Below are 57,671 nucleotides of genomic sequence, written 5' to 3'. Positions count from 1 at the left end.
GGTTATGGTACTCAATGAGACTCACTGGCTGCGTAGCAACTACGAAAATTCCGTACGGGATACCGTTAAGGACATTCGCAGACTTCGTGACGTGGATCGGGTTGTCGCACAGTTCATGGAATATGAATTCATTGATCGCGCAGGCCTGAGTGGCATGAATATGGGGCAAGGTGTAGCCGAAATTGACCTGTACGCGCCGGATGAACTGTATGATCAGATTCTCGTGGAAGTGGTTGGCATCGAGATTCGCGGTAAGGATCATCTGCTGCAATTGATGCAGGAATTCTCGCATGCGAAGAGAGAATACGACCGCTTCGCAGAAGCGCTGGAGATGGTCAAAACGACCGGATATGGCATTGCTGCTCCATCTCTCGCCGAGATGGCTCTGGATGAACCTGAGCTCATTCGTCAGGGCACCAAATTTGGCGTACGTCTGAAAGCAACGGCACCGTCCATTCACATGATCCGGGTTGATGTAGAATCTGAATTCGCACCAATTATCGGTACGGAGAAACAAAGTGAGGAACTGGTGAGATACCTGATGCAGGACTTCGAGAACGATCCGATCAAGGTATGGGATTCAGACATGTTTGGTCGTTCACTGCACTCCATTGTGCGAGAAGGTATCCAGGGCAAGATTGCCATGATGCCGGATAATGCAAGATACAAATTGCAAGAGACGCTGGGAAGAATCATTAACGAAGGTTCGGGCGGCTTGATCGCTATCATTCTGTAAGACATCAAAAGACCGTAAGGGGGCATCCCCTCGCGGTCTTTTTTACGTGATTTCTTTATTTTGGATGAAATGGATAGGAAGAATAGTACTTTCGAAAAAACTTAGCGAGTTTTAGCTTTAAATTGCTAAAACCCATTTACATACTAGGGATTAGCCGTTATATTAATATTCAACTATTGTGATCGAGATCACAGAGAGTGGACAGGGGGATACAGAGATGAAAAGAAAAGAGACTAAATGGGTATGGTTGAGTGTGTTATTAGTATTTACATTGGCGCTGTCCGCTTGCGGAATCAAAAAAGAACCGGCAGCCACTCCAGCTTCGGGTGCATCAGATGATACACCAAAAACGGAAGCAGTTACAGGCCCTCTAAGCGGCAAACGGATTGCACTTATTATGGAGTTTAATACAGGTACTTTCTCGCAGCAATATGTACAAGGTGTAAAAGAAGAAATCGAAAAATTCGGTGGAGAACTGACAACGTTTGTTGCCGATAATGACAAAGCAAAGATGGTATCCTTGCTTGATAGCGCTATTAACCAGAAGTTCGATGCCATTCTCACGGATCACGGTGATTCCCTATTAGAGCCAGGCGTGAAGAAGGCAGTAGAACAAAATATTCCAGTGGTCGTGTTTGACGCAGCTATCAGTGTTCCAGGAGCTACAGTCCTGTCGCAGGATGACCAGAAGATGGCTGAACTGACACTGGAGCAAATGAAAAAAGATATCAATGGACAAGGCAATATTGTCAAAGTATGGGTAGCTGGTTTCGCACCGATGGAACGCCGTCAGATTGCATACGGTGAATTCATGAAAGCAAATCCGGACATCAAGGAAATAGCTACATTCGGTTCTGCACAGAATCCGGCGCTGGATACACAAGCCAAAATGGAAGCTATTCTCAAGCAGTATCCAAAAGGTGAGATTACAGCTGTATGGACTGCATGGGATGAGTTCGCCAAAGGTGCAGCACGTGCCATTCAACAAGCTGGACGTGATGAGATCAAAGTGTATGGTATCGATATGAGTGACGAGGATCTGCAAATGATTCAGGACCCGAAAAATCCTTGGGTTGCTTCTGCGGCTGTGGATCCAACAGATATTGGTCGCGTCCAGGTACGTTATGCTTATCAGAAATTGAACGGGGACGAGACGGAAGATGCAGTTGTTCTTAACCCGGTCTATGTTCAACGCGAAGCTCTGCCGGATAAACAAATCTCCACTTCGGAGCTGTCTGAGTTCGTTGAAGGTTGGGGTGGCAGCACACAAGGAATCAAGGACTGGATGAGTGAATACGGAATTACTGCTAAATAAGCAGCGTAAGGGAAGCGCGCCGCAAGGCGCGCTTTTTCCACCATAATGAAGATGTGCAAGTCTGGATGAGAAATGGGATACTCCCGTATGGGAACGATTGGAGGTTAACATCATGAGCACTGCACCGATTCTGCTTCAAATGGAACATATCCACAAGCAGTTTTCAGGTATTCCTGCACTGAAGGATGTGGATTTCTCTGTAAAAGGTGGGGAGATTCATGCGCTGCTGGGTGCCAATGGTGCCGGTAAAAGCACGTTAATGAAAATTTTGTCCGGTGCCTATCCATTGGATCAGGGAACGATTCAGTTAAGTGGACAAGCGCTTCATTTGAGTTCTCCGGGAGACGCGAAGGCAAGTGGGATTCACTGTGTCTATCAGGAAGTGGATGCGGCACTGGTGCCACAGCTGACGGCTGCGGAGAACATTATGTTGGATCAGTTGGCTTCATCTGCTGGAGGTTGGTGGAAAAGTCCACGGAAGCTGCAACAGCGCGCGGTTGAGGCATTGAAGCAATTAGGGGCGGACATATCCGTTCACCAAAAAGTGGCCGATCTGACACTTGCAGAAAAACAGATGATTTTGCTGGCACGGATTTTGATTCAGGATGCCAAGGTCATCATTTTTGACGAGCCTACTGCACCGCTGAGTCAGGAAGAAACGGATGCATTTTTCCGTATTGTACATCTGCTGAAGGAGCGGGGCGTAGCCTGCATTTTCATTACCCATCGTCTTGCGGAAGTGACGGGTCACTGTGATCGCGTTACGGTTATGAGAGATGGACAACATGTATTTACTGGTGAAGCAAAGGGACTGACGATCAATGATTTGGTTACTCAGATGTTAGGCAAACCATTTGAAGAAGAATTTCCAAAGACGGAAGCGCCCGTGGGGGAACTGCTTTTGGAGGCGCGTGGGCTTCGTCGTGGAGTGAAGGTTAAAGGTGTTAACCTCTCTGTAAGCCGAGGTGAAGTCCTCGCTGTGGTGGGTCTGGTAGGCGCGGGTAAAACGGAAAGCTCTCGTTTGCTGATTGGTGCAGATCGGCTGGAGGGAGGCGAGATCCGGCTTAAAAACCGTAATCTCCGCCTATCTCAGCCTGCGGATGCGGCGGCTCTGGGGATTGTTTCTGTACCGGAGGAGCGGCGTAAACAAGGAATCCTGATTCAGGAGAACGTGGAACGAAATTTAAGTCTACCTTTGCTAAGTCGTCTTAGTACATTAGGTTTCGTAAGCCGTAAGAGGGAACGTCTAAACGCAGAGTCATTGGTGAAACAGCTTGGAATTAAAACATCGTCCGTGAAACAGGAAGTGAAATATCTAAGCGGTGGTAACCAGCAAAAGGTAGCCATTGGTAAATGGCTTAATGCGGATGCGGATGTATTTATATTTGATGAGCCAACCAAAGGCGTAGATATTGGGGCAAAAAGTGACATTTTCCGCATCATTAATGAACTGGCTTTGGCGGGCAAGGGTGTAATCTATTTCACCTGTGAACTGGATGAAGGCATGGGAATTGGTGACCGAATCGCTGTCATGTGCGAAGGTGTTATCGTAAAAGAGTTCAAACGAGGCGAGACTAACCAAGAACAGCTGCTATACTATGCAAGCGGTGGACAAGAGGTGCAATCATGAAGGATAAATCACTGGATTTTGCGTTCCGTTACGGGGCGATTATAGTCATAATAGGTGTTATCGCATTTTTCGGCATTAAATTGCCTTATTTCTTTACGTACAGTAACTTGACCGATATTTTGGGCTCGATCTCTATCGTTACTTTTGTAGCGATCGGTGTTACGTTATCTCTCATTGTTGATGGATTCGATCTCTCGGTTGGGGCGACTGTCTCATTAACTACCGTCGTTACTGCTTCGTTAATGATTTGGTATCAACAACCACTGGCAATTGTAATTATTGTGCCACTAATCATTGGCGCTGTTATTGGTTTACTTAACGCTTTGCTCATTGTAAAATTGCGTATTCCGGATTTGCTCGCCACCCTTGCCACGATGTACATTATCGGAGGTATTCACAAAACGTATGCACAGGGATATACCATTTACAATCACATGCAGTTCCCTGATGGGAGCAAAGCTGCGGGAGAGATGGACCCGACATTCCTGCTAATAGGGCAGGGTAAATGGCTTGGTATGCCGATATCGGTTATCATGCTACTTATTGCGGTAATAGGTGTGCATATCTTTTTGACGTATACGAAATATGGGCGCCAGATGTACATTACAGGTGGTAATGAGGAAGCTGCACGGTTGTCTGGAATCAAGGTGAAAAAGGTGCGTACACTCGCCTATGTAGCCGCTGGAGTGTTTGCAGCAATCGGGGGTATCATCTATGCCTCCAAAGTAGGATCTGGGCAAATTGATGCGGGATCACCGTTGTTAATGGAATCCGTAGCTGCAGTATTTGTCGGTTTCTCTGTGTTTGGTGCGGGTAAACCAAATGTCATCGGAACCTTCATTGGTTCGGTTCTGATTGGTGTACTTGTGAACGGTTTAACAATGATGAACGTACAGTATTTCACACATGATATTGTAAAAGGTGGGGTTCTCGTGCTTGCCCTGGCGGTTACATTTTACGTCTTAAACCGCAACCGGACTTGAAATTGTGGGCTGTCTGTATTAGTATGAAATTTGTTCGGCGTCTGAAATGCCCGTGGTTTCAGACGACATTCTGCCGAAAATGACTGTTGACCGCAGGCGGAGATTTGTGTTCAGCGCTCAAGATGTACGTAGATTTTTTGCGTATGAACGTATATTTCGCTATAAAACGGAAACACAGTATAACATTCAGGACATTGATACAGGAGGTGAAAAACAAATGAACAAATCAGACTTGATTACACACGTATCTGAAGCGACTGAATTGTCCAAGAAAGATGTAACGAAAGCGGTTGATGCCGTATTCGAAGCAATCTCTGAGGCTCTTCAAAGCGGAGATAAAGTACAATTGGTTGGTTTTGGGAACTTCGAAGTTCGCGAGCGCTCTGCACGTAAAGGACGCAACCCGCAAACAGGTGAAGAAATCGAAATTCCTGCGAGCAAAATTCCTGCATTCAAACCAGGTAAAGCGCTCAAAGACGGAATTAAATAAGATTTCTACATATTCCATATGTCGACAAAAAGACCGTGACTTGTTCACGGCCTTTTCTTTTGCCCTTTAACGATGATTCTTGCGGTTCATTCGTATAAGGCGCAGGTTGACAAATGAAACAATCTTAATCATCATTAACGCTATCGAACTAAAGAAGGGGACATGCGTGATGGATCATCCAACCGGCAATGATTATATTGTAATTAAGGCAGAGGAAAATGGTGTCCAGGTGATCGGATTAACCCGAGGTCAGGATACACGTTTTCACCACACCGAGAAATTGGACAAGGGTGAAGTGATGTTTGCCCAATTTACCACCCATACTTCAGCTATTAAAATCCGGGGCAAAGCCACGCTGATTACCAAGCATGGACAGATTGAATCGGAGTAATGGACAGATTGAATACATTCAAATGAAGATTGCAGGCATAGCCTGCTTTTTTTCATTGTACAATGAGGTATGAGCCTTTACCGGACAGACTACACTAACAGGTAAAGGCAGGGAGGCGTATATGAAACCGCGGATGATTGTTACTGCTTCAATGCTGGCAACGGTTGCGGCGGTCTTTCTGCTTGTTGCGATACAAACCTTACATATGCGTACATGGGGCGGGGACAACGTACAGCCTGCCTCTGCATCACATCATCCAGTTCAGCTAACGAATGACAATCTGGTTGATGTGCTAAGCTCCATGCAACTATCAACTCCCATTGCAAGAGTGGAATGGAAGCAGTCCATTTTGAGACTGGACCTCAAAGTTAAAGGAACGGGTACAAGTTACACTGAAATCTATGAGAACATGGCAGCTGTGGCGGATCTTGGCTTTCGGAGTCTGGATAACGTGGATCAGGTGCTGCTGCGTGTGATGGCAGAAGATGAATGGATGCATAAACGACATCTGTTACTTGCTGCTGATATTCGGCGTGGAGAGTGGCCTCTGTATGCGATTGAAACATTACGGAACTGGAAAAGTGCGGCCTTTTCAGATGAATTGAAGGACTGGTTTCATTTGATGGAGACCGAACTCTGGAAGAAGCAATTCGAAATGACAAGTCAGGGGTAATAGAATAGCAGGATTCAGTGCGTGCCCGTTCAACATATGCTATAATATATAAGATTGTAGTGCAGAAAAGGTTTAACAATGTTAAGGCTCGGAGGCTGAGAATGAATTCATATCGCGTACCCCAACTAGCAAAGAAATATACGGATTACGACATGATTCGACAACATACGGAAATCCCATCATTTCCGGATAGCCGAGCACGTCTGTTGCAGGTATTTGTGGGCCGCACAGACGAAAAGGTGCATCAAGAGTTATATGCTCTTGCAACTTCGCTCGTTCAGTTGGCCATGGATACGCATGATCGAATCGATACCATTTCCGGTGAGCGGAAAGAGCAAGAGATGCGTTCACGTCAGTTGAATGTACTCGCCGGGGATTATTTAAGTAGCCGTTTTTATCAATTGCTTGCCCAAGCGGGCAGAATTGAAATGATTGGCAAACTCAGTGGTGCTGTATCCGGAGTGAACGCACGCAAGATGACGCTGTATGAACGGATGAAGAAGCTTCTCGTTTCGGCTGACGAATACTTGCGTGAAACGGTACAGCTGAGAATGCAGCTGTTTCTTTCATTTACAGGCATGATTCAACATAACGAAGAGTCTTTATGGAACAGCCTGTTGACCGAATTCAGCTCCTGCGAAACGATCGTGGAAGAACTGAAGCGGATGAATGACGCAAAACGATATCTTCACAGCTATGCATATTGGCACATATACGAGCATGGTAATGACGATGAGCGCAAAGTGTTGCGTCAGTCTGAATTGGATGCACGTGCATGGAACGCTATGGTGCTGAAGCATAGGGTTGGCGAGGTTTTGCTGGACAAGCTTCGCGAGTGTACACACCGCATTCAACTGTTGTTGCAAGATGAGGAAGGGCGGATGGGCTTGCAGGAGATACATGCAATTCTAGAGCCTTACTTGGCATATTTGCAGCCTTCACATGCGGCAGTAAGGGAAGATTGAGGGGGAGACAGACGAATGGGGAGCGGAGAGACCAAACCGAAAGAAGAATATGTCCATTCGGTTTTTCAGAGTATAGCCGGAAAATATGATGTCATGAATGATATCCTAAGTTTCCGGAGGCATAAGGCTTGGCGTAAATTCACCATGAAAAAGATGAATATGTCCAAAGGCGATACCGGTCTTGATTTGTGCTGCGGCACATGTGACTGGACGCTTGCTATGGCAGAGGCAAGTGAAACGGGGCACATGCACGGACTTGATTTCAGTAGCAACATGCTGGAGGTCGGCCAGACAAAGATCAATGCGGTGCAACGTCAAAAACAGATTACCCTGACACAGGGAAATGCCATGTCACTTCCTTTTGAAGACAATTCGTTTGATTATGTGACGATCGGGTTTGGGTTGCGTAATGTACCTGATCTCAGACAAGTGTTGTCTGAAATGAAACGTGTGGTCAAACCGGGTGGTATGGTTGTGTGCCTGGAATTGTCCAAGCCAACATGGCAGCCGTTCAAAGGCATTTATTATTTTTATTTTGAGAAGGTTTTACCGAATCTTGCCAAAGTGTTTGCTAAAAGTTTTGAGCAGTACAAATGGCTACCGGACTCACTGGCCATTTTCCCGGGAAGGCAGGAACTGGCAGACATTTTTGCAGAAACTGGATTACAACAAGTGCAGGCCTACCCTCTGACCGGAGGTATCGCGGCACTGCATATTGGAACCAAGGAGAATCAGCATGTTTAGGAAAATTCGCATCTTTTTAGAAATGATCAAGATTGAACACACGCTTTTTGCTTTACCTTTTGCATTTATGGGGGCGATCCTCGGCTCCATGGTAGTGAATGATACCTTCCCAAGCTGGATGCAGATTATGTGGGTATTGCTTGCGATGGTCGGCGCACGTAGTGCGGCTTTTGGTTTGAACCGAATTATCGACCAAGCGATTGATAGCAAAAACCCGCGTACCGCGATGAGAGCCATCCCGGCAGGACTGTTGAAAAATGGGGAAGTTGTTATATTTGTCATTATCTCATTTATATTGTTATTCTGGGCCTCATCCAATCTTAATGTATTATCGATGCAGCTGTTACCTATTGCTGTGTTTATGTTGGTACTGTATTCGTACACCAAACGATTCACATGGTTATGCCACATTGTTCTCGGAATGACTATTGGTTTGGCACCACTTGGTGGCTGGGTAGCTGTAACAGGAACGATGGATTGGACAGCGATTGTGCTGTACGTTACGATTGTGTTCTGGACAGCGGGCTTTGATATTATCTATGCATGTCAGGATCTGGAATTCGATCAGGGAGAGGGTCTTCACTCCATACCTTCCCGTTTTGGCCTGGTTAAATCCTTGCAGATCGCTAAGTTCTTCCATGTGATTACTGCAATTGGTTTTCTTGCGTTATTGTTGATGACAGATCTGAGCTGGTGGTATGGCGCAGGCATGTTGGTGACGTATGGAATTCTATTCTATCAACACTATATTGTATCGCCTAATGATATGAGCCGTGTTCAAACGGCGTTTTTTACCATGAACAGTTTGCTTAGTTTAATTGTATTTACGTTCACTCTGATTGATCTGGCGGTGAAATAAATGGTGCAGCAGCCGGACAATAAACGACTGGTTGTCGGAATTACCGGAGCGAGTGGCAGCATATATGGCATTCGATTAATTGAAACGCTGCTTGATTTGGAATATAACGTTCATCTGGTCATATCCAATGCAGGGTGGCGTGTACTGAAAGAAGAATTGGACTGGGATGTGACGAATCGGGACGCGGTGCTGGAAGAAAAATTCGGCAACCGTGCCGGTTCTCTGATCTATCATCCTGTGAGTGATATAGGGGCCTCCATTGCTAGTGGTTCTTATCTGGCCGACGGCATGATTATCATGCCATGTTCGATGGGAACTCTTTCGTCCATCGCGCAGGGATCGTCGGATAATCTGATGTCTCGCGCAGCCGATGTTATGATGAAAGAGGGAAGAACATTGATCCTAGTACCGCGTGAGACGCCTCTTCATGCAATCCATCTGGAGAACATGCTGAAGCTTTCTCGTCTTGGTGTACGAATGATACCGGCTATGCCTGCTTTTTATTACAAACCTCAGACTATGGATGAGTTGATTCTGTTTTTGGTGGGGAAAGTGCTGGATAGCTTGCGCATCCCACATCAACTGTTTACAAGATGGGGAGAACCGGATGAACGGGGATAACGACTGAGTTCGATACAAGGCTGTTTTTTGCCAAAGTGTTGCTCGGTTTATTTGTCCCCCGAATCCCGGGGTATTGGTGAGCACTGATGGTGAGTCTTCATGAACCACAGTCTTGACCCATGCTCCGGCAACTTCTGTATTTTGTTTCAGAACAAGTCGCAGAGTTTAATTTTCGGGTGTCGGCTATGACATTCGGAGAAGAAAAACACGTTAGATTACCTTATAGAACAACACAAGCAAGAACGGTAAGCCGGGTTTTTCGTAATGCCTGCAGGCCCGACTTGCTGGAGGGGAAGGTAAGCATGAATTTATGGACTGACAATACGCTGATACGGGTGAACGAATGAAACTATTGGATATTTTCGGGTTGTTAAAAAAGGACATGGATTACATTGAGAAAGAATTGTATCGCAGTGTTCGAGGAGAACAGAAGCTGCTGAGTGAAACGTCACTTCATTTGCTCAAAGCAGGAGGAAAACGGTTGCGGCCCGTTTTTGTGTTACTTGGTGGGAAATTTGGTACATACGACATTGAACGTCTGAAGCTGGTTGCGGTTCCGCTGGAACTCATCCATTCGGCATCCCTCGTTCATGATGATGTCATTGATAATGCGGAGACACGCCGAGGCAAACCCACGGTGAAGTCAAAATGGGATAACCGGATTGCCATGTACACTGGAGACTATATCTACGGTAAGGCACTTGAAATGACTGCCGGATTATCCGATCCAGCGATTCATCGTATCCTTGCCAAAGCTATGGTACAGATGTCCATTGGTGAGATGGAGCAAATTCGCGACTTTTTCAATACGGGACAAAGTGTTCGTAACTATCTGCTACGTATTCGCCGCAAAACAGCACTTCTGATTGCAGTTAGTTGTCAGTTAGGGGCATTGGCTACACGTGCGCCTGAGCATGTATCTTCCCTGCTGTATACGTACGGATACAATGTGGGGATGGCTTTCCAGATTCAAGATGATGTACTTGATCTGGTAGGTACCGAGAAACAACTTGGCAAGCCACCTGGCAGTGACATGAAGCAAGGAAATATCACTCTTCCTGTACTTTATGCCTTAGAAGAATCCGATCTGCGGGAACCTTTGCTTAAGGAGATTTCCCGTGTCCAGCATGAAGAAGGACGGGCAAGTGCATCGGATGCAATTGGAATGATTCGACAAAGTCAAGGAATTGCTAAAGCTGAAGCCCTTGCTGACCGATATATGAAGAAAGCGCTCGATGCTCTCGATCAGCTACCTAACATCAAGACGACCAAAAACCTGCGTGATATCGCTCATTTTGTGGTTAAACGTACACATTAAACAATGTATGACCTTCGACTCTCAGATTACTCATACCCAAAGATGAACAGAACTGTGAGATTCCTCATTGGGAGGATTTGGACATGTATGTTACAATCATAGGGATTGCGTTTACATAGTGATTAACTTTGAACCGTGAGTGAGGAGTGAGCTGATGGATCGTACATTTTTGATGGTGAAGCCGGATGGTGTGCAGCGTGGATTGATCGGTCGAATTATTAGCCGTCTGGAAGACAAAGGATTTAAGTTGGTGGCAGGCAAATTGGTGCAGATGTCTGAGGATCAGGCAAAACGCCATTATGCTGAACATGAGGGTAAACCATTTTTCGATGATCTGGTTCGTTTTATCACATCGGGGCCTGTATTTGCCATGGTGTGGGAAGGCGACGATATTGTGGCGCTTGCGCGCATCGTCATCGGAAAAACCAATGTGAAGGAAGCAGCTCCGGGTACCATTCGCGGAGACTTCGCCAGCCACACACCACATAATCTGATTCATGGGGCAGATTCACCGGAAAGTGCTTCCCGTGAAGCAGCAAATTTCTTTGCTTCAGATGAACTGGTGGTATACGACAAGAGCATCGCAGCCTGGTTGTAATTATTAGCCAAAAGGGTGATACACGATGCTGGAGCAAGAACAACTACTAGACCCGGATTACACCGGATTCATTCGTAAAATCAAAGAGAGCACAGGCATTGATCTTGCTCAATACAAGGAAGGCCAGATGAAAAGAAGGCTGACCACACTTCGCAACAAAAACGGGTTTCATACATTTTCTAACTTTTTTGAAGCTATGCAGAAAGATAAATCATTGTTTTACGAATTCCTTGATCGTATGACGATTAACGTGTCGGAATTCTGGCGTAATCCCAATCGTTGGGAAGTGCTGCGGGACGAGATCCTGCCTGAGCTGCTGGGGTCCAAGCGTCGTGCTAAAGTTTGGAGTGCGGCCTGTTCAACAGGTGAAGAACCTTATACACTTGCCATGATTCTGGACACGATGGGCATTTTGAAGGACAGCTCCATTACGGCAAGTGATCTGGATGAAGGTGCTTTGGCCAAAGCCAAGGAAGGGCGTTATATGGAACGCTCACTTAAGGATGTGCCAAAGGAAACGGCGAACCGTTACTTCAAGCAGGATGGCTTGGTATACCGTATTGATGAGCAACTCAAAAATTCGATCAAGTTCATGAAACAAAATTTGCTGGTGGACCGTTTTGACGATGGGTACGATCTGATTGTGTGCCGGAATGTCATGATCTACTTTACCGAGGAAGCCAAAAACCTGTTGTATCACAAATTTGCAGCAAGTTTGCGTCCAGGCGGTATTTTGTTTGTGGGCAGTACGGAGCAGATCTTCTCCCCGGGACAATATGGTCTGGAGACAGCAGAGACATTTTTCTATCGGAAAAAATAATTATAATGGTTGTTCAGCCGTCTGAAGCACATGTACATGTGTTCAGGCGGTTATTTGTATACCAAGTACAAGAAAGAGCCGACTTTCTTGTCAAAGCCGGTCAGCTATACTATAATAAGCAAAGAAATTATGGGATTTTAGCAATGTGAAGTTTAACAGTTTAAAGGGGGAACGTATTATGAGTTTACGCTATTTAACCGCAGGGGAGACGCACGGACCCCAATTGACCGCTATTATTGAAGGATTGCCAAGTAATTTGACAATTGATTTTGAAGAACTGAATTTCCAGCTTCACCGCCGCCAAAAGGGATATGGCCGTGGACGCCGGATGCAGATCGAGAAGGATCAGGCGAATTTCGTTGGTGGTATCCGTCACGGATATACAACAGGTGCTCCGGTAGCGCTGGTTGTTCAAAATAACGACTGGAAACATTGGCAGAATATTATGAATATTGAGCCGATTGAAGGCAGTGACGAAGAGAAACGTCGCGTTCATCGTCCTCGTCCCGGACACGCTGATCTGAATGGTGGACTCAAGTATAATCTTAAAGACTTGCGTAACGTACTGGAGCGCTCCAGTGCACGTGAGACAACGGTACGTGTGGCATGTGGTGCCATTGCACGTCAATTCCTGGCTGAATTCGGAATCAAGGTAGCTGGACGTGTACTTCGTATTGGAGAGATCGAAGCTCCGTATCAGGACCTTCCGATTGATGAACTGATCGCAGTAACAGAAGCTTCCTCTGTACGTGTTACGGATGCTGAGACAGAGAAGAAGATGGAAGCCTACATCGACCAGATTAAACAAGAAGGCGATTCCATCGGAGGAATAGTGGAATGTATCGTTGAAGGTGTACCTATTGGTCTTGGTAGTTATGTTCAATACGATCGCAAACTGGATGCACGAATCGCTCAAGGCGTAATGTCCATTAATGCATTCAAAGGTGTAGAGATTGGTATCGGATTCGAAGCCGGAGTTATTCGGGGATCACAGGTGCATGATGAAATCATGCATACGGATGAACGCGGCTACCACCGGGCAACCAACCGTCTGGGTGGATTCGAAGGTGGTATGACAAACGGTATGCCAGTCGTTGTACGTGGTGTGATGAAGCCGATCCCAACGTTGTATAAGCCACTGCAAAGTGTCGATATCGATACAAAAGAAGCATTTACGGCTCAGGTTGAGCGCTCGGACGCTTGTGCTGTACCAGCAGCGAGTGTGGTTATGGAGCATGTTGTAGCGTGGGAAATTGCCAAAGCATTCCTGGAGAAATTCGGCGGGGATTCCATGGAAGAGATCCGTGCCAATGTTGCTAGTTATAACGCTCAACTGGAGAATTACTAATATGCGTCAGCTGACGGTACAGTTGGAGGAACGCTCATATCCGATTCTGATTGGCAGCGGTCTATTGGCACAAGCCCCTCAATATTTTGAGCAATATGGGTTGACCAAAAAAAGTCCGTTACTCATCATTACAGATGAAAATGTGGCTCCCAAATACTTGTCAGGTTTGGAGCAAACGCTGCGTACGGCTGGTTATACAGTCGTATCGGCGGTTGTACCCTCTGGTGAAACATCGAAATCCCTTTCGGTGTACCAGGATATGATGACCGTTGCTATTGAAGGCAAACTGGATCGGAGTTCTGCGATTCTGGCCTTAGGTGGTGGTGTAGTAGGTGATCTGGCTGGTTTTGTTGCCGCTACATATATGCGTGGAATCAAGTTTGTTCAAGTACCTACAACGATTTTGGCGCATGACAGCAGTGTAGGCGGCAAGGTGGCTGTCAATCATCCGCTGGCCAAAAATATGATTGGTGCATTCCACCAACCCGAGCTAGTGCTCTATGATGTGGACACACTTCAATCCTTGCCGCCACGAGATGTATCGGCAGGGTTGTCAGAGATGCTGAAGCACGGGCTGATCCGTGATGAGGCTTTTGCACATTGGTGTGAGGAACATGCGGAAGAACTGCTTGCGCTTAATCCGGAAGCACTTGGATACGGCTTGGAACGTGGATGTGGCATTAAGGCGGAGATTGTATCCAGAGACGAACGTGAAAATGGAGAACGTGCGTTGTTGAACCTGGGACATACGATTGGTCATGCCATTGAAGCGATTGCCGGTTATGGAGAATTTCTGCACGGAGAAGCGATCTCGATCGGTATGGCTGGATCAGCATTGCTTGGTGAGAAGCTTGGTGCGCCAGCAGGGCTCTATGAAGATACGGTCCGCATGTTGCGTTCACTTCGCCTTCCAACAACGATGCCTGCGCATCTCGACACGGATGCATTAATGGAAGCGATGATGCATGACAAAAAGTTCCGTGAAGGTCATATGGTGTTTATCATTCCTGATCGGATTGGGGCTGCAAGAATTGTGAAGGACGTACCTGTGTCGGCAGTTCGGGACGTCATTGAAATGCTCAGGAAGGGAGAATAACAGCGATGGTCACACGGGGAATTCGCGGGGCTACAACAGTCACGCAGAACAACGAAGAACAGATTTTGAAGGAAACGGCAGTATTGTTGCAGGAGATCGTGGATCGCAATGAGATCCAACCGGAAGATATCTGCAGTGTGTGGATTACGTTAACTGGGGATCTGGATGCTGCTTTCCCGGCAAAAGCTATTCGCCAACTGGATGGCTGGGAACTCGTACCACTAATGTGTGCACTGGAGGTTCCTGTTAAAGGTGCCTTGGCGCAGTGCATTCGTTTCATGGTGCATGTCAATACAAACAAAGATCAGAATGAAATCAACCATGTGTATCTGAACGGTGCACAGGCATTACGTCCGGATTTGGCAACACCTTCTGGTTCTTAAGTAGTGGGTTGTCAAACCGATCATAATGATGTATAGTGAGAACCAGTTGAGTAGAGTAGAGATTGAGCTGAGAGCAGCTGAGCTAGTGGAGTATATAGCAGAGTCCAGTGGGTGGTAACCGGGGCAACAGAAACCGGTCAACTGATTCACGGTACGTCGTGCTACGGAATAGGTAACAGGAACAGGGAAAACAAACGTGTCATAGGACATCTTTTGTTTTGATATATTTTGGTACAAACACAATCAATGCACTCTCCTATATTTTACGTAATATTGGAATGAGTAGTTGAAGTGTTATAACTAATTTATTTTCCCGATTTGGATGATGTGAGATGCATCAATTCAGCGACCTGTGAATAATCCGACAGCGAAGTATAGGGACTTGTTATTTATGAAGCATCACCCTGTTAAATACAGCTTATAACCAAACCTCTACCTGATGGTAGAGGTTTTTTTGTACATATAACCTTTTCTTCTACCTAAATCTGAAAGGACGTGATCTGATGATAACGCCAAACGTTAATCAAGTACTGAAAATGTCGAATGAGTATAATCTGATTCCGGTAGTCAAACGGATTCTGGCAGATATGGAGACTCCGATTCGAATATTCCGCCGTTATGCTGACAACGACCGGGCATTCCTGTTGGAAAGTGTAGAGGGCGGTATCCAATGGGCGAGATACTCGTTCATCGGTACAGATCCGTTCCTGATGATTTCGGCCAAGAAGGGCCGGATTGTTGTAGAAGAAGCAGGGAAGACTCGTGAATTGCCAGGTAAACCGATCGAAGAACTGAAAGCACTGCTGCGTAAGTATCGCAGTCCAAAAGATGATGAACTGCCACCATTCACAGGTGGGGCAATTGGTTTCTTCGGATATGATCTGCTGTCCTATTATGAGAAACTTCCAGCTCACGCGCTGGATGACCTGAATATGGATGACATTCGCTTTATGTTCTGTGACCAGATTATCGTGTTTGACCATGTGAAGCAGCAGATGCTGCTCGTTGGTAATGTACACGTAAAGGACAGTGCAACGGATGATGAGATACGCCAAGCGTATGCAGTGACTTCGGAGAAGCTGGAGCAGGCGGCAGAACGTTTGCAGCAGCAAGGACCAGGGGAGAACCTGAATCCGCGTTCCATTCCGGGAGACGTGGAACTGGGGGATATTCGCTCCAACCTCACGAAGGAGCAATTTATCGGTAATGTAGAGCAAGCCAAAGATTACATTCGCGCAGGTGATATTTTTCAAGTGGTATTATCCCAGCGTTTCCACATTGATACGGAAGTTTCTCCGCTTCACGTGTATCGTGTGCTTCGGACCCTGAATCCATCACCTTATATGTACTACCTCAAAATGGATGATGAGATTATCGTGGGTACTTCGCCAGAAGCGCTGGTCAAGGTGGACGGGAATCGTGTGGAGACACGACCGATTGCAGGTACACGTCCAAGGGGGGCAACAGAAGCGGAAGATCGTGCACTCGCTGCTGATCTGCTCCAGGATGAGAAGGAACGCGCGGAGCATCTGATGCTAGTTGATCTGGGGCGTAACGATCTGGGCCGGGTATCCAGTTTCGGCAGTGTGAAGTGTGACATGTTCATGGAGATTGAACGGTATTCTCACGTTATGCACATGGTATCCAACGTTACGGGCGAGCTTAGAGAAGATAAGGATTTCTTCGATGCATTCCTCTCTTGCTTGCCAGCGGGTACTGTATCCGGAGCACCGAAACTGCGTGCAATGGAGATTATCGCGGAACTGGAGAAAGAGGCACGTGGAGCTTATGCAGGAGCAATCGGATACCTTGGTTTCTCGGGTAACATGGACTCCTGTATTACGATTCGTACGATTATTTTTAAAAAAGGAAAAGCGTATGTACAGGCCGGAGCGGGAATCGTATGGGATTCTGTGCCTGAGAATGAATATGAGGAAACGGTTAACAAAGCTAAAGCATTGCTCAAGGCGATTCGAACAGCAGAAGCAATGTTTCCTGCCAAAGAAAAGGACAGCACGTTGAGACTGGCGAATGCAGACTACTTTGTCACACCAGCGGCCGCTAAGAACTGAGAGAGGAGGGACCGGAGATGAACATAAACCCAATAATGAATGAGAACCCTGTAACCCCTATTGCTGAGATTACTCGTGAGGAAGGCATGAAAAATGGCCTGGCGAAGATTCTAGAGGGCAGCCATCTGGAGCAAGCCGAAGCAAGAGATTTGATGTACTCGATCATGAGAGGTGAGGCAACGCCGGCTCAAATCGGAGGTTTGCTGATGGCGCTACGGATGAAGGGTGAAACGGTAGATGAGATCACCGGTTTTGCTGAAGCCATGCGTGGTCAGGGCGGACGAATTCTAACGGATGGCAGCGGCTTGCTGGATACTTGTGGAACAGGTGGATCGGGTATTCACAAATTCAACATTTCCACAGCATCCGCGATCATTGCCTCGGCCGTCTCGGTTCGGGTCGCCAAACATGGCAACCGTTCAGCTTCAGGCAAAGCGGGTAGTGCAGATGTATTAGAGGCACTCGGTGTAAATATCCATCTGAACGGGGAGCAGGCCAGACAATGTCTGGATGATATCGGAATCTGCTTCTGTTTTGCCCAGGTATATCACCCTTCCATGCGACATGCAGCAGGACCAAGAAAAGAGCTGGGGGTTCGTACCATTTTCAATATGCTCGGACCATTAACCAATCCTGCGGGAGCAGATCGCCAATTGCTTGGCCTGTATGATCGTTCCCGGACGCCGATGATTGCTGAAGTACTGAATCGTCTTGGTCTCAAAAGAGCGTTGGTCGTGGCCAGCCATGATGGTCTGGATGAAATCAGTATCTCGGCACCGACTCAGGTATCTGAACTTCGCAATGGTGAAGTGCACACCTATGATATTGATCCACGTGATATGGGTTTGTCTCTGCATCCGCTTGAAGCGGTACTTGGAGGAGATGCGACACAGAATGCCGAAATTATTAAGAGGATCTTCCAGGGTGAGCAGAGTGCCTATCGTGATGTCGTTCTGTTGAACGCCGGAGCGTGCATCTATGTATCCGGTCTTGCAGATAGCATTGCTGAAGGGGTGACACTTGCCGCAGAAGCGGTAGATTCGGGCAAAGCTGCCGGGAAGCTTGAACAGTTAATTCATACAACGGAGGCGTATAGTCATGTATCTTGATCGAATCGTTGCAACCAAACATAAAGAAGTTGAAGTTCTTGCACAAACATTTAACATGGATGAAGCTATCCAAAAAATCGAACAACTACCCGCAACCCGGGGGTTTGAACAAGCACTATCAAGCGGACGCAATCGCAAACTCGGCCTTATTGCTGAAGTGAAGAAGGCATCGCCGTCCAAAGGGTTGATCCGTCCGGATTTTCATCCGGTAGAGATTGCTGCCGCTTATGAACGAGCAGGTGCAGACTGCATCTCCGTATTAACAGATGTGTCGTATTTTCAAGGGAGCAATGAGTACTTGCAGGCGATTCATCAAGCGGTGAACATTCCGCTATTGCGCAAGGATTTTATTATAGATGAACGACAGATTGCCGAGGCAAGATTGCTGGGTGCGGACGCGGTATTGCTGATTGCCAGTATTCTGACACCTGAACAGATTCGTCAATATCTGGAATTTGCCAAAAGTTTGGGGCTGGATGCCTTGATTGAAGTCCATGATCGAACAGAACTGGAGCAGGTATTGGAGATTCCGCAGGCAACACTTGTGGGCATCAACAATCGTAATTTGAAAACATTCGAAACCAGCCTGAACACGACACTGGATTTGATGGAATTGATTCCAAGTGGCGTTACCTTGATTAGCGAAAGTGGTATTGACGGACCAGAATCAACAGTACCTCTGATCCAGGCCGGTGTTCATGGTATTCTCGTAGGTGAGCATCTCATGCGCAAGGATGATGTCGAGGCGGCTGTATATGATCTGATGGGACCCAAATGATGAATACTTCCTTACACGATGGCACAGGCGACAGTATGTCAGAACTGAGAAACCCGCTGCCAGCGGCCGTAAAAATATGTGGACTTCAGGACGTTGAAGTGCTAAAATCGATGATAAACTTGCCTGTGGATTACATTGGTGTTGTTTTTGCCAAATCACGCCGCCGAATCGAACCCGAGCAGGCTGCTGCATTAAGAACGGTGTTGTTCGAATGGTCTACCTATGATCGGCCGAAGCTTGCGGGTGTATTTGTGAATCCTACGCTCGAAGAACTGGAACACATTATGGACATTGCTCAGCTGGATGTTATTCAACTGCATGGACAGGAGACTGCGGAATTTTGCCAGCAGGTGAAGCAGCGGTGGAATGCCGCAGTGTTCAAAGTTTTTTCTTTTCCCAAAGATGAAACGGGACCGGAAGCTGATGATGCAGCCATAAGGGCTCTTGATACTTATGATAAATACGTGGATGCGATATTGCTTGATACCCATGATCCTCTATATGGAGGGGGCTCCGGGAAAACGTTTGCCTGGGAGCGAATCCCTGCCTATGCTGAATGGGCGAAAAGTCGCGGAATTGCTCTGTTCGTTGCAGGAGGGTTGCAGCCGGACAATGTACAACAACTAATACAGACATATGCACCTTTCGGCGTCGATGTATCCAGCGGCGTGGAGACTGAAGGTGTGAAGGATATTGCCAAAATTACAGCATTCGTAGAAAGGGTGAAGCAGGCATGACACATCAATTGCCGGATCAACACGGGCGTTTCGGTCACTTCGGAGGCCGCTTTGTACCTGAGACACTAATGAACGCACTTATTGAGTTGGAGGAGGCATACAGCCACTTCTCTGAAGATGAGGAATTTAACAAGGAACTGAACTATCTGCTAAGCGAGTATTCTGGACGTGAAACGCCATTGTATCATGCAGAGCAATTGTCACGCCGATTGGGCGGACCGAAAATTTATCTGAAACGTGAAGATCTCAATCATACAGGCGCGCACAAAATTAATAACGCCATTGGACAAGGTTTGCTTGCCAAACGGATGGGCAAAAAGAAAGTTATTGCCGAAACGGGTGCAGGTCAACATGGCGTTGCGACCGCAACCGTAGCCGCATTGCTTGGACTGGAATGCAAAGTATTTATGGGCGAAGAAGATACAGAGCGTCAGCAGTTAAACGTATTTCGGATGAAGCTGCTCGGAGCAGAAGTAATTCCGGTGACGTCCGGAACACGGACACTGAAGGATGCTGGTAATGAAGCACTTCGCTACTGGGTCAGCAATGTAGAGGATACGTTCTATGTGCTCGGATCAGTGGTTGGTCCTCATCCATATCCGATGATGGTGCGGAATTTCCAACGTGTGATTGGTGATGAGACCCGTCGTCAGATTCAGGAGATCGAAGGGCGTTTGCCGGATGTAATTGTAGCCGCTGTTGGTGGAGGAAGTAATGCGATCGGTATGTTCTATCCATTTATCGGTGATCAGGATGTGAAGCTTGTTGGTGTTGAAGCCGCAGGCAAAGGGGTCGAAACCGAGTATCACGCTGCAACGATGACCAAAGGCACGCATGGTGTATTCCAGGGATCTATGAGTTACCTGTTGCAGGATGAGTATGGACAGGTTCAGCCAGCGCATTCCATCTCGGCCGGACTTGATTATCCGGGTGTTGGTCCGGAGCATTCCTATCTCAAGGATATTGAACGGGCAAAATATGTACCGATCACGGATCAGGAAGCACTGGATGCCCTGCAACTCCTATGTCGGACGGAGGGAATCATTCCTGCTCTGGAGTCTGCACATGCGGTTGCCCAAGTTGTCAAACTGGCGCCTGAACTTACAGCAGATGATATTGTAGTCATTTGTCTGTCGGGACGTGGAGACAAGGATGTTGAATCCATCATGAAATACACGGGAGGTGACTTGGGATGAATCTGATGGACCAGACCTTCCAGCAATTGAAGGAACAGAATCGTACGGCACTTATTCCATTTTTAACCGTGGGAGACCCGGATGTGGACACAACGATTGATATCATCAAGGAGCTTGAACAGGCTGGAGCGGATATTTTGGAACTGGGTGTTCCCTATTCCGATCCGCTTGCAGATGGCCCAGTCATTCAGCGCGCTTCCGAACGTGCGCTGAAAAGCCAGATTACCATTCGTACTGTGATGGAAACCGCTGCAAAAGCTCGTAAGGCAGGTGTGAAACTGCCGTTTGTACTGTTCACTTATTATAATCCGGTATTGCAGACAGGCCTGGATGTATTCTTTGATGAATTGGTCAAACACGATATTAGTGGCATGATCATTCCGGACCTGCCAATTGAGGAAGCGGAAGAGATGCGAGAACGCGCAAATCGTGCTGGTGTGCATCTGGTGCCGCTTGTTGCACCTACATCTAATGCCCGGATTGAGCGGATTGTAACGGGCGCGAGGGGCTTTATCTATTGTGTATCATCCCTTGGGGTAACCGGAGAGAGAGCTTCTTTCTTTGATGGCGTAGAGAGCTTTATTGAGACGGTGAAAAGTCTAACAGACCTCCCTGTAGCGGTAGGTTTTGGTATCTCCAGTCATGAGCAGGTGGCACATTTCTCCCGCATCTGCGATGGCGTTGTTGTAGGTAGTGCTATTGTTCGTCAGGTGGAAGATGCGATTCCTCTGCTTGAAAATCCGGATACGCGTGCAGCGGGACTGTTGCAAATTCGCAACTTTGTGGCACAATTAAAGGGATAGAGATGTCCTGAAAGGACATCTTTTGGACACGTAAGGTGCACGCTGATTCGTGTCTAACATTATTTCAATAACAGGAGGCGGTCGGGTTGAAACCGAAATCCCAGATTGTCAATCTGCCTGTGTACCAGCCGGGCAAACCGATTGAAGAAGTGAAACGTGAACTGGGGCTTGAACAAGTCATCAAGCTGGCCTCCAACGAAAACCCGTACGGCAGTTCTCCTGCCGCCCTGGAAGCCATTACGAGAGAAATGACTAATATAAGCATATACCCAGACGGTAGCTCGGTTGAGCTGACGGGAGTTCTTGCCAAGCATCTTGGCGTTGAACGGAACAACTTAATATTTGGTTGTGGTTCCGATGAGATTATTGCTTTGATCACGAGAGCTTTCTTCTTGCCGGGTGACGAGACCATCATGGCAGATCAAACATTTTCTGTATATAAAAGCAATGCAGATATTGAGGGTGCCGTGTCCATCGAAGTGCCTCTGAAAGGTGGCACGCATGATCTGAGCGCGATGCTCGCGCAAATTAACGACAAAACCAAAGCAGTATGGGTGTGTAATCCAAATAATCCGACAGGTACGATTATCTCCGAGCAGGAACTTACAGCCTTTATGGACCGTGTGCCTGCTCATGTGATGGTCATACTGGACGAAGCTTATTATGAATTCGTAACCGATGAAGCATACCCGCAAAGTATACCATTGATCGAACGGTATCCGAACTTGGTCATCCTGCGGACATTCTCCAAAATTTACGGTTTGGCTTCGCTCCGGATCGGGTATGGTATTGCACGTCCCGAAATTATTGATTTGATTAACCGTGTACGTGAACCGTTTAACACCTCCCGTTTTGGACAGGTTGCGGCAAAAGCTGCACTACTGGATCAGGATTTTGTTCAAGAGTGCTCGAAGCGGAATGCAACGGATCGGGATTACCTGCAAAATGAATTTGCACGCCTCGGATTGTCGTATTTCCCTTCACAGGGTAATTTCATTATGGTTGACCTGAATATGCCTTCGGCAAATGCGTTCCAATCCTTGCTCAAACAAGGCATTATCGTTCGCTCAGGATTCCACGTATACCCAACTTACATTCGTGTGTCCGTCGGAACATCAGAACAGAACCGTGCATTTGTCACGGCACTGGAGAACACGCTGGCTGAGAAGGCGGTAGCGCGCCCTTAATACTGGCGATGAAAGAGTGAGGACCCATGAAACTAAAAATTGCAATGATTGGTGTAGGACTCATCGGCGGTTCACTGGCGCTTTGCTTCAAAGGCAAGCCAGATGTAACCGTGATGGGCTACGCCCACTTGGATGAACTGAAGGACAAGTACATAGCGAGCGGTGTAGTGGATGATGCTACGCTCTCTCTGGAAGAAGCGGTAGAGGATGCCGACTTTATTTTTTTGTGCGTTCCCGTAGGTTTGCTAGAATCCTATTTCGAAAAGCTCTCCAAGCTGCCATTGAAAAAAGGATGTATCATCACGGACGTAGGAAGCACTAAAGCTTCCATTGCCGCTTGTGCCGAGCATGTGCGGTTGACTGACGCTTACTTCATTGGTGGTCATCCTATGGCAGGGTCGGAGCGTGCAGGCGTAGATGCGGCCTCAGCTGTGTTGTTTGAGAATGCATACTATGTCTTAACCCCTTCAGAACATGTACCTGAGGAAGCCTACAGCAGGCTGTCTGAGCTGCTTGCGTATACGCGGGCACAGATCGTGCGTGTGGAGCCTCTGCTGCACGATGACATCGTGGGGGCGATTAGTCATCTGCCACATGTTATTGCTGTTGCGCTTGTGAATCAGGTGCGTGAATATAATGAGTCGAATCCACTGTATAAAATGCTGGCTGCAGGTGGTTTTCGGGATATTACCCGGATTGCGTCCAGTGATGCGATTGTGTGGAGAGATATCTTGCTTAGCAACCGTGATGTACTGCTGGGCTTGCTAAAGGACTGGAATAGCCAGATGACGGCCTTTACGGATATGCTGGAGCATAAGAACGGTGAAGGCATAGAGGAGGCATTCCGTCAGGCCCGCGAGTTCCGCAGTATATTACCAGAACGACGCAAAGGCATGATTTCGCCGTTATTTGATCTGTATACTGATGTCCAGGATGCACCGGGTATGATCGGTAAGATCGCAACTGAGCTTGGGGCGAATGATATCAACTTGAGCAACTTGGAGATTATCGAAAACCGGGTGGATGTGCCGGGTATTATGCGTCTGTCTTTCCGTCAGGAAGAAGATATGGAACGGGCCAAGACGTTATTGGATTCCTTAGGCTATCAAGTGTGGATATAAGACGAGAAAGAGGGCGAAAGCCCTCTTTTTTGTGAGGTTATATTGGAGTGGTTATTTGATTTTCAGTCACAGAAAAAAAAGGATGTATTATCCTGATTTACCGAAAGATATAATTAATTCAAACAATTTTACTGAAAGTGTTGACAAAATGAAAACGTATACATATAATAGGGGTACAGTATGGTTTCTCTCCACTCCTATCCAATAACTGTATTGCTCCACGTGAGCAATGGCCGCTTATGTAAGCGGTCTTTTTTTTGTCTTAAAAAGTTTTGGGAAAGGCATTGATATGTTAATAGTTACACTTGGACTTACATCCTCTATTTACATCTCCCTCCTTAATCTGTTAGGATATCTTAGATCCAATAAATATCACATTTTTGTAACCTTTTCGGTATATCGTCCGTCTATATAAGCAAGGGTTACCAAAAAGGCTCAAAATGAAGTCATGAACGTGAAAATGACCGCATATGAATGACAGGTCGGGTTTTGTGGATGCCAATGGATTTGCCAGGATGATGCAGACCGTTGTACAATAAATACTGTTAATGTAGAAACGTTGGGGAAATTGCCATTACATAGGGGAATTTGGCGGGAAGGCCAGTTATGGCGCTGAACGCTTTTTATATGCGGTGAGAACCGCAACTTTTTTGTGCCTGTTCGGTAATACATGGATAGAGTCGAACGGGGAGAAGCACATGGATGGGCGAGGAGGGGTCGCACTCAAATGACGGATTCCCAGTTGATTCGAGAGATCAAGGAAGGTAACCTGGAGTTATATTCCGAGCTGATGAGTCGTTATCAGCGTAAAATACTGGCTTTCGTATATCATATGTTGAAAAGTTCCAATATGGAGCTGCTTGCGGAAGATCTCTGTTCTGAGACTTTCTATAAGGCGTTCCGCAGTCTGCACTCTTTCCGTGAGGTGGATGCCTCATTCTCAACATGGTTATATACCATTGCGAGAAATACGGTACTGAGTGAGCTTCGCAAACAGCGTAGCGGAAATGTCCCACTTGAAGAGAGCGGGATTGTTCCCGTTGCTCCTTCGGAGAATACACCGGAGTATGCTGTACTACGCAGCGAGCGGGTGATGCTGGTTAGGGATGCGATTAACAATTTGCCGGAGAAGCAGCGTTCTGCGATTATACTCCGTGAGTATGATCAACTAGACTACCAAGAGATTGCGAATATTCTTGGGCAGAGCGTCAGTTCTGTGAAATCGCTATTATTCAGAGCAAGATCAAGCGTAAAAACTCAATTGGAACCTTATTTCTTCGAACCGGTGTACGAGCCATATGAAGGGATGAAGAACCGATGAATTGCAATGAAGCCCAGGAACTGTTTGCACTGGTCTGGGACTTGCCGGAAACTCATCCTCAGCGGATTGCATTTCATGCTCATCTTGCTGGTTGTGAAGAGTGCTCCGAGCAGTTTGAGGTCTGGGAAGAAGCTCAGATCTTGCTGCACAGCATTCCGGTTCCAGTGACAGAACAACAAGCAGAGAGAGTGAACCGTAACGTTATGGACCGGATCTACGCGGAGTCTCCATGGTTACTGCCGGAAGAGGTAAAGGTTAATCGTTTCTCTGCTGTGATCCGCAAGCATATGTCTCTGTGGATTGCCGCGTTCCTGGCTATTTTTTTATGTAGCTTTCTGTATATGGCAATGTTTAAGCCAGATGTATCAGAAGCTGAGCAAACCAAAGTTGTTACTACGGGTATCCTGGAGACAGGGGTTGCCGGAAGCGGACCATCGTCCTCTGGAATGTATCAGTACAACATGACTGGAGCGGACAGAGGAAGTATCATAGAACCTTTTGTTGTGAGCATGGGACCTGCATATCCGCAGTATTGGATGGCCCTCTCTTTACTTGCAATAGGAATGGCGTTATTTTCTCTTGGACGTATGCATCGAACAACGAATAAACGCAAACAAGGTGCGAGTGCATAGGTAATAACCTTTCGTTCGCCGTGTGGAGAAATGAGGGATGTAAGTGCGAATCGGGCTTATTCGTCACGGTCTTACAGACTGGAATGCGGCGGGCCGTATACAGGGTCAGACGGATATTCCTCTGAATGGAGAAGGTCGTGAACAGGCAGAGCGCTTGGGAAGACGTCTGCTGACGGAAGAATACCAATGGGACTATATCATCACAAGTGGATTATCGCGGGCACAGGAAACAGGGGAGATTATCTCCAAGCTGTTGAATGTACCTTTGCTCAAGCCAGACGCACGGTTGAAAGAAAGGGCTTTTGGTCAGATTGAAGGTCTGACTTCAGAAGAACGGGTTGCCCGTTGGGGCCAAGCCTGGGAGACATTAGACTTGGGACAGGAGCAGATAGCGGATATCCAGATTCGTGCACTGGCGTTTCTGGAAGATCTATGGTCGGCCTATTCTGACCAAAACGTACTCATTGTCACTCACGGAGCTTTCTTAGCAAACCTTTTAACAGCTTTGTTTAAAGATCGGTATACAGAACGGATTGGAAACCTGTCACTGACGATCCTGGAAAAGGAACGTGATGACTGGAGTCCACTGTTATATAATTGCACACGACATCTATCTTTGGACACAGCGAAACAACCTGAGTAATCCAACTTGGGTTGTTTTTTTGCGTTTTATGGGGGAATAAAGACTGTATATGATTTCAAACCTCTCATTTTTCTTCTGATTGACCAACTCGGGGCATAGTATGGTTTAAAACATAAAAGATTTCCAAAAAGAGGTTTAGATTATGGGAATTCCGTCAACGATGTTTACAAAACCAAACTATTTCAGGCTCCGAATCAGCAGTCGAAGTAGTTAACGGGCGAGGCGATGGACCCATGAATCTAGCGGATATGCTTACTTTTGCCGATATTGGCCAGCTTAATCGAATAGCAGACTATTACCAATGTGAATGCAAGCCCAATTCCAAACATGAACTCATCCAGAGTATTCTCACTACATTGGGCAGCAGACCCTTTTTTGAGCAGCAGGTACGTCAACTGAATCAAGCAGATCAGCGCTTTTTGAACAACTTGTTGTTTGATCCTCGCCAGTATTATGGTATGGAAGAACTCATTGCCATAGCCCGTCAATCGATGGACAAAAAGGAGAGTGAGGCTGGCGCGAGTCCACGTGATCTCATCGTTCGCTTCAATAAGAGTGGATGGTTGTTCAATGGGACAACGCAGCAGACCAGGTATTTGTATCAGGTACCCCAGGATCTGAAATTAAGATTCAGGGATGTGTTATCCACACATCTGCGAGCAGGGATTACCAAAACAACGGAACCACCCATGTATCGGGATGAGTATCATCTCTTAGCGGATGATCTCAAGTTGTTCCTGCAGTTTGTCCAGCAGCACGAAATTGCCCTTAACGCTGAAGGCATGATGTACCGTCGCTCTCAACAGCAGATTATGGAGCATCTGCACATTAGTGAGGAATTGGTGGGCAAAGGTGGATGGAGATTCGGATATGGCCGTTCCTTCAAGGATTACCCGGATCGTTTCGCACTTCTCTACGACTATGCATTTCACCATCGGCTGGTTCGTGAGGAGCAAGGCACGCTGAAGTTATCACCAGCTGGAGAAGACAAGCTGGGAGCTGAGAAAACAGCCGAAATGATACAGCTATTTAGGTTTTGGTTAAGATTGTATAAAGGTGCTATTCCCAATCTGTCCTCTATTGTGTATTGGACAGGCGAATGTGCCCAAGAATGGTCAACCGCCGAGTCGCTGTTTCGTCAGATCGGTCCGTTCATTCAGCCGTTTTACTATGATACGGCCGAGGCCATTTATGATAACAGAATTGTTAAAATGATGTTGCATCTCGGCATGGTCCGTATTGGGGAACATGAGGAAGGCAGGACTATACAAATGACAGCCTGGGGCACACGTCTTGCTGCATCCTGTCGCTCTATCTCAGGAGACATTACGCCTCTTATGTTTGACAAGTGAAGGACAAGTTGCTAAAATCACTCCCAAATTAAGGAGTGATAATAATGATAATTCCATACAAAGGGCTACAACCTCAGTTACACCCTTCGGTATATATGGCTGAAGGTGCAAAACTGATCGGTGATTTGAGAATGGGAGAAGAGTCTTCCGTCTGGTTCAATGCAGTCCTGCGGGCTGATTTGGCTCCCATTATCATTGGAAAGCGCTGTAATATACAAGATAACGTTGTCGGGCATGTCAATACTGATCAACCTTTGATCGTGGGAGATGATGTCTCAGTAGGACATACAGCGATCATTCATGGTTGTTGTATTGGAACAGGATCATTAATCGGCATGGGAGCCATTCTGCTGAATGGAGCCGATATTGGCGAATATACGCTGATTGGAGCCGGTTCTGTTGTTACTGAGAATAGTAAAATTCCGCCCTATACTCTTGCTTTGGGGACACCTGCCAAAGTGATACGTGAGCTGACTGATGCCGATCTGGAGCGGATGTCCAGAACTTCACTGGGTTATGTTACCAAAGGAAAAGAATATAGGAGCTCTTAAATCCGTTTTGGAGGTGCATCCTATTGGATAAAATGAAAGTTACGTATGAAGTCATGTTGGGGCTGGCAGCTGAGATGGTTTGGGACGAAGCGCTTCGCAAACAGCGCAGCGAGAAGCTCTATTTGGAAATCGATAAAGCGTTAGCTACCGGAGACGAAGTAGCTTTCCGGAGTCTGACGGATGAACTGAGGACCATAAACTGATTAGCAAAATAGTTCCTTTCTGAGATAAAAGGGAATGCGCAGATGCGTGTTTCCTTTTTTTGATATGTGTAATTCCGAAATGAATGTCTGGATTTATAAGATATAGTCATATATAATATGGGAATAAAATGGATAGAGAGGGGATATAGGGAATTGAAATTCAGTGAGATGACTCAAGACAGCTGGGCTGAACTGCAACTCTATCTGGATACATGCCTTATTCCATACACAGCTCTTAGCGGTGAGCAGTCGCCAGTTGAAGCTACCGAGGCGTTGGAGCGGCTGAGAGATTTTCTGGATCTGGTCGAAATTCCTTTCAAAGGGAGAATCATGACTTATCCAGCCTTTCATTATGCTAATTCGGAATTGTCAATGACATTAAATTCCTTGTCCGAACAGCTTAAATCCTCAGGATTCAAATATGTGGTTATTATGTCATCGGATGGTCATTTGGATGGCATGGAAATTCCAGCTGCTGATCTGGTTTTGAGTCGGTCCGTCTTAACTCATGAGGTCGGAGAAGAAGGGATTGCGAGATTTGTAGGGGAAAAGATACGAGAGTTGTGGAAAAAATAGTTTTTAGCGACAAATGTGACAATTTTACAACAATTTTTTAATAACGCTTACAATTGAACCTTAAAAATGTGTGACAAATTCTTGACGGTGTTCTAGGGCTACTATATGATTATGTATGTTCTAGTAAGTCGTGGAATTTATGAAAATGAAAACGTTTGAGAGAGTTGGCTGAAAAAGGGGGTTGGAGACAGTATGAGCAGTGAGCATGACCACGAAGCTTCATTGAAATTGCCAAGCCGCATGGAGATGTCACGCAGGCAGTTTTTGACGTACACGCTTGGTGGAGCTACAGCCTACATGGCCGCCGGTGCAATCCTTCCTATGGTCCGTTTTGCGGTGGACCCGATTTTGCAACATAAGGGAGAAGGCACCTCTGTCAAAGTAGCTGAAATCAGCAAAATTACGAATGAGCCTCAAGAATTCACCTTTGAACTTAAACAACAGGATGGTTGGTATCTGAGTAATGCATCGTTAGTGGCGTGGATTCGCAAAGACGAGCAGGGTAAAATTTATGCACTCTCACCTATCTGTAAGCATCTGGGATGTACAGTAGGCTGGAATAGTGACAAGCAGTACCCTGACGAGTATCATTGCCCCTGCCATGGCGCGCACTATGACAAGGAAGGGAAGAATCTTGCCGTAGCCCCCAAACCGCTGGATGAGTACGTAGTCAAGGAAGAGCAGGGTTGGGTATATCTGGGCGACATTGTTCCGAACACCCGAGTGAATTAGGAGGCGTGAACGCAGATGTTTAAAAATGTCTATGACTGGATTGACGAGCGTCTTGACATCACGCCAATCTGGCGGGACGTTGCGGATCATGAAGTTCCAGAGCATGTAAATCCGGCTCATCACTTTTCCGCATTCGTGTACTGCTTTGGTGGATTGACGTTCTTTATTACTGTTATTCAGATTCTGTCAGGCATGTTCCTGACCATGTATTATGTACCTGATATTATCAATGCCTACGCAAGTGTGGAGTACCTGCAGACCAAAGTAGCCTTCGGCCAAATTGTTCGCGGCATGCACCACTGGGGAGCCAGTCTGGTTATCGTAATGATGTTCTTACATACGATGCGTGTGTTCTTTACAGGCTCTTACAAGGCACCGCGTGAAATGAACTGGGTTGTCGGCATGCTGATCTTTTTCGTCATGTTGGGCCTGGGGCTGACAGGGTACTTGTTGCCATGGGATAACAAAGCCTATTTTGCAACAAAAGTAACACTGGAGATTGCCAATACGGTTCCTTGGCTGGGACCGATTATTAAAGAATTCCTGCAAGGCGGTACGATTGTTGGTGCACAGACACTAACCCGATTCTTTGCCCTGCACGTATTCTTCCTCCCCGCTGTGCTTCTGGTGCTTCTGGTCGGACACTTTATCATGATCCGCAGACAGGGCATTTCGGGACCACTATAAACTGAGAAGGGAGGAATCGCAATGGCTCACGGACATAAGAAGGATGATGAGGAAAAGGTTATCTTTGTCGGTGATTCACGGGTCCGTAAAGGGGCGGGATTCATTACCCCGCCTGATTACACGGCGTATCCCGGCAAATCAGAAGCCTTTATCCCCAACTTCCTGCTGAAAGAATGGATGGTTGGTGTCGTTGTATTGGTGGGGATTCTGGTTCTCACGATCTCAGAACCTGCACCTTTAGGCTATCCGGCCAATCCGAGCGCATCCGTAATTCCTATGCCGGACTGGTACTTCCTTTTTCTGTATCAGTACTTGAAGTATCCGTACGCATCGGGCGATTACGTTCTGCTCGGGGTACTGGGGGTCAGCGGAGTTGCTTTTGGAGCTTTGCTACTGGCACCATTCCTGGATACAGGCAAGGAGCGGCGTTTCTATAAACGCCCAATTGCTTCATCACTGATGATTTTGTCGGTCATTTCTGTATTCTACCTGACAAATGTAGCGTGGACGCACTACGAGCATGAGTTGGAAGCAAGTGGACAGAAGCCTGAACATATTCAACGTGAAGAAGAAGCGCTGGAGAGGCGTGAACAGGGGCTCCCACCCGTTTCCAATGCACCTGGACAGCAAGAAGAAGTTGCGATCGTGGAACAGGATGATCCTGCAATGGAAACGTACAAGAAGGCTGGATGTATTGGTTGCCATGCGGCTGATATGAAGGGCGCAAGTGGACCTTCACTTCGGGGTGTCGGTGACAAGCATAGCCAAGAAGAGATTCTGACCATTATTAAAGATGGTTATAACGAGATGCCTGCGATGTACAATCAAGCTATTGCTCAAGGTGTTACGGATGAAGAGATTACTCATCTGACCGAATGGCTTGCGAAACAGAAAGCAGAACAGTAAAATCGAAATAACCAATGAAACCTGATCGTTTATGCGGTCAGGTTTTTTTGAAGTGTTTTTTTTGGACAGCACTGTATCGTGCACAATATTGATGAAGGAAGGGGCAGGGAATGTGGCTTTATCGTATTTCTGGAGTAGGGAATTTCTAACCAATCGTTATTTCCTGTGGCTATTATTTTGGTGTAATGCGGTAGGAACGGTATACGGATACATCTGGTACGGAGAGCAAATGAAATTGACACTGGCTGAGCAGCCGGTGTGGCAGATCGTATTTGTGCCGGATAGCCCAACAGCGAGTTTGTTTTTTACTTTAGCGTTGTTATGGGTGTTGTACCCACCGCGGTCCATCATTATCAAACGGATCGGACATGTGATTCAGGCGCTTGCCGTGGTCACATCTGTGAAATATGGCGTGTGGGCGGTGTCCATTATTTTCGCTGGCTGGATGCAAGGTGGTACACAGCACTGGCAAGACTGGATGTTGATTGCTTCGCATAGTGCGATGGCCATAGAAGCTCTAATTTTTGTACGCTTTTTCGGCTTCCGCTGGACTTCCCTTGTCGTTGCAGGTCTCTGGACGCTGTTGAACGATACGATGGATTATACATATGATATTTACCCTTGGTTACCCGCATCCCTCTATGATCATGTAGATGGTGTGCGTAATTTCACATTCGGACTGACACTGGTAAGCATTCTGTGCGCGGGGCTGGCCTTAAGACAGGCGAAACGAACCTGATATCCGATCTTGAGCTTGTTCTAATGAACTGTCCCCCGCCATACATTGGTGGTGGGAGGGATGTCCATGAAGAGAACGTTTGGGATCAAAACTGGCTTACTGGTGGTATCGTTCATGGCTCTAATGCTGTGTACGAACTTAGCATATCGTGTATCCGCGCAAAGTGAAGCATTGAATTCGAATTCAGATCAGCAAGTGTCCACAAGCAATTCAATTGCACAACTGAACGAGGAAGCAGCCATATTGTATCGGCAGGCGCTCGAGAATAATATTGAAGAAGTGCGAGGAAGCATTCTGCGTATCAGTAAAAGTCTGGAGCATATCTCCTTTGAGGGACAAACAACAGTCGAGGGCATTCACGCCTTGTCCGAAACCATAGTTGAAGTGAAACAAGCCGTTGTGAAGGTGAAAAATGACGATGCTTCTCTTCAGCAGTCCTCAGCCAAACTCAGACTTGCAGCAGATAGTCTCGCGAATCCAACCAAGCCTTTATGGCTTCAGTATTATAAAATCGTGAAAAACGATCTGGACGCTTTATCCGCTGCTACAAATCAAGGGCAAACTGCGGCCGTACTGGCAAACCGCTACACCGTTCTGGAGGAGCATTATGAGACGATTCGTCCTGCCGCACTGATTCGCCGTGAACCGTATGAAATTGCTCAGATGGACGCTTGGTTATCTCATACCAAAGGGCTTACCAATGCAAAGCAGCCAGATCTGGCTCAGTTAAAGAGCATGGTTGGCCATGGGGAGGAACTGGTTAACCAGTTGTTTGGTCGCGAGAAGGACGAGAGTGCCTTTGTACCGTTTGTACAGGGTCCCGATCGCAGGGCAGCCGGGCTACTCATTAGTTCGGTCATTGTGGCGACGTTAAGTTACGCCGGATATCGTAAATATCGTGCGCAGCAGCAGGGGATTTTTCCTTTTCGGCGTTAATAGAACATGAACTTGATCCTGGTCTATAAGTGGTATATAAAAAAAGACCTCTTTCCGCATGAATAGCCACGCTAACGGCTCTTCATGTAAAAAGAGGTTTTCTTGTAGTTTCTGTGTTATATCAGCTTTCTTTGAAACCTTCGCCATGTACATCGTGAACATCGCTGATGATGACAAAAGCTCTCGGGTCAATGGAACGTACAATGGTCTGCAGTCGCCTGAACTCTTGCCTGGAGATCACGCAGTAGGCCATGTGTTTGGCCTGTTTAGAGTACGCGCCAATGGCTGGAATGAGGGTGACACCACGATCCATATCCCGTGTGATCTGGTCCGCAATCTCGGGTGCATGGTCACTAATGATCATAAATGCTCGGGCAGAATATGCACCTTCCTGAATAAAGTCGATGACTTTGGAGGCGATGAATACAGCTACAAGCGTGTACAGAATTTTTTCTTTGGGGATGTAGATGAGAGAGAGCCCGATAATGACAAAGTCGATGCCCAGTAATACTCGGCCCATGCTCCATCCATACTTGCGGTTGAGAATACGGGCAATGATGTCTGAACCGCCCGTCGTTCCGCCCCAACGGAATACAATGCCAAGGCCGGCTCCAAGGGTGACACCTGCATATAGGGCTGCGAGCAGGAGGTCATTCTCGGTATGTAATGGTTCAATCCAGCCCATATGAATCAACTTCTCAAACAACCATAGAAAAACGGTCAGTGCCCCGATTCCGATACCCGTATAGATCATCTGTCTGCCGCCCAAAATTTTGAGCCCAATCAGAAAGAGGGGAACATTCAGAATCAAGGTTGTAAGTGAAGGTGAGATGCCAAAAGCGTAATTGATCAGCACTGTAACCCCGGTGAGGCCACCTTCCATAAGCTGGTTGGGGATAATGAAATAGAGGAGCCCAAAGGCATATAAGGCTGTACCCAGTACGATGGGAAGAACCAGTTTAACTTGTATCCAGGTTTTGGCAGTGCTCATAAGATCCCTCGCTGTAGATAAATTAGAATGAAGAAGCAATCATTCCCATCTAGTATACCTGTTTATTGATTCTTTAAAAATGATTTGTCGCTGATGATGGTGGAAGTGAATCTAAATAACTGATATTATTAGGAACAAATAAGACATCATTTCAAAGGAGAATCCGTTCTCATGGAGAAAAGCATCGCAGAAATGCAACGTGAGGTTGATCAGTATATCTCCCAGTTCAAGGAGGGGTATTTCAGTCCTCTGGCCATGTTGGCCCGGATGTCTGAAGAGGTTGGGGAGCTCGCCAGGGAAGTGAATCATGAATTCGGCGAGAAGCCGAAGAAATCTTCCGAAGCAGCCAATTCCATTGAACTTGAGCTTGGAGATATTTTATTTATCACGATTTGTTTTGCGAACTCACTGGGAATTGATCTGGCTGAGGCGCACGATAAAGTCATGCATAAATTTAACACCCGCGATGCCAATCGGTGGACTCCCAAAAACACCGATTAGGCGTAGATTACATATGCTGTACCATCACCCGATCGGGGAGGGTCAGCTTAATGATGAAACCGGAAGAATATATGCAGCAGGCTTACCGCTGTATATTGCAAAATGATTTTGAGCAGGCGATTCGTTGGTTCGAGTCAGCCATTCACGCTCATCCAAAACATGCGGAGTTATATTATCGCTGTTCCATTACACACGCCCGCAGCAAACATCTGGTTCCAGCGCTTGAATATGCGCGCAAGTCGGTTGAACTGTCGCCAGGAACAGAAGAGTATATTTTGCATCTGCAGACGTTGGAAGCAAAACAATTGACCTCCAGAGCGAAGTTGCTGTTGGAGCAGGCGGGTATTGCAACACAGGAGCGCTATGTGGAAGCGTCTACGCTTCTGCAAGAAGCGGTCAAACTTGATCCGCTCTCAGTGGAAGCTCATGTTATGCTTGCGCTGGCTTACAGTGATTTGAATGAATTTGACTATGCAATTCAGGCGCTACGTGAGGCAATTTTGCTGGATCCGCAGAATGGGCAACTGCATCAGATGTTACAGGAAATCAAGCAACGTATGAAATCCATTCAATAAGAATTCATTTTGCAAAGATTTCTTTCGAGTTGAAATGGATTCTACGATATGATCCAACATAGTGAGGAGATGCAGTCAATATGAGTGAAGTAATCAGAGTTGCCGTGATCGGAGCGGCTGGCCGTATGGGCCGTGAAGTTGTGAAATTGGTACTTCAGGACCCGGAATTGGAGCTTGCAGCGGCTGTCAACCGCTCCGGAGCAGGCACGGATGCAGGAACCCTTGTTGGTTTGCCAGAGTGTGGGGTGCTGGTGACTGATGATATCGAAATGGCTTTTGCCGAAACAAAACCTCAGGTTATGGTTGATTTTACAGTACCACAATTTGCGTTTGCACATACTGAGATCGCGATCCGTCATGGAGTCAGACCTGTCATGGGTGTTACTGGCTTCACGCCGGAGCAGATCGAACAGTTGGACAAGCAGTGCCAGGACAAAGGAATTGGAGGGCTTATTGCCCCTAACTTCTCGATTGGTGCCATTTTGATGATGCGATTCGCAGCACAGGCTGCCAAACATATGCCAAATGTGGAGATCATCGAATATCACGGAGATCAGAAGCTGGATGCTCCTTCCGGAACTGCGATCAAAACAGCGGAACTGATTGCTGCCAATCGGGAAGAACTTCGTCAAGGTAATCCGAATGAAGAAGAAACGATTGAAGGATCACGCGGCGGGTATTACAATGGTTTCCGAATTCACAGTGTACGATTGCCTGGTGTATTCGCGCAGCAGGAAGTTGTTTTCGGAGACTATGGACAGTCACTAAAAATTCGGCATGACTCCTACGAGCGCGCAGGTTATATGCCTGGTGTTAAGATTGGTGTGCAAAAGGTTATGGAGTATACAGGTATGATCTACGGATTTGACCACTTTATCGACTAAAGGAGATTGTCATGTTGAAAATAGCATTTATCGCCCATGATCGTAAAAAAGAAGAGATGGTTAACTTCGTGACGGCATATGAGCCTGTTTTTACGGACCATCAATTATATTCTACAGGAACAACAGGCCTTCGTATTATGGAAGGAACGTCTCTGAAGATTCACCGATTCGAATCAGGCCCATTGGGCGGAGATCAGCAGATTGGAGCTTTGGTTGCGCAAAATGAGATGGATCTGATTATTTTCTTGCGAGATCCATTGATGGCACAACCTCACGAGCCGGATATTAATGCGTTGCTGCGTCTTTGTGATGTGCAGGGAATTCCACTTGCCACCAATATCGCAACTGCTGAGATTCTGGTTAAGGCTCTGGATCGTGGCGATTTTGCCTGGAGAGAGCTGGTACATAAGTACAAGCCGGAGGCTGGATTGAATTCGGGTGATTCCGAATGAGTCTGGATATTCTCATCTTTGGAGCACATGCAGACGATGCGGAGATTGGTATGGGTGGAACGATTGCCAAACATACCGCTGCTGGCTTGAAAGTAGGCGTGTGTGATCTGACTCGTGCTGAGATGTCTTCCAACGGAACAGTAGAGCGCAGAACCGAGGAAGCGGAGCAAGCCTCCCGCGTCCTCGGTCTTTCGTGTCGAACGAATCTGGGGCTTCCTGATCGTGGCTTGTATCTTACGCCTGAACATGTACAGGCGGTGACGGCTGAGATACGACGTCATGCCCCTCGGATGGTGTTTGCTCCGTATTGGGAAGATCGTCATCCGGATCATGTCAATTGCAGTAAGCTTGTGCAGGAGGCTGTATTTAACGCTAAGCTTCGCAACTATATGCCTGACATGCCTGCCTTGCAGGTGAAGGAACTTTATTTTTACTTTATTAATGACATCGGACCTACGGATTTGATTGTCGATATTACGGAACACTATGAGCAAAAAGAAGCATCACTACTCTCTTATCGTTCCCAATTCGAACTGGGAGACGGAGCGGTCTCAACGCCATTGAATCAAGGGTATATTGATCGTGTAAGAGCCCGCGATTCCTTGCTCGGACAACGCAGTCTCATCCCGTTTGCAGAAGGTTTTGCTACAATTACACCTTACGTGGTTCATCAATTTGGCTCGGGTGCCCAATAAGCGATTTCACATTTTACGTTTAATGAAACGAAGGGTTTCATTATTCCATTGCATTATATCAACCTGCATGAAGCGGGAGATCAAAGGAGCGTCCACAGGATGGATAAAAAGCTAAAAATCGGCATCACCTGTTATCCGTCCCTCGGCGGGTCTGGCGTTGTCGCAACGGAACTGGGCAAATTACTTGCCGAACAGGGGCATCAGGTTCATTTTATTGCCAACAGTATCCCGTTCAGACTGGGTACGTTCCAGAAAAATATTTTTTATCACGAAGTTGAAGTAAATGATTATTATGTTTTCCGTTACCCTCCGTATGACCTGTCACTGGCAACAAAGATGGCTCAGGTGGCTAAGTCACAGCAGCTAGATCTGCTGCATGTTCATTATGCCGTGCCACACGCAGTATGTGCCTTTCTGGCGAAACAAATGGTAGGGGACGGCCTTAAAGTGGTTACCACGTTACATGGAACGGATATTACGGTTCTGGCTCAGGATGAATCTCTGAAGGATCTGATCCGTCTAGCCATTAATGAAAGTGACGCGGTTACTGCCGTATCACAAGATTTGATTCGGGAAACGGTCGAACTGCTGGATATTCAGCGCCCAATCGATCTAACCTATAATTTTATTGATAAACGAATATATTATCCGAGGGATGCTGCCAGTCTGCGAAGAGACTTTGCTACGCCCGACGAAAAAATATTAATGCACATCTCCAATTTCCGACCGGTGAAAAGAACTCAGGATGTGGTAGAGGTCTTCCGTCAGGTACAGGAGCAGGTTCCTGCCAAACTGTTATTTGTTGGTGAAGGACCTGATTTGCCGAAGATGCAATGGAAAATTAATGATCTCGGGTTGAATGATAAAGTTCATTTCCTTGGCAAACAGGATGACATTGCTCAGGTCATTTCCATGGCAGACGTGTTGATGCTTCCATCGGAGAAGGAAAGTTTCGGCCTTGTGGCGCTCGAAGCAATGGCTTGTGGCGTACCCACGATCGGTTCACAGGCCGGAGGAATTCCGGAACTGGTCTTACATGGTAAAACGGGGTATTTATCCGCGATTGGGGATACACAATCCATGGCCGAGAACACCATCCGTTTATTGACGGACGATCGTTTGGCTGCTGAGTTCAGGGAAGCATGTCTTCAGCGCGCGCATCACGACTTTTGCAATGATGCTATTCGGCATGAATATGAACAGATATATTACCGGGTATTGGGAAGGGAAGTTCCGAATCTGAAGCCGGTTTGCGGTTAATCATTTCTTAGACGAAATCATACTGTGCATACCACAACAGGCAAGAGAAGAGGTGATATGTGGTGGTTCAATGGACACAGGTAGATCGTGAAATGGCAATGCAAAGTGAGAATGTACTCACAACATTAAACAAACATGGCTACAAGGCATATTGGGTAGGTGGTTGCGTTCGTGACGAATTGCTGGAACGTGTTGTGGACGATATGGATATCACGACATCTGCTTCTCCTGAGCAAGTCATGGAACTGTTTGACGATTGTATTCCTACAGGTTTACAACACGGTACGGTTACCGTTCGTTCAGGCGGTTATTACTTTGAAGTGACCACGTTTCGAACAGAATCCGAATATCAGGATAACCGCAGACCTGCTGCGGTTCAATTTGTTCAGGATATCAAGGAAGACTTACAGCGGCGTGACTTCACGATGAACGCTCTGGCTATGGACGTCACTGGGACAATCGTTGACCCATTCGGTGGACAGGCAGATATCAAGGAAGAGCGAGTCAGATGTGTGGGTTCTGCGATGGAACGATTTGGTGAAGATGCACTGCGGATGCTCCGCTGTGTCCGGTTTGCTTCGGTATTTGATTTCAAAATTGCCCATAACACGTGGAAGGGTCTTGTAAGGCAGAAAGACCTGCTTCAACATATAGCGATGGAACGGGTTCGCACCGAGATGGTAAAAATGATGTCGGGACCGCATCCTTTAAGAGGGTTGGAGCTGTTATACAGAAGTGATTCCCTTGCGCATATCAAAGCGCCGGTAAACTCGACCCGATTCAACAAGATGTTGTTATCCAATCTGGAACAATTGTCAGGTCAGCATGTGTTGCTCCGCTGGTCACTCATCCTGATTGCTGGCGGTTATAGCAAGGATGAAGCAGATGTATTATTACGTCAGTGGACATTTTCCAATGAACATCGTTCTCGTATAACAGGGGTCCTTCAGGTGGAACAGTTGATTCATAATTCCGTTCAGGAGCCTAAGGATACGGTCAGTCTCCGTTCCGATTGGATCGTTACTGTTTTGGCTTGTGGCGTTCAGGCAGCGGATGATTGGCTTCGAATACAGTCTACACTGCCAGCAGGATGGCGGAATCAGTCCGAACAGGCAGAAATGCAGGTTGTATTAGTACAAGAGCTTGCAGCCGAATGGAGTCAATCGATCCCTGTGCATGACTTGAAAGAGTTGGATATTACAGGGGAACAAGTGTTACAAATGGTGCAGCGCAAAGGCGGGCCTTGGCTGGGTCAACTGATGAAACATTTGTTACGAGAAACAGCCATTGGAACGATAGAGAATCAGCATGAAGCACTAAGTGCAGAAGTGAAGCGGGTGGTTCAAGATGACCAAACATGAAGATCTGTTACATATGTTATTAAATGCAGAAGGACGATTCGTATCGGGTGAAGAGATCAGCCGTAATCTGTCCATCAGTCGGACCGCTGTGTGGAAACATGTGAACAAGTTGCGAGACATGGGTTATGAGTTTGAAGCGGTATCCCGCAAAGGATACCGTCTGTTAACGAAGCCGGATAGCATTGACGCTACTGGCCTCCAATTGGCCCTGGATACAACCGTATTTGGCCGTAAGGCTGTTTTGTTGGCTTCGACCCGGTCTACGCAAGGGGATGTTCTCAAGCTAGCTGAGCAAGGGCAGGCAGAAGGCGCTGTGGTCATTGCGGAAGAACAAACAGGAGGAAGAGGACGTTTCGGTCGACAGTGGTTCTCTCCTCCGGGTAAAGGAATCTGGATGAGTGTCCTGTTACGCCCTGATCTACCACTTCAGCATACGCCGCAGCTAACTTTATTAACAGGAGTGGCTGTATGTCGTGCCGTTCGAGCTTGTTCAGGAGCTGATGCGGGCATCAAATGGCCAAATGATGTGTTGATTGACGGACGCAAGGTATGTGGCATATTGCTTGAATCTACGGTAGAAGATCATGAAGTCAGATACTGTATCGCAGGTATAGGCGTTGACGTGAACTTTGATCCCGAGGATTATCCGGAAGATCTGACCACAATCGCTACTTCGCTCAAGATGGAGACGGGTCAATCCGTTGATCGCACCAAACTAACGGCTGCCATTTTGACGGAGCTTGAACAGTTGTATTTTTTGTATCAAAAAGAAGGATTTGGCGTGATCTCAGCTCTATGGGAGGCCCTGTCCGTATCGATGAATCGAGAGATTACAGTGACGAATCCTCATGGTGTCATTGAAGGGAAGGCAATTGGTCTTGACCCTTCTGGTGCACTTATCGTGGAGAAGCACGATGGAGAACATATACTAATCATCTCTGGTGAGATTTCCTGGAAATCATAAACAATTTGTCGAATTTTCACTGGTAAAATGAACATAAGACGTGAAGTTTGAGCAGAACTTTGGTATACTGTGTTCGTGAGGCGATATCGGCTAATGCAGACCGAATTGCACTCCCGTAACAGTAACCTTTGTTCTGCTTTGATGTGTTTTATATAAGCAGACCGCAGTGCAAGAATGAAATACGTTTAAGTGAGTTGTTGGATTCTGCTCTGAGCCGAAGAGGACCGAGACAGAAGGGACGATCGCAAGTGACTCTTTTTTGACTTTTCGGGACGTTTTAGTGGAAAACTAAAAGGTTTTTTTGTTGCGTTTATTTGAAAAGAAGAAAGGAGCCATGAAAAAAAATGGCGAACAAACAAGCGTTGAATATTGTGAAAATGAAAAAATATAAGCAGGATGGCGTGCCGCTTACCATGATCACGGCTTACGATTATCCAACAGCGCTCCTAGCAGAGGAAGCAGGTATTGATCTGATCCTGGTTGGTGATTCACTCGGCAATGTAGTACTGGGTTATAATTCGACGCTTCCGGTGACCATCGACGACATGGTATACCACACACGTTCCGTAGTGCGCGGTGCTGAGAAGACATTTATTGTGGCTGATATGCCTTTTATGACCTATCATGGCAGCGTGGATGAGACGCTTAAGGGTGTCCGTCGACTGATGCAAGAGGGGCATGCCCATGCGGTTAAAATGGAAGGCGGAGTCGAGATAGCGGACACCGTCAGAGCAGTCGTGCAAGCAGGCGTGCCTGTTCTTGGACATATCGGACTGACACCTCAATCGGTTAATCAGATTGGTGGTTACCGCATTCAGGGCAAGGATGCAGTGGATGCGAAACGTCTGATGGACGAAGCCAAAGCCTTGGAAGCTGCAGGTGCGTTTGGCATTGTGCTTGAACTGGTTACGGAAGAAGTTGCACGGGCGATCTCGGAGGAACTGTCCATCCCTACCATCGGAATTGGAGCAGGACGAGGCTGTGATGGTCAGGTACTGGTATTCCACGATGTGGTTCAATACGCCTCTCCGTATACGCCCAAACGATTTGTCAAAACCTATGGAGATGTGGGTACATTAATCAGAACCAGCATCGAAGCTTACGTGAAAGAAGTGAAAGATCGTTCGTTCCCGGCCGAAGAGCATGTATTCAATGCGGCGGATGGTGTTCTGGATCAACTGTACGGCGGACAACGCAAGGAAAAGGTGGGGAGTAACTCATGAAAGTATTACGGACAATCGCAGAGTTAAGACAGGAACTAAGCTTGAAGCGTCAAGCGATTCGGTCCAGTGCGTCTGTTGTAGGTCTGGTACCAACAATGGGTTATCTTCATCAAGGTCATGCAAGCTTGATGCAGGCAGCCAGACAACAGAGCGATATCGTGGTATTAAGCATATTTGTTAATCCAATTCAATTTGGCCCTAATGAAGATTTTGACAGCTATCCGCGGGATGAAGCCAGAGATGTGGAAACAGCACGCTCACAAGGAGTGGATATCGTATTTATTCCCTCTGTTGAAGAGATGTATCCACAGGCAACGCAAACGACCGTATCTGTCTCAAAACTGACGGAGCGCTTATGTGGCGCTTCACGTCCAGGACATTTTGACGGGGTAACAACTGTAGTCTCCAAGCTCTTCAACATCGTACAGCCACAGCGTGCATTTTTTGGAATGAAAGACGCTCAGCAGGTTGCGGTCATTCAACAGATGGTGAATGATTTGAATATGCCCGTAGAAATTGTACCCTGTCCGATTGTTCGCGAAGAGGATGGCCTTGCCCTCAGTTCACGTAACGTCTACCTTAACCCAGAACAGCGCACACAGGCCTTGGTTCTATCGAAGGCACTACGTGCAACTCAGGAAGCCGCAGATACAGGTGTAGCTACTACAGCCGCAGATATCCGTCGTATTCTGCGCGAGCACATTGCAAACTCACCGCTTGCCGTTATCGACTACGCCGAGATTCAGGCTTTTCCAAGTCTGGAGCCGCTCACAGATCAGGAAGAAGTTCAAGGCCGTGACGATCTGCTCATTGCACTTGCGGTGAAATTCGGAAAAACAAGATTGATTGACAATATAAGGTTGCAAAAATCGGAGGTACTGTCCCATGTTTAGAACACTGATGAAATCCAAAATTCACCGGGCTACGGTAACGGAAGCCAACTTGAACTATGTGGGTAGTATTACCATAGATGAAGACTTGATGGAAACATCCGACTTGATGGAAAACGAGAAAGTGCAAATTGTGAACAACAACAATGGTGCACGTCTGGAAACATATGTGATTCCAGGACCACGCGGAAGCGGGGTCATATGTCTTAACGGCGCAGCTGCACGTCTGGTACAGCCTGGAGATAACGTCATTATCATTTCTTACGCCATGATGTCGCAAGAAGAGGCAAATACTCACAAACCAACCGTTGTATTTGTAGATGGACAGAATAAACCTGTACAAACGATGAAACAGGAAGTCCACGCAACAATTATGTAATTGACTGGTAAGGAGAATGAAATCGGCCCTTGAAGCAAAAAATGAGTACAGGTCACTGCACTAATCCATTTTTTCAAGGGTGGGGATGCATCGATGTTCCAGCATGTTTTCGCAGAAATGAACGACATGTTAGATGAAATTATCAAGAGCTATCCTTCCGCTGAAGGCCTGAACAAACAAGAATTGCTGCAAAAGTGGAACTTGCTTAAGCGGATGAGTGACGGAATGCTGGATGAATGGCTGATGTTTGAAGAAAAGATGAGCCAGGTGAGGGAGCGAGAGATGGATAAGCCTGCTTCCCTTGAACCGGAACAGGAAGCTGTTACCGCTCTGCCTGAACTCCATCTGGAATGTTTCAGTCGAGGTCAGGGTTATTTCAAATTACAGATGTATCCGCAGGCGATCATGCAATTCTCCCGGGTTGTGACCGACCATCCGGAGAGTGCATTAACTCGTTTTTACCTGGCGCTGGCGTATCTGAATCTGGAACAAATGGCGGAAGCCGGAACACATTTACAGCAGATCATGTACCTTAAAGGTTCACCTCGCTTGAAAGGGCTTGTGTGTAACGCCCTGGGCTGTATTCAAGTCAAGCTTGCGAATCCCGAAGCTGCATGTTCACTCTTTGCACAGGCCCTTCAGTATGACCCGACATTGACCGAACCACTGTACAACATGGAAGCTTGCAGGTTGAACAGGGGGAAATTGCAATATGCTAATCAGCTGACAACCCTTCATTAAGCGGGAATTCGGCGACAAAAAAACGGTGTTCCCTCCTTTGGCATAGCGGCGGGGACACCGCTTTTTTGTCAGTTAATTTTCAAATCCCCTTTTTTTTGCTATGCTGTAACATAGACTGGAATGGAAGGGACCGTACATTGCAATGAAATTTGCCGTATTGGATTTCGAAACAACCGGCACGCAGTCCGACGGTGAGATTATACAGGCCGGACTTGCCATCATAGATCATGACTACAGCATAACTCAAATATATAGTTCTTATGTGAACCCTGGTGTACCGATTCCCCCGTTTATTTCGGGGTTAACGGGTATTACCGATGAAGATGTGGCGGACGCTCCTTCACTCGAAGAGATGATGATGGAGATGGTTCCGCTACTTAATGATGTGGTGCTTGTCGGACACAACGTCGCTTTTGATTTTCACTTTTTGCAGAATGCTCTTGACCGTTGCGGTTATTTGCCGTTCACTGGCCGCATTCTGGACACGATTGATTTTCTGAAGATCACATTCCCATCTCTGGGTTCTTATCAACTCGGTTATGTGTCTTCCGAATTTGGATTTCAACATGATCGCCCTCACCAAGCAGACAGTGATGCACTGGCAACAGCCTATGTGCTGCTCAAGTGTCTGGATGAGTTAAAGGAATTACCGCTCATAACGATTCAGCGCCTCAGTGACCTGTTTGCACCAGAAGACAGTGACTTGGGCTGGTTCTTGGACGGGATGCGCAGTGAGAAGGAAGCAGAGCCGATTCAGGATCTGGACGGACATACCTATTATCGTCAGCTTGCTCTTAATGTAAGTGATTGGACCGATATTGGTGCACCACGCGATGAGCGGGAGGCTAACCCCCTCGATGGTGTAAGCTTCGAACAGTTTATGGACCAGGTTCGTGAGAACCTGAAGGATACGCTGGATCATTACGAAGAGCGTGAAGCGCAGACTCAGATGTTCAGCAGTGTAAGGCAAGCCCTGGATGAAGAGAAACATCTCTTGATCGAAGCTGGAACGGGTACCGGTAAATCTCTAGGGTATCTGTTGCCTGCTATTTACGAAAGTGTGAAGCAAGAACAGAAAGTTATGGTTAGCACGCATACGATCAATCTGCAGGAGCAATTGAGAGAGCGGGACATTCCGATGCTGACTCAAGTGGTTCCGTTCCCGTTTAAGGCTGCTGTATTCAAAGGACGTGGACATTACCTGTGCCTGCGCAAATTTGAACACAAAATCAATAAACGTGAATTCGCCACACCGAAAGAGGATTATTTCACAGCTGCTCAGATGATCGTCTGGCTTACGCAGACCGAAACCGGAGATGATGAGGAACTTAACCTTAGCGGACGCGGAGGGGACTTCTGGGAGACCGTACAGAGTGAATCCGAATCATGTCTGGGAAGATCCTGTCCATGGTTCCGTAAATGCTTCTACCATCGTGCCAAACATGAAGCAGGGTTGTCTGATATCGTAATCACCAATCACTCCAAATTATTTACGGATGTGAAAGCCGCGCATCAGCTGCTGCCAGCCTATGAGAGTCTTGTGATCGATGAGGCACATCATCTGGAGGATGTCGCTGGTAAACATCTTGGAATGCATATGAAATATTTCACCTTGGTTCATACACTGACCCGCCTATTTAAAGACAGTCGTAATGGTCAGCTACCTATGCTTCGTTCGCAGTTATCCGGGCATGAAAATTCGGTGCAATGGGGCTCCATGGTGGATCAGATGTTCCCGCTCGCTCTTGAAGTTAAGGAGCTGTGGGATCGTATGAGCGATGCCTTGTTTGGTCTCTTGCCTGAACGAAGTGATGCTTCACCGGGAGAGACGGGGCAATTTTCACTGCGTCTGAAAGCATCTCAGAAACCTGCAAAATGGCAGGAGTTGCAGGATCTGGAGAACCAGATCTATGTGACTCTGGGCGATTTGGTTCGCAAAGGGGACAAATTGCTGCTTGAAGTGAAAGAGGATCAGGATGATTATCAATCGGATAGTCTGATCACGGACATTACAGGACTGCTGAAAGATCTGACCACATTGAAGGAGAATCTACGTTTCTTCATGCGTATGGATGACGCCAAAACGGTGTACTGGATGGAAGCCAGCGGCCAATTCCGCAGCAAATCTCTCCAGCTGTATGCCGTACCTGTAGATGTGAGTGCACAACTTAAGGATTTATTTTTTGATAAAAAGAAAAGTGTTGTGCTTACATCGGCTACGCTTTCGGTAGATAAGTCATTCCAGTTCATGATTGAACAGCTTGGCTTGCAGGAAGCCGCCGAGAACAATCGGCTATTAACGTCGATGTTGCCATCACCTTTCAACTATCGCGATCAGGCACTTCTGGTGATTCCGCGTGATTTCCCAAGTGTGAAGGGAAGTGTGGGTGATGCGCACTTTGTTAATATGCTGGTGCAATCACTCGCAGAGACGGCAATTGCTACGCGTGGACGCATGATGGTTCTGTTTACTTCATACAAGATGTTGCGACAGGTCTATGATCCGCTGAAGGAGGCACTGTCTGGCAACGACATCTCGTTGCTTGGGCAAGGCGTTGACAGTGGAAGTCGTTCCAAATTGACTCGCAGGTTTCAAGATGCCAAAGCAACGGTACTTCTGGGCACAAGTAGCTTCTGGGAGGGTGTAGATATCCCGGGAGAGGCGTTAACTTGTCTCGCTATTGTGCGACTGCCTTTCCAGCCACCGAATCATCCGTTGGTGGAAGCCAAGAGTGAGTTGCTCCAGGAACAGAAGAAAAATCCGTTCATGAAACTGTCCGTGCCACAAGCGGTCATTCGTTTCAAGCAGGGATTTGGCCGATTGGTACGTACAGCAAAGGACAGAGGAATTGTCATTGTTTATGATACACGGGTGATTGAAGCGTATTATGGTAAATTCTTTTTGTATTCATTACCTGGTCCCAAAATGGAGCATATGCTCACGGAGCAAATGGTTCCACGAATTACTGAGTGGTTGGAAAAACCTGCTAATGAACAAAAATAATGGTTGTTTTGTTCGTTATATCATTGCATGACACTATCGTTTGGCGTTAAACTTTATTAGATATTTCCGTATCCGATTAAAGCAGTTGCACGTAAGAACTTATAACCTAAATTACAAGGAGCATTCTGTATAAAATGTCACGTTTATCTTTGAGTTTTATACAGAATGCTCATCTTTTCATCTATTATTTTATCGCGGCCTTGGTAAGGGGGAGCAAGAATGAAATCGGATAAAATTTCAGAAGCGGTGGTACGACGTCTGCCTGTTTACTTGCGTTATTTGAACGAGTTGCATCAGCGTGAGGTGGCTACTGTTTCTTCTCAAGAGCTTGGACAGAGGCTGGATCTGAATCCGGCCCAAATTCGTAAAGACCTGGCTTACTTCGGTGATTTTGGTCGTAAAGGGATCGGGTATGATGTATCCTATTTGATCGAGAAAATTCGTCACATTCTCAAAATCGATCAGCAAATTAATGTAGCTCTGGTAGGAGCGGGTAACCTCGGTCAAGCCTTGTCCAACTACAACGCATATCTGAAAGACAACATGAAGATTGTTGCTGTATTTGATGCATATGGACCGAAGATAGGTAGTCAAATCAACAGTTTGACGGTAAAACCAATGGATGAATTGACGGAAGCGGTTAAAATGGAAAACATTCGCATCGGAATTATCACGGTTCCGGATACGGAAGCCCAAAATGTAGCCGATCAGCTTATTGAATCAGGAATTGAAGCGATCCTTAATTTTGCACCAACCATTCTAAAAACACCGCCGCATATCCGCATTCACCATGCTGACTTTACAACGGATCTGCTTAGTTTGGCCTATTACTTGGAGACTGGAAAGGACGACGAGGAAGATGACAACAAATAGATGGGTAATTCACAACGGCAAATTTGCCGTTAATGAAGGCGGCACAACATGGAACGTGGTCCACGGATACATGGTTGTTGAGAATGACAAGATTGTGCATATTGGTGAGACATTGCCGGATGAAGACAAAAATTGTACCAAAGTGGATGGAAAAGGACTGTTCTTCCTGCCGGGTCTGATCAATACGCATGGTCATGCAGCGATGTCGTTGCTCAGAGGGCACGGAGACGATCTTGCATTGCAAGTATGGTTGCAGGAAAAAATGTGGCCGATGGAAGCGAAAATGACTTCAGAAGACGTATATTGGGGAACTTCGCTATCGGTGCTTGAAATGTTGAAAGGCGGAACTACAGCTTTCCTGGACATGTACGATCACATGGATCAAGTTGCCAAAGTTGTGGAGCAATCCGGCGTTAGAGCAGCACTGGCACGTGGTGTAATCGGGCTGTGCTCGGAAGAAGAACAATTGCGGAAGCTGGAGGAGTCGGCTGCGTTTGCGCGTGAGTGGAATGGACAGGCAGATGGTCGCATTACAACCGTAATCTCGCCACATGCACCATATACATGCCCTCCTGACTACATAGAGAAGCTTGTGCAGGTCGCGAACGACCTAAACCTTCCCCTTCATACACATATGTCGGAAACGCTTCGTGAAGTCGAGCAGAACGTGGCTGATTATGGACTGCGTCCTGTGGCACATCTGGAGAAACTGGGCTTTTTCTCTCGTCCATCCCTGGTTGCACATGCGGTGCATCTGAATGACGAAGAGATTGAGATTCTGGCCCGTCATGATGTGGCTGTATCCCATAACCCGGGAAGTAACCTGAAACTCGCTTCAGGTGTTGCGCGGGTACCTGCGTTGCTGAAAGCAGGAGTTACCGTGTCACTCGGAACAGACGGACCGGCAAGCAACAACAACCTGGATATGTTCGAGGAAATGAGACTGGCTGCATTGATTCACAAAGGTGTATCTGGTGACCCGACGGCAGTGCCAGCAGGCGAAGCGTTATTACTCGGAACGTCATACGGTGCCAAATCCATCTTCTTGAACAATACCGGAGCACTCCAGGTCGGCATGAAGGCTGACTTTATCGCCTTGGACATTGAACAGGCACATTTCTATCCACATACAGACCTGATCTCACATACAATCTATTCGGCTTCTGCCAAGGATGTTGAGCACGTATGGGTGGATGGGAAACAAGTGGTGAAACATGGCGAATGTCTGACACTGGATGAAGAACGCATTTTGCGTGAGTCTCAATTGGCATTTGATGGTCTGCTTGCTCGTTAATTGCAGGACAGCATCATAGGGAAAGGAAGTTCGGCTTTTGAAGAAAAAAAAGAAGTGGATATGGATTTCGCTGCTTGCACTGGTTCTGATTCTGTTTGGACTTCAGCGTTATTACGTCCATGTCACGCAGGACCAACGCAAGGAAGAAGCGCTCGCCATACAAGCAGCACAGGAGCAACTGGGCATTACATCCTATGATGAATTGCGCAAGTACATCTGGGGAGACAAAGAAGGCTCTGACAACATCTACTGGACCCTGATCGGCAAAAACAAGGATAACCAGGATGTTATGGTCTGGGTTAAATTCGATGCAAACAATCAACCGGTTAAGGGTGCAAACGCTGTACACAGTGAGTTGTTGCAGAATGGCATGTCCGAAGCGCAGATACGCAATCGCTTCAGTTCTGAAGTTCCTGCCGGTGAGATTAAACGAATCATGCCCGGAGTTGTGAATGGAATATATGTGTGGCAAGTGTATTATAAAGACGGTACGCATAACCACTATCGCTTTTATCGTTTTAGCAACGGAGAACAGGTGGACCTGGTCTACACACTCCCGAACAGCTAGAACAAGATAGAGTGAGATAACTAGAGAATTAAAGAAATGAAAGAACCGGCAGACGGATATCCGACTGAACCGGTTCTTTGTGTTGTCTGTAAACATATTTGATTTAAATAGTTAAAATTAATAATTTATTCATATTTTCGCCTTCGAAATTGTATATACGATGTGATATACTCAGATATGTACTCAAAGTTACATTCAAAACAAATAAACCTGTCAAAATTATCGCAGGAGTCAATGTGCACATATTCGTATATACCAATAAGCCAGTAGGTTGGGCCAAATTCCGGGAGGGGTAATTCACTTGAAGCTAAAAGTATTGCCTATTGCTTTAACTGCCGTCATTTCAGCCGTTGTGTTGTTTGGAGGTTGGTTTGTATATCGTCAGGTGGCTGTGCAGAATCCGATTGAAAAAATGGTAACCCAGTACGATGGAGTCAATGACGTTCAATTAACTATTAACCGCAATGACGTACAATTGAAACTGGATCTGCAACCTGATGTTGATTTGGGCAGACTGGTACAATATATTCACAAAGAAGGACAGACCCTGATTGGAACACGCTCACTAAAGTTGGATGTTGTGGATCATTCCAGTGAAGCACTGGAAAGTTGGTGGGGTGATGCGATGTTCACCGTAGCTCAGGCGATGGAGAACAAGCAATACACCGAGATTACACCAACGTTGTCAAAGATGGCGACGAATGGAATTAAGGTAAATACAGCGATGGATGACAACAATGTATATGTCAGTCTCAGAGACGGAGATGCCAGCAAGTTTATTATTCTGCCGCGTGTGCCCGGTCAGATAGGAGTGTGGCCTAATGCCTAAGTGGACAAAAGAAGTTGCCATCGGATTTTTTCCCGTATTGATTATTTTCCTTGCTTTTACTGGTGTTAATATTGTTCCGATCCTGATTGCAGCAGTGCTTGTCGGAGCTTTGCTGTTCATGATGCAAATGCGTGGCGGGATTACAGTAGGCGCTGCACAGGAACGTAAACGGAAGAAAAAAGGACCTTCCAAGCTTACTTTTGAAGAAATTGGCGGACAAGACAGTGCTAAGCAGGAATTGCGTGAAGCGCTTGACTTTCTGATCAAACATGAAGAAATCCGGAAGTTCGGGATTCGCCCGTTAAAAGGGATCTTGCTGACGGGCCCTCCAGGGACAGGAAAAACGTTGATGGCCAAGGCTGCTGCCCATTACACCGATTCTATTTTTGTAGCAGCATCGGGTAGTGAGTTCGTGGAAATGTATGTTGGTGTGGGTGCCAGCAGAATTCGGGATTTGTTCAAGGACGCGAGAACCCGTGCCACCAAGGAAAATAAGGAAAACGCTATTATCTTTATCGATGAAATCGATGTCATCGGAGGGAAACGTGAGGGTGGTCAACAGCGTGAATATGATCAGACCCTCAATCAGCTCCTGACGGAAATGGATGGAATCTATTCTTCCGATACGCCAAGAATTCTGGTTATCGCTGCAACGAACCGTAAAGAGATGCTGGATAGCGCCCTGACGCGACCGGGACGTTTTGACCGCCACATTCAAGTGGACTTGCCTGACAAAAAGGGCAGAAAGCATATTCTGGAACTGCATGCGGTGAACAAACCTCTGTTGAAGGAAGTTAATCTGGAGAAAACAGCGGAAGAATCATATGGTTTCTCCGGTGCACAGCTCGAAAGTGTGATGAACGAAGCAGCAATATACGCCATGAGAGACGGGCTGTTAAACATTGAACAGCGGCATTTGTCCCTGGCTATTGATAAAGTCATGATGGGTGAGAAGACAGACCGTGAGTCCAGCGTGGAAGAGAAGAAAAGGGTCGCCATTCATGAGTTGGGACATGCCATTATGGCTGAACTCGTTCGTCCAGGCAGTGTTAGTCAGGTGGCACTTAGTCCGCGTGGTCAGGCGCTGGGATATGTACGTCATAACCCGCAACAGGAACAGTTCCTCTATACGAAGCGCTTTCTGGAAGAGCAGATCATGATTGCACTCGGAGGAGCAGCTGCGGAGGAAATGTACTACGGTGGTCGTTCCACGGGTTCACGCAATGACTTTGATCAGGCAACCAATGTTGTACAGACGATGATGGCTTCGGGGTTGACTTCACTTGGGATTGTGAACATGGATATGGTCACAACCGAGGAACTGATGCGAGAGAATAAATTAATTCTGCAAGAACTGATGGAGCAGACAAAGCGGTTACTTGAAGAACAACGGACAATTTTCGACAATTCACTCGACATTTTGATTCGTGAGGAAGTTTTGTCTGGCGAGCAATTTCGTTGTCAATTTCGTGACAGTGCCCTTCTACCAGCATAATTTATTTATGCTGGTTATTTTTTTTTACATTTCACTCGTGCTAAGATATTATTATATGTTGGGTCGAAATTTGTAATTTTCGGCGAACAGGGTACAATAGAGAAATAGAGAACCGAAAGGATGGAGCAGAACCATGTTTTTCAAAAAAATAGGAGTTGTCGGCGGCGGTACGATGGGGCAAGGTATTTCCCAGATGCTCGCAGCCAAAGGACTTGATGTGCTTCTCGTGGAGCATACAACACAAAAGCTGGATCATGCATATGACATGATCGAAACCAATCTGGATAAACAATTGGAGAAATGGGCGATTACAAAAGCGGAGAAGAAATTGATTCTTTCCCGCATTACCAAGGTAGCTCATTTAGCTGAACTTGGAACTTGCGACATGGTCATTGAGACAATTTCAGAGGATCTGGATGCGAAAAAAGCAGTATTCAGCCAACTGGACCAAGTTTGTCCAAGCAATGTCATTCTGGCAAGTAATACATCCACGCTGAGTTTGACCGAGCTTGCAAGCTCGACCAAATATCCAGAGCGTGTTATTGGTATGCACTTTATTCACCCGGTATCCCGGGTTGATCTTGTAGAGATTATTCGTGGACTGAAAACTTCGGATACAACATTCGAAGAGACCAGACGTTTTGTTGAAGAAGTAGCGGACAAAAAAGGAGTCATGATTTATGAATCCCCTGGATTCGTAACTTCCCGTCTGATCTGCCTGCTGATTAACGAAGCGTTGCATGTATTGCAAGAAGGTGTTGCATCTGCTGAAGATATCGATGATGCAATGCGTATCGGATACAACTTCCAACATGGACCACTCGAAATGGCTGACCGTTTCGGATTGGATTCTGTTGAAGCTGCACTCGAAAGAATGTTCCGTGAATTCGGAGAATTGAAATATCGTCCTTCTACAGTCCTGAAGAAAATGGTGCGTGCAGGACACCTGGGTGCCAAAACAGGCGAAGGATTCTTCAAGTACGACAAGGATGGTGACCGACTGTGAAAGTACTCGTAATTAATGCGGGGAGTTCCTCGCTCAAATATCAACTGTATAATATGACTGACGAATCTGTACTGGCTAAAGGTTTGGTAGAACGGATCGGAATGGATTCCTCCATCCTGACACACAAACCGACAGGCCGTGAGGATGTTACAGAAGTTAGTGAGATTCTGGAGCATACAACAGCGATCCGTAAAGTCATTGATATTTTGACTCACAAAGAAAATGGTGTACTGGATTCTGTAAGTGAAATTCAAGCTGTTGGACACCGTGTTGTTCACGGTGGTGAAGCATTTAAAGAATCTGCATTGGTAGATGATGCTGCCAAAGCTGAAATTCGTCGTTTGTTCGACTTGGCTCCACTTCATAACCCTGCAGCAATGATGGGTATTCGTGCGGCTGAATTAAATATGCCTGGTGTGCCACAAGTTATGGTCTTTGATACAGCATTCCATCAGACGATGCCTGAAAAAGCTTACCTGTATGCTATTCCGCGTGTACTTTACAAAAAATATAAAGTACGTCGCTACGGCGCACATGGTACTTCCCATGATTTCGTAAGCAAGGCAGCTGCTGAATATCTGGATCGTCCAGTGGAAGATCTGAAAATTATCACTTGTCACGTCGGTAACGGCGGTAGTGTAACAGCAGTTAAAGGTGGCGTATCCGTTGATACTTCGATGGGTATGACTCCGCTTGAAGGATTGATGATGGGAACGCGTTCTGGTGACCTTGACCCAGCCATCGTACCTTATGTAATGAATAAGGAAGAACTGAGCGTAAGCGAAGTGAACTCTATGTTGAACAAACACAGTGGATTGCTTGCGATCTCCGGAATCAGCAGTGACATGCGTGAGATTACGGAAGGTATGGAGAATGGCGATGCCAACTCCACGCTTGCTTTTGAAATGTACGAATACCGTCTGCGTAAATACATCGGCTCATATGCAGCTGCAATGAACGGTGTAGACGTGATTGTCTTTACGGCTGGTGTAGGTGAGAACTCCGTTGTACTTCGCCAAAAAGTATGTGAGCAACTCACTTATCTGGGTGTTGAACTGGATGAAGCGTTGAATGCCATTCGTTCTGGCGAACCACGCCGGATTACAACAGCGAACTCCAAAGTGGAAGTTCTCGTTGTGCCAACAAACGAAGAATTGGTAATTGCACGTGATACACACCGAATCGTATTGAATTCTCAGTAATCTAACTGTAAAGTAAATACAGAATGACAAGGAAGTGCAGGGGACAGGCATAAGCCTGCCCGCTGCATTTTCAAATTCAGGAACCAAGGGGAGATATGGGCATGAATACGAATTGTGTAATTCGTAATGTGAACGAGCATGTGGGCGAAACCGTAACAATCGGTGCCTGGATTAACAACAAACGTTCCAGCGGTAAAATTCAGTTTTTGCAGCTACGTGATGGAACCGGATATATCCAAGGGGTTGTTGTGAAAAGTGAAGTTAGTGAAGAGATCTGGAACAATGCTAAGAGCCTGACTCAAGAAAGCTCTTTGTATGTTACAGGTATTATTCGTGAAGAACCTCGCAGTGCGTCCGGTTACGAGATGACTGTTATAGGGGTTGAGATCATTCACCTGACTGAAAACTATCCAATTACGCCTAAAGAGCATGGTGTCGATTTCTTGATGGATCATCGTCATCTGTGGCTTCGTTCTACGAAGCAACGTGCTGTTATGGTGATTCGTGCAGAGATTATTCGCGCTGTTCAGCAGTTCTTTGATGGTAACGGATTCACACAAGTTGATCCTCCGATTTTGACACCATCGTCTGCGGAAGGAACAACGAACCTGTTCCACATCAAATACTTTGATGAAGATGCTTATCTGACACAAAGTGGTCAATTGTATATGGAAGCCGCAGCCATGGCTCTGGGCAAAGTATATTCCTTTGGTCCAACATTCCGCGCAGAGAAGTCCAAAACACGTCGTCACTTGATTGAGTTCTGGATGATTGAGCCGGAAATGGCATTTGTAGATCACGAGGAAAGTCTGCGCGTACAAGAGAAATTTATCGCTCATGTTGTTCAATCCGTGGTGAAAAACTGCCGTGCAGAACTGGAATCTATCGGTCGTGACGTATCCAAACTCGAAGGCATCGTAGCTCCATTCCCGCGTATTACGTATGATGAAGCGATTGAATTCCTGCATGGACAAGGCTTTGATATTCCTTGGGGAGAAGACTTTGGTGCACCACACGAAACAGCTATTGCTGAGAAGTACAATACACCTGTCTTTATTACGCATTACCCTGCTGGAATCAAGGCTTTCTATATGAAACCAGATCCGAATCGCCCAGAAGTTGTTCTCTGTGCTGATATGATTGCACCAGAAGGCTACGGAGAGATTATTGGCGGTTCGCAGCGTATCGATGATCCGGAATTGATGCAACAACGTTTTGAGGAGCACAATCTCTCGGATGAAGCTTACCAATGGTATTTGGATTTACGTAAATACGGATCGGTTCCTCACTCCGGTTTCGGTCTGGGATTGGAGCGGACGGTAGCATGGATCTGTGGATTGGATCATGTACGTGAAACAATCGCATTCCCACGTATGCTCTATCGTCTGTACCCTTAATGCTTAACCGAGGAGCGTCTATGGAAGACACCACATCCAAAGCTTGGTTGGATGGAGCAGCTTATGGCATGACTTCGGGTACAGCCCATCTGCCGTATGCCTTGTTACGTTTTTATCACCAGCTTGGCCTATCAGATGCAGAAGTGCTTCTTCTGATTCAACTGCTAGGGTTCCGTCAGGCAGAGTTCAATGAGTTTCCCACGCTTGAAGAGCTTGCGGCGCGCATGGGACTTGCACCTGAAGGCATTGCCAGAATGTTGCAACGTCTGATGAGGGATGGGTATATTGCTATTGACGAGCACCGTGACGAAGAACGGGACATCCAGTACGAGCGATATGATTTACATGGATTATATGCCAAGCTTGCAAAGTGCACTGCTGAAGAAGTAGCCGCATTCCGTGCGGAGCAGCAGAGTAGCAATTCAGCACGTCAAGATTCGAACAGTGTTCAAAAAGAAGAGGAAGAACGGAACATGTTCTCCATCTTTGAAAAAGAATTTGGACGTCCGCTCTCTCCAATGGAGTGCGAGACGATATCCGGCTGGTTGGATCAGGACCGTTATCAAGAGGAATTGATTCTAATGGCTCTGAAGGAAGCGGTTTTTGCAGGCAAAGTACATTTCCGGTATATCGATCGAATACTGCTTGAGTGGAGTCGCAATCGTGTTAAGACCGTTCAAGACGCGAAGGCGTACACACAGCGGTTTCGTAATGGTGGACGTTAATTCCAGCGTAGGCAGGGACAAGAAACAGGCCAGAAGTCATTCTGTGCCTGTTTTTTTTTGATTAAAGATTGGATGAGTGATCAGCAACATCAACCTTTCAGGCAATGATTTCATTTTGTTTTACAAAAATTTGATAGATCACGCAGGGGTTAACACACAAGCTGTCGTCTATTGTATTGGAGAGGAGGGGAGAGTTATTGATGAAGCGCGCGTAATCGAACAAATCCGTCAAGGAGATACATCCCAGATGCGTACTCTGATTGATAAGTATAGCCAGCATGTATACCATGTGGCCTATTCCGTACTCAGGAACGATCAGGAAGCACAGGATGCAGCTCAGGAGGCGTTCATACAGATGTATAAGTCTCTCCCCGACTACCGTTCTGAAGGTTTCAAAACGTGGTTAACCCGAATTGCCTTTCACAAAGCGATTGATGCCAAACGCAAGCTGGGCAGACGAACTGCTGAGGATCCGGGTGGAGAAGAAAAAATAATCAATATGCCCGGACGGGATGAAGACGTTCTTACCCGTCTCGTTCGTGAAGAGCGCCAGGATAAACTTCGCGAACGAATTAATCAGTTGCCTGCTCAGCATCGTGACATTATCACTGCGTATTATCTAAGCGAAAAAAATTATGAGCAGATTGCCAGTGATGCACAGGTGGCTGTGAAGACTGTGGAATCCCGCTTGTATCGTGCCCGGCAGTGGATTCGAAAACATTGGAAGGAGGATGAATGGCGTGAGTAAACAGGAGAAATATACCACTGCGCAATGGACCGATTATATTGAAGGCCATATGAGTGAAACTCAAGCAAACCAAATGGAACAGCTTCTGATGGAAGATCCGGATGCGATGGACATCTATCTGGAAGCGCTTGGTATCCACGGAGAACTGCCTCCGTTACATGACCCAACAGGGTTTGCGGATTCAGTCATGCATCGGATTGAGGGCATTCAATCACCCAAGGTACAACGCAAATCCCGTGCTGGACGAAACCGGCGCTGGCTTGATCATAAAGTGTTCCATTACGCGGTAGCGGCCTGTTTGACATTGATCTTCCTCTCGTCTGGACTTTTTGACAAGGTAGCACCATATCACAAGTTCCAGGA

Annotated in this window: 62 protein-coding genes (2 of these 62 cut by a window edge); 61 read left to right on the top strand and 1 reads right to left on the bottom strand. The window is 46.6% G+C overall.

What is annotated here, in order from left to right; all coding sequences use genetic code 11:
• The 37 genes from spoIVA to AC1DE7_RS11455 all read left to right on the top strand — a co-directional run.
• On the top strand, positions 1-736 hold the 3' end of the coding sequence (spoIVA, locus tag AC1DE7_RS11635) for a stage IV sporulation protein A (protein ID WP_017687692.1). 743 nt of this gene lie to the left of the window's left edge; the window shows 736 of its 1,479 coding nt (coding positions 744-1,479); the start codon falls outside the window, past its left edge; its stop codon occupies positions 734-736.
• A gap of 217 nt (positions 737-953) precedes the next feature.
• Positions 954-2,051, top strand: a complete 1,098-nt coding sequence (locus AC1DE7_RS11630; RefSeq protein ID WP_036672016.1) for a sugar ABC transporter substrate-binding protein — start codon at positions 954-956, stop codon at positions 2,049-2,051.
• Between the two features lie 112 nt (positions 2,052-2,163).
• Entirely contained in the window at positions 2,164-3,681 is a 1,518-nt protein-coding gene (locus tag AC1DE7_RS11625) for a sugar ABC transporter ATP-binding protein (protein ID WP_477534402.1), read from the top strand.
• Positions 3,678-4,664: an ABC transporter permease gene (locus AC1DE7_RS11620; RefSeq protein ID WP_017687695.1), complete on the top strand. Its 987-nt coding sequence runs from the start codon at positions 3,678-3,680 to the stop codon at positions 4,662-4,664. The genes AC1DE7_RS11625 and AC1DE7_RS11620 overlap by 4 nt, the downstream gene beginning before the upstream one ends.
• Before the next feature lie 217 nt (positions 4,665-4,881).
• Positions 4,882-5,154, top strand: coding sequence for an HU family DNA-binding protein (locus AC1DE7_RS11615; RefSeq protein ID WP_024630670.1), 273 nt, complete (start codon positions 4,882-4,884; stop codon positions 5,152-5,154).
• A gap of 169 nt (positions 5,155-5,323) precedes the next feature.
• Positions 5,324-5,545, top strand: a complete 222-nt coding sequence (gene mtrB, locus AC1DE7_RS11610; RefSeq protein WP_017687697.1) for a trp RNA-binding attenuation protein MtrB — start codon at positions 5,324-5,326, stop codon at positions 5,543-5,545.
• A gap of 121 nt (positions 5,546-5,666) precedes the next feature.
• Positions 5,667-6,218, top strand: coding sequence for a hypothetical protein (locus AC1DE7_RS11605; RefSeq protein WP_017687698.1), 552 nt, complete (start codon positions 5,667-5,669; stop codon positions 6,216-6,218).
• Positions 6,219-6,319: 101 nt separating this feature from the next.
• Positions 6,320-7,183, top strand: a complete 864-nt coding sequence (locus AC1DE7_RS11600; protein WP_477534401.1) for a heptaprenyl diphosphate synthase component 1 — start codon at positions 6,320-6,322, stop codon at positions 7,181-7,183.
• Between the two features lie 15 nt (positions 7,184-7,198).
• Positions 7,199-7,927, top strand: coding sequence for a demethylmenaquinone methyltransferase (locus tag AC1DE7_RS11595; protein ID WP_036607690.1), 729 nt, complete (start codon positions 7,199-7,201; stop codon positions 7,925-7,927).
• On the top strand, positions 7,920-8,786 hold the full coding sequence (locus AC1DE7_RS11590; protein WP_047843561.1) for a UbiA-like polyprenyltransferase: 867 nt from the start codon (positions 7,920-7,922) through the stop codon (positions 8,784-8,786). The genes AC1DE7_RS11595 and AC1DE7_RS11590 overlap by 8 nt, the downstream gene beginning before the upstream one ends.
• Complete coding sequence (locus tag AC1DE7_RS11585; RefSeq protein WP_017687702.1) at positions 8,787-9,407, top strand: UbiX family flavin prenyltransferase; 621 nt, start codon at positions 8,787-8,789, stop codon at positions 9,405-9,407.
• A gap of 343 nt (positions 9,408-9,750) precedes the next feature.
• Entirely contained in the window at positions 9,751-10,725 is a 975-nt protein-coding gene (locus AC1DE7_RS11580) for a polyprenyl synthetase family protein (protein WP_017687703.1), read from the top strand.
• A gap of 154 nt (positions 10,726-10,879) precedes the next feature.
• Positions 10,880-11,323: a nucleoside-diphosphate kinase gene (gene ndk, locus AC1DE7_RS11575; RefSeq protein ID WP_017687704.1), complete on the top strand. Its 444-nt coding sequence runs from the start codon at positions 10,880-10,882 to the stop codon at positions 11,321-11,323.
• 25 nt (positions 11,324-11,348) lie between these two features.
• Complete coding sequence (locus tag AC1DE7_RS11570; protein WP_047843560.1) at positions 11,349-12,143, top strand: CheR family methyltransferase; 795 nt, start codon at positions 11,349-11,351, stop codon at positions 12,141-12,143.
• 178 nt (positions 12,144-12,321) lie between these two features.
• Complete coding sequence (aroC, locus tag AC1DE7_RS11565) at positions 12,322-13,491, top strand: chorismate synthase (protein WP_017687707.1); 1,170 nt, start codon at positions 12,322-12,324, stop codon at positions 13,489-13,491.
• Between the two features lies 1 nt (position 13,492).
• The gene (gene aroB / locus AC1DE7_RS11560) at positions 13,493-14,587 is read left to right on the top strand and encodes a 3-dehydroquinate synthase (RefSeq protein ID WP_036607679.1); all 1,095 of its coding nucleotides are present in this window, start codon (positions 13,493-13,495) and stop codon (positions 14,585-14,587) included.
• Between the two features lie 5 nt (positions 14,588-14,592).
• The gene (aroH, locus tag AC1DE7_RS11555; protein ID WP_315370822.1) at positions 14,593-14,970 is read left to right on the top strand and encodes a chorismate mutase; all 378 of its coding nucleotides are present in this window, start codon (positions 14,593-14,595) and stop codon (positions 14,968-14,970) included.
• Positions 14,971-15,473: 503 nt separating this feature from the next.
• Positions 15,474-17,042, top strand: coding sequence for an anthranilate synthase component I (gene trpE / locus AC1DE7_RS11550; protein ID WP_477534400.1), 1,569 nt, complete (start codon positions 15,474-15,476; stop codon positions 17,040-17,042).
• Positions 17,043-17,110: 68 nt separating this feature from the next.
• Positions 17,111-18,151 (top strand): anthranilate phosphoribosyltransferase, encoded by a 1,041-nt coding sequence (gene trpD, locus AC1DE7_RS11545; RefSeq protein ID WP_477534450.1) that lies wholly within the window; start codon positions 17,111-17,113, stop codon positions 18,149-18,151.
• A complete protein-coding gene (gene trpC / locus AC1DE7_RS11540; protein ID WP_419889264.1) occupies positions 18,141-18,929 on the top strand; it encodes an indole-3-glycerol phosphate synthase TrpC in 789 nt (262 codons plus the stop codon). Before trpD ends, trpC begins: the two co-directional genes overlap by 11 nt.
• Before the next feature lie 35 nt (positions 18,930-18,964).
• Complete coding sequence (locus tag AC1DE7_RS11535; RefSeq protein WP_047844410.1) at positions 18,965-19,666, top strand: phosphoribosylanthranilate isomerase; 702 nt, start codon at positions 18,965-18,967, stop codon at positions 19,664-19,666.
• Positions 19,663-20,862, top strand: coding sequence for a tryptophan synthase subunit beta (trpB, locus tag AC1DE7_RS11530; RefSeq protein ID WP_017687714.1), 1,200 nt, complete (start codon positions 19,663-19,665; stop codon positions 20,860-20,862). The genes AC1DE7_RS11535 and trpB overlap by 4 nt, the downstream gene beginning before the upstream one ends.
• Complete coding sequence (trpA, locus tag AC1DE7_RS11525) at positions 20,859-21,665, top strand: tryptophan synthase subunit alpha (RefSeq protein WP_076250004.1); 807 nt, start codon at positions 20,859-20,861, stop codon at positions 21,663-21,665. Before trpB ends, trpA begins: the two co-directional genes overlap by 4 nt.
• 86 nt (positions 21,666-21,751) lie before the next feature.
• Complete coding sequence (gene hisC, locus AC1DE7_RS11520) at positions 21,752-22,852, top strand: histidinol-phosphate transaminase (RefSeq protein WP_340398691.1); 1,101 nt, start codon at positions 21,752-21,754, stop codon at positions 22,850-22,852.
• Positions 22,853-22,878: 26 nt separating this feature from the next.
• The gene (locus tag AC1DE7_RS11515; protein WP_017687717.1) at positions 22,879-23,973 is read left to right on the top strand and encodes a prephenate dehydrogenase; all 1,095 of its coding nucleotides are present in this window, start codon (positions 22,879-22,881) and stop codon (positions 23,971-23,973) included.
• Between the two features lie 727 nt (positions 23,974-24,700).
• Positions 24,701-25,294, top strand: a complete 594-nt coding sequence (locus AC1DE7_RS11510; protein ID WP_036607662.1) for an RNA polymerase sigma factor — start codon at positions 24,701-24,703, stop codon at positions 25,292-25,294.
• Complete coding sequence (locus AC1DE7_RS11505; RefSeq protein WP_036607660.1) at positions 25,291-25,926, top strand: anti-sigma factor family protein; 636 nt, start codon at positions 25,291-25,293, stop codon at positions 25,924-25,926. Before AC1DE7_RS11510 ends, AC1DE7_RS11505 begins: the two co-directional genes overlap by 4 nt.
• A gap of 43 nt (positions 25,927-25,969) precedes the next feature.
• A complete protein-coding gene (locus AC1DE7_RS11500; protein WP_076328398.1) occupies positions 25,970-26,569 on the top strand; it encodes a histidine phosphatase family protein in 600 nt (199 codons plus the stop codon).
• 233 nt (positions 26,570-26,802) lie between these two features.
• Complete coding sequence (locus tag AC1DE7_RS11495; protein WP_477534399.1) at positions 26,803-27,921, top strand: hypothetical protein; 1,119 nt, start codon at positions 26,803-26,805, stop codon at positions 27,919-27,921.
• Positions 27,922-27,965: 44 nt separating this feature from the next.
• The gene (locus tag AC1DE7_RS11490) at positions 27,966-28,472 is read left to right on the top strand and encodes a gamma carbonic anhydrase family protein (protein WP_036607653.1); all 507 of its coding nucleotides are present in this window, start codon (positions 27,966-27,968) and stop codon (positions 28,470-28,472) included.
• 23 nt (positions 28,473-28,495) lie between these two features.
• Positions 28,496-28,675 (top strand): IDEAL domain-containing protein, encoded by a 180-nt coding sequence (locus tag AC1DE7_RS11485; protein ID WP_017687723.1) that lies wholly within the window; start codon positions 28,496-28,498, stop codon positions 28,673-28,675.
• A gap of 153 nt (positions 28,676-28,828) precedes the next feature.
• A complete protein-coding gene (locus AC1DE7_RS11480) occupies positions 28,829-29,251 on the top strand; it encodes a DUF2487 family protein (RefSeq protein ID WP_253501381.1) in 423 nt (140 codons plus the stop codon).
• A gap of 192 nt (positions 29,252-29,443) precedes the next feature.
• Positions 29,444-29,983 carry a QcrA and Rieske domain-containing protein gene (locus tag AC1DE7_RS11475; protein WP_036607648.1) on the top strand — a complete coding sequence of 180 codons (540 nt, stop codon included), beginning with the start codon at positions 29,444-29,446 and terminating at the stop codon, positions 29,981-29,983.
• Between the two features lie 15 nt (positions 29,984-29,998).
• Positions 29,999-30,670, top strand: coding sequence for a menaquinol-cytochrome c reductase cytochrome b subunit (gene qcrB, locus AC1DE7_RS11470; protein WP_017687726.1), 672 nt, complete (start codon positions 29,999-30,001; stop codon positions 30,668-30,670).
• Between the two features lie 21 nt (positions 30,671-30,691).
• Positions 30,692-31,576: a menaquinol-cytochrome c reductase cytochrome b/c subunit gene (locus tag AC1DE7_RS11465; protein ID WP_127549609.1), complete on the top strand. Its 885-nt coding sequence runs from the start codon at positions 30,692-30,694 to the stop codon at positions 31,574-31,576.
• Positions 31,577-31,688: 112 nt separating this feature from the next.
• Positions 31,689-32,315: a DUF1405 domain-containing protein gene (locus tag AC1DE7_RS11460; protein WP_477534398.1), complete on the top strand. Its 627-nt coding sequence runs from the start codon at positions 31,689-31,691 to the stop codon at positions 32,313-32,315.
• A gap of 66 nt (positions 32,316-32,381) precedes the next feature.
• Positions 32,382-33,251 carry a sporulation protein YpjB gene (locus tag AC1DE7_RS11455; RefSeq protein ID WP_164783324.1) on the top strand — a complete coding sequence of 290 codons (870 nt, stop codon included), beginning with the start codon at positions 32,382-32,384 and terminating at the stop codon, positions 33,249-33,251.
• A gap of 121 nt (positions 33,252-33,372) precedes the next feature.
• Here the strand turns inward: AC1DE7_RS11455 and AC1DE7_RS11450 are convergent, their stop codons facing one another.
• A complete protein-coding gene (locus AC1DE7_RS11450; protein ID WP_338706438.1) occupies positions 33,373-34,242 on the bottom strand; it encodes a YitT family protein in 870 nt (289 codons plus the stop codon).
• A gap of 171 nt (positions 34,243-34,413) precedes the next feature.
• On the opposite strand from AC1DE7_RS11450, the gene AC1DE7_RS11445 reads away from it, so the two are divergent.
• The 24 genes from AC1DE7_RS11445 to AC1DE7_RS11330 form a co-directional block, all read left to right on the top strand.
• The gene (locus AC1DE7_RS11445; RefSeq protein WP_017687732.1) at positions 34,414-34,743 is read left to right on the top strand and encodes a nucleotide pyrophosphohydrolase; all 330 of its coding nucleotides are present in this window, start codon (positions 34,414-34,416) and stop codon (positions 34,741-34,743) included.
• Between the two features lie 50 nt (positions 34,744-34,793).
• Complete coding sequence (locus AC1DE7_RS11440) at positions 34,794-35,318, top strand: tetratricopeptide repeat protein (protein WP_017687733.1); 525 nt, start codon at positions 34,794-34,796, stop codon at positions 35,316-35,318.
• Between the two features lie 80 nt (positions 35,319-35,398).
• On the top strand, positions 35,399-36,202 hold the full coding sequence (gene dapB / locus AC1DE7_RS11435) for a 4-hydroxy-tetrahydrodipicolinate reductase (RefSeq protein ID WP_036607633.1): 804 nt from the start codon (positions 35,399-35,401) through the stop codon (positions 36,200-36,202).
• A gap of 11 nt (positions 36,203-36,213) precedes the next feature.
• Entirely contained in the window at positions 36,214-36,654 is a 441-nt protein-coding gene (mgsA, locus tag AC1DE7_RS11430) for a methylglyoxal synthase (protein WP_017687735.1), read from the top strand.
• Entirely contained in the window at positions 36,651-37,349 is a 699-nt protein-coding gene (bshB1, locus tag AC1DE7_RS11425) for a bacillithiol biosynthesis deacetylase BshB1 (protein WP_036672011.1), read from the top strand. Before mgsA ends, bshB1 begins: the two co-directional genes overlap by 4 nt.
• Before the next feature lie 99 nt (positions 37,350-37,448).
• Positions 37,449-38,609, top strand: a complete 1,161-nt coding sequence (gene bshA / locus AC1DE7_RS11420; protein WP_036672009.1) for an N-acetyl-alpha-D-glucosaminyl L-malate synthase BshA — start codon at positions 37,449-37,451, stop codon at positions 38,607-38,609.
• Between the two features lie 62 nt (positions 38,610-38,671).
• Positions 38,672-39,970, top strand: a complete 1,299-nt coding sequence (locus AC1DE7_RS11415; RefSeq protein ID WP_477534397.1) for a CCA tRNA nucleotidyltransferase — start codon at positions 38,672-38,674, stop codon at positions 39,968-39,970.
• Positions 39,957-40,934: a biotin--[acetyl-CoA-carboxylase] ligase gene (locus AC1DE7_RS11410; protein WP_477534396.1), complete on the top strand. Its 978-nt coding sequence runs from the start codon at positions 39,957-39,959 to the stop codon at positions 40,932-40,934. Before AC1DE7_RS11415 ends, AC1DE7_RS11410 begins: the two co-directional genes overlap by 14 nt.
• 344 nt (positions 40,935-41,278) lie before the next feature.
• Entirely contained in the window at positions 41,279-42,157 is an 879-nt protein-coding gene (gene panB / locus AC1DE7_RS11405) for a 3-methyl-2-oxobutanoate hydroxymethyltransferase (RefSeq protein WP_477534395.1), read from the top strand.
• Positions 42,154-43,050, top strand: coding sequence for a pantoate--beta-alanine ligase (gene panC / locus AC1DE7_RS11400; RefSeq protein WP_477534394.1), 897 nt, complete (start codon positions 42,154-42,156; stop codon positions 43,048-43,050). Before panB ends, panC begins: the two co-directional genes overlap by 4 nt.
• A complete protein-coding gene (gene panD / locus AC1DE7_RS11395; protein WP_017687742.1) occupies positions 43,043-43,426 on the top strand; it encodes an aspartate 1-decarboxylase in 384 nt (127 codons plus the stop codon). Before panC ends, panD begins: the two co-directional genes overlap by 8 nt.
• Positions 43,427-43,543: 117 nt before the next feature.
• Positions 43,544-44,167, top strand: coding sequence for a tetratricopeptide repeat protein (locus AC1DE7_RS11390; protein WP_306068488.1), 624 nt, complete (start codon positions 43,544-43,546; stop codon positions 44,165-44,167).
• 142 nt (positions 44,168-44,309) lie between these two features.
• Positions 44,310-47,171, top strand: a complete 2,862-nt coding sequence (dinG, locus tag AC1DE7_RS11385) for an ATP-dependent DNA helicase DinG (RefSeq protein WP_282320926.1) — start codon at positions 44,310-44,312, stop codon at positions 47,169-47,171.
• A gap of 219 nt (positions 47,172-47,390) precedes the next feature.
• Positions 47,391-48,044, top strand: coding sequence for a redox-sensing transcriptional repressor Rex (locus tag AC1DE7_RS11380; protein WP_076317448.1), 654 nt, complete (start codon positions 47,391-47,393; stop codon positions 48,042-48,044).
• Positions 48,031-49,338, top strand: coding sequence for an amidohydrolase (locus AC1DE7_RS11375; protein WP_036671995.1), 1,308 nt, complete (start codon positions 48,031-48,033; stop codon positions 49,336-49,338). The genes AC1DE7_RS11380 and AC1DE7_RS11375 overlap by 14 nt, the downstream gene beginning before the upstream one ends.
• A 37-nt stretch (positions 49,339-49,375) precedes the next feature.
• A complete protein-coding gene (locus AC1DE7_RS11370) occupies positions 49,376-49,906 on the top strand; it encodes a DUF5590 domain-containing protein (protein WP_047843541.1) in 531 nt (176 codons plus the stop codon).
• A gap of 301 nt (positions 49,907-50,207) precedes the next feature.
• Positions 50,208-50,735, top strand: a complete 528-nt coding sequence (locus tag AC1DE7_RS11365; protein WP_017687748.1) for a hypothetical protein — start codon at positions 50,208-50,210, stop codon at positions 50,733-50,735.
• Positions 50,728-52,230: an AAA family ATPase gene (locus tag AC1DE7_RS11360; protein WP_047843540.1), complete on the top strand. Its 1,503-nt coding sequence runs from the start codon at positions 50,728-50,730 to the stop codon at positions 52,228-52,230. Before AC1DE7_RS11365 ends, AC1DE7_RS11360 begins: the two co-directional genes overlap by 8 nt.
• Positions 52,231-52,363: 133 nt before the next feature.
• Positions 52,364-53,236, top strand: coding sequence for a 3-hydroxyacyl-CoA dehydrogenase family protein (locus tag AC1DE7_RS11355; protein ID WP_017687750.1), 873 nt, complete (start codon positions 52,364-52,366; stop codon positions 53,234-53,236).
• Positions 53,233-54,438, top strand: a complete 1,206-nt coding sequence (locus AC1DE7_RS11350) for an acetate/propionate family kinase (RefSeq protein ID WP_036671987.1) — start codon at positions 53,233-53,235, stop codon at positions 54,436-54,438. Before AC1DE7_RS11355 ends, AC1DE7_RS11350 begins: the two co-directional genes overlap by 4 nt.
• 101 nt (positions 54,439-54,539) lie before the next feature.
• Positions 54,540-55,835 carry an asparagine--tRNA ligase gene (asnS, locus tag AC1DE7_RS11345; protein WP_477534393.1) on the top strand — a complete coding sequence of 432 codons (1,296 nt, stop codon included), beginning with the start codon at positions 54,540-54,542 and terminating at the stop codon, positions 55,833-55,835.
• A 20-nt stretch (positions 55,836-55,855) separates the two neighbouring features.
• A complete protein-coding gene (locus AC1DE7_RS11340; protein ID WP_084650363.1) occupies positions 55,856-56,560 on the top strand; it encodes a DnaD domain-containing protein in 705 nt (234 codons plus the stop codon).
• A gap of 130 nt (positions 56,561-56,690) precedes the next feature.
• Complete coding sequence (locus tag AC1DE7_RS11335) at positions 56,691-57,308, top strand: RNA polymerase sigma factor (protein ID WP_477534392.1); 618 nt, start codon at positions 56,691-56,693, stop codon at positions 57,306-57,308.
• Positions 57,301-57,671 carry the 5' portion of a hypothetical protein gene (locus AC1DE7_RS11330; protein ID WP_076317451.1) on the top strand. 82 nt of this gene lie beyond the right edge of the window, so 371 of the gene's 453 nt are visible here — the first part of the coding sequence; the start codon lies at positions 57,301-57,303; the stop codon falls past the right edge of the window. The genes AC1DE7_RS11335 and AC1DE7_RS11330 overlap by 8 nt, the downstream gene beginning before the upstream one ends.

The sequence above is a fragment of the Paenibacillus sp. 10L310 genome, assembly GCF_056395745.1.
The sequence above is the reverse complement of the archived record's forward strand: the minus strand, read 5'-3'. Positions and strand labels throughout refer to the sequence as shown.

What these genes read in the sequence shown, in the direction of transcription:
- AC1DE7_RS11340 (WP_084650363.1), top strand. Translation starts at nt 55,856, where the DNA reads ATGGAAGACACCACATCCAAAGCTTGGTTGGATGGAGCAGCTTATGGC.
- AC1DE7_RS11380 (WP_076317448.1), top strand. Translation starts at nt 47,391, where the DNA reads ATGAAATCGGATAAAATTTCAGAAGCGGTGGTACGACGTCTGCCTGTT.
- AC1DE7_RS11450 (WP_338706438.1), bottom strand. Translation starts at nt 34,242, where the DNA reads ATGAGCACTGCCAAAACCTGGATACAAGTTAAACTGGTTCTTCCCATC.
- AC1DE7_RS11605 (WP_017687698.1), top strand. Translation starts at nt 5,667, where the DNA reads ATGAAACCGCGGATGATTGTTACTGCTTCAATGCTGGCAACGGTTGCG.
- AC1DE7_RS11440 (WP_017687733.1), top strand. Translation starts at nt 34,794, where the DNA reads ATGATGAAACCGGAAGAATATATGCAGCAGGCTTACCGCTGTATATTG.
- AC1DE7_RS11580 (WP_017687703.1), top strand. Translation starts at nt 9,751, where the DNA reads ATGAAACTATTGGATATTTTCGGGTTGTTAAAAAAGGACATGGATTAC.
- AC1DE7_RS11495 (WP_477534399.1), top strand. Translation starts at nt 26,803, where the DNA reads ATGAATCTAGCGGATATGCTTACTTTTGCCGATATTGGCCAGCTTAAT.
- aroH (WP_315370822.1), top strand. Translation starts at nt 14,593, where the DNA reads ATGGTCACACGGGGAATTCGCGGGGCTACAACAGTCACGCAGAACAAC.
- AC1DE7_RS11615 (WP_024630670.1), top strand. Translation starts at nt 4,882, where the DNA reads ATGAACAAATCAGACTTGATTACACACGTATCTGAAGCGACTGAATTG.
- panB (WP_477534395.1), top strand. Translation starts at nt 41,279, where the DNA reads ATGGCGAACAAACAAGCGTTGAATATTGTGAAAATGAAAAAATATAAG.
- AC1DE7_RS11475 (WP_036607648.1), top strand. Translation starts at nt 29,444, where the DNA reads ATGAGCAGTGAGCATGACCACGAAGCTTCATTGAAATTGCCAAGCCGC.
- trpC (WP_419889264.1), top strand. Translation starts at nt 18,141, where the DNA reads ATGTATCTTGATCGAATCGTTGCAACCAAACATAAAGAAGTTGAAGTT.
- AC1DE7_RS11360 (WP_047843540.1), top strand. Translation starts at nt 50,728, where the DNA reads ATGCCTAAGTGGACAAAAGAAGTTGCCATCGGATTTTTTCCCGTATTG.
- AC1DE7_RS11600 (WP_477534401.1), top strand. Translation starts at nt 6,320, where the DNA reads ATGAATTCATATCGCGTACCCCAACTAGCAAAGAAATATACGGATTAC.
- AC1DE7_RS11625 (WP_477534402.1), top strand. Translation starts at nt 2,164, where the DNA reads ATGAGCACTGCACCGATTCTGCTTCAAATGGAACATATCCACAAGCAG.
- AC1DE7_RS11620 (WP_017687695.1), top strand. Translation starts at nt 3,678, where the DNA reads ATGAAGGATAAATCACTGGATTTTGCGTTCCGTTACGGGGCGATTATA.
- AC1DE7_RS11505 (WP_036607660.1), top strand. Translation starts at nt 25,291, where the DNA reads ATGAATTGCAATGAAGCCCAGGAACTGTTTGCACTGGTCTGGGACTTG.
- trpE (WP_477534400.1), top strand. Translation starts at nt 15,474, where the DNA reads ATGATAACGCCAAACGTTAATCAAGTACTGAAAATGTCGAATGAGTAT.
- AC1DE7_RS11535 (WP_047844410.1), top strand. Translation starts at nt 18,965, where the DNA reads ATGTCAGAACTGAGAAACCCGCTGCCAGCGGCCGTAAAAATATGTGGA.
- AC1DE7_RS11570 (WP_047843560.1), top strand. Translation starts at nt 11,349, where the DNA reads ATGCTGGAGCAAGAACAACTACTAGACCCGGATTACACCGGATTCATT.
- aroC (WP_017687707.1), top strand. Translation starts at nt 12,322, where the DNA reads ATGAGTTTACGCTATTTAACCGCAGGGGAGACGCACGGACCCCAATTG.
- trpA (WP_076250004.1), top strand. Translation starts at nt 20,859, where the DNA reads ATGAATCTGATGGACCAGACCTTCCAGCAATTGAAGGAACAGAATCGT.
- AC1DE7_RS11595 (WP_036607690.1), top strand. Translation starts at nt 7,199, where the DNA reads ATGGGGAGCGGAGAGACCAAACCGAAAGAAGAATATGTCCATTCGGTT.
- bshB1 (WP_036672011.1), top strand. Translation starts at nt 36,651, where the DNA reads ATGAGTCTGGATATTCTCATCTTTGGAGCACATGCAGACGATGCGGAG.
- AC1DE7_RS11465 (WP_127549609.1), top strand. Translation starts at nt 30,692, where the DNA reads ATGGCTCACGGACATAAGAAGGATGATGAGGAAAAGGTTATCTTTGTC.
- AC1DE7_RS11445 (WP_017687732.1), top strand. Translation starts at nt 34,414, where the DNA reads ATGGAGAAAAGCATCGCAGAAATGCAACGTGAGGTTGATCAGTATATC.
- panD (WP_017687742.1), top strand. Translation starts at nt 43,043, where the DNA reads ATGTTTAGAACACTGATGAAATCCAAAATTCACCGGGCTACGGTAACG.
- AC1DE7_RS11390 (WP_306068488.1), top strand. Translation starts at nt 43,544, where the DNA reads ATGAACGACATGTTAGATGAAATTATCAAGAGCTATCCTTCCGCTGAA.
- qcrB (WP_017687726.1), top strand. Translation starts at nt 29,999, where the DNA reads ATGTTTAAAAATGTCTATGACTGGATTGACGAGCGTCTTGACATCACG.
- AC1DE7_RS11355 (WP_017687750.1), top strand. Translation starts at nt 52,364, where the DNA reads ATGTTTTTCAAAAAAATAGGAGTTGTCGGCGGCGGTACGATGGGGCAA.
- AC1DE7_RS11590 (WP_047843561.1), top strand. Translation starts at nt 7,920, where the DNA reads ATGTTTAGGAAAATTCGCATCTTTTTAGAAATGATCAAGATTGAACAC.
- mtrB (WP_017687697.1), top strand. Translation starts at nt 5,324, where the DNA reads ATGGATCATCCAACCGGCAATGATTATATTGTAATTAAGGCAGAGGAA.
- trpB (WP_017687714.1), top strand. Translation starts at nt 19,663, where the DNA reads ATGACACATCAATTGCCGGATCAACACGGGCGTTTCGGTCACTTCGGA.
- mgsA (WP_017687735.1), top strand. Translation starts at nt 36,214, where the DNA reads ATGTTGAAAATAGCATTTATCGCCCATGATCGTAAAAAAGAAGAGATG.
- dapB (WP_036607633.1), top strand. Translation starts at nt 35,399, where the DNA reads ATGAGTGAAGTAATCAGAGTTGCCGTGATCGGAGCGGCTGGCCGTATG.
- AC1DE7_RS11490 (WP_036607653.1), top strand. Translation starts at nt 27,966, where the DNA reads ATGATAATTCCATACAAAGGGCTACAACCTCAGTTACACCCTTCGGTA.
- AC1DE7_RS11515 (WP_017687717.1), top strand. Translation starts at nt 22,879, where the DNA reads ATGAAACTAAAAATTGCAATGATTGGTGTAGGACTCATCGGCGGTTCA.
- AC1DE7_RS11585 (WP_017687702.1), top strand. Translation starts at nt 8,787, where the DNA reads ATGGTGCAGCAGCCGGACAATAAACGACTGGTTGTCGGAATTACCGGA.
- ndk (WP_017687704.1), top strand. Translation starts at nt 10,880, where the DNA reads ATGGATCGTACATTTTTGATGGTGAAGCCGGATGGTGTGCAGCGTGGA.
- dinG (WP_282320926.1), top strand. Translation starts at nt 44,310, where the DNA reads ATGAAATTTGCCGTATTGGATTTCGAAACAACCGGCACGCAGTCCGAC.
- AC1DE7_RS11410 (WP_477534396.1), top strand. Translation starts at nt 39,957, where the DNA reads ATGACCAAACATGAAGATCTGTTACATATGTTATTAAATGCAGAAGGA.
- asnS (WP_477534393.1), top strand. Translation starts at nt 54,540, where the DNA reads ATGAATACGAATTGTGTAATTCGTAATGTGAACGAGCATGTGGGCGAA.
- AC1DE7_RS11510 (WP_036607662.1), top strand. Translation starts at nt 24,701, where the DNA reads ATGACGGATTCCCAGTTGATTCGAGAGATCAAGGAAGGTAACCTGGAG.
- panC (WP_477534394.1), top strand. Translation starts at nt 42,154, where the DNA reads ATGAAAGTATTACGGACAATCGCAGAGTTAAGACAGGAACTAAGCTTG.
- AC1DE7_RS11630 (WP_036672016.1), top strand. Translation starts at nt 954, where the DNA reads ATGAAAAGAAAAGAGACTAAATGGGTATGGTTGAGTGTGTTATTAGTA.
- AC1DE7_RS11455 (WP_164783324.1), top strand. Translation starts at nt 32,382, where the DNA reads ATGAAGAGAACGTTTGGGATCAAAACTGGCTTACTGGTGGTATCGTTC.
- bshA (WP_036672009.1), top strand. Translation starts at nt 37,449, where the DNA reads ATGGATAAAAAGCTAAAAATCGGCATCACCTGTTATCCGTCCCTCGGC.
- AC1DE7_RS11375 (WP_036671995.1), top strand. Translation starts at nt 48,031, where the DNA reads ATGACAACAAATAGATGGGTAATTCACAACGGCAAATTTGCCGTTAAT.
- aroB (WP_036607679.1), top strand. Translation starts at nt 13,493, where the DNA reads ATGCGTCAGCTGACGGTACAGTTGGAGGAACGCTCATATCCGATTCTG.